Raw genomic sequence first — 45860 nt, 5'->3', positions numbered from 1 at the left:
GCCAGGCCGCCAGCTGGGATGCCGGCGCGTCGGCCCAGGGCTGGCGGGCCTCGGCGGCCGGCACGGACGCGGCGTGAGCGGCGGCCGCGACCGCCGCACGGCGGGTCGGCGCGGCCACGGCGGCCGGCGCCTCGTCCTCGGGTCGCGAGGCCACCCAGGCGGTGGCCGCCAGCGTCGCCGCGAGGGCGCCGCCCAGCATCAGTTGACGACGCTCGATCATGGCGCCCTCCCGTGCAGCGACCACTGCAGCTCGGCGTCGACGTCGGTGCTGATCGGGCTGACCCGGCGCAGCTTGATCGCGTCCAGGCTCAGCGCCGGGTCGTGTTCCAGCGCGGCACCGATGAAGCGGCGCACCTGGGCATAGCTGCCGGTCACCGGCATCGTCACGCGCAGCCGCTCCAGGCCTTCGCTGGTGGACAGCCGATGCTCGGTGCGCGCACCGTTGAGGTCGAGGCGGATCCCGAGTTCCAGCAGGTCGGCCAGACGCTGCTGGCGGTCCCGGGACGGCGGCAACGCGGCCTGCCATTGCTGCACGCTGACCGGCGCCGTCTCGACGGCAGCGGGCCGCGCCTTGGCGCGCAGTGCGCGGGCCTCGGCCTGCAGGTGCGCAGCCTGGGCATCCCAGCGCTGGCCCAGCGCCACGGCAACGACGGCCAGCACCAGCGCTGCGAGGCCGGCCAGGCCAGGCCAGCCCAGCGCCTTGACGAGGGCGTACCGGTTCACGAGCCGCCTCCGGTCGCCACGCGGGCCTGGATCTCGAAGCGCTGGCCGACGAGGCCCGTCTCGGCCGCCGAGAAGCGCGACAGCACGACCTGGCGCCAGCCGGGCGTCGTGCCCAGCTGCTCGGCCAGCTGCAGTGCCAGCAGTTTGTCGGGCGTCAGGCCTTCCAGGCGCAGCTCGCCGCGGCCGGCGCTGGCGTCCAGGCCCAGCCAGGCGATGGTCTTGGCCTCGGCGCCGGCGGTCTCGACGCGGGTCAGAAGCGGCTCCCAGGGCATGGCCAGCAAGGCACGGGCCTCGACGGCCGAACGGTTCTCGGCTGGCTCGGCACGGGCGCTCCGCACGGCGGGCCTGGGTGCCGGCGAGGGGCGCAGCGTCGCGACGCGGTCGCGCGCGGCCTGGGCCACGTCCAGCGCGCGATGGCTGTCGACGGCGCTCCAGGCGGCCGTGGCGAGCACGAGGGCGCCCGTCGCCGCCAGCGGCCAGGCCAGCGATGAGCGGGCGCTGCGCGGCAGGAAGTCGGGCCGGGGCGCCACGGGGCCGGGCTGGGGCGCGAGATCGCTGGCGGGTGTGCCGACGGCCAGCGGCCCGCCTTCATCCAGGCCGCCCAGGTCGGCCAGGCTCTGCACGCGGCGCGACTGCAGGCCCGTGACCAGGCCGCGGTCGAGCCGGATGACGACGGCCGTCAACGCCCCTTCAGCGCCCTCATGCCAGACCACGCTGCCGGACGCAGCACGCGTGGCGGCGGGCAGCGAAGCCAGCCACGTGGCCCAGGCTGGGCGCACGGCCGCCAGACGCACGCGGGCGGCCTGGGCCTGGGCGCGCAGGGCGGTCAGGTCCAGCCCATGCAGGGCCGAAGCCCCCGCCGCATCGCCGAGGCGCCAGGGTGCGATCGCAAAGCGCTGGGCAGTGGCGCCGAAGTAGTGGGCGAACTGCTGCTGGGCGTAGGCCTGCACGGCGTCCAGGTCGGTCAGCGGCAGGCCCGGCTCAGCGACCAGCTCGTGCAGGGCCAGCGCGCTGACGACCAGCTCAACGGCCGTGCCGGGCCGTTCGCGGCACCAGGCCTCGAACTCGCCGCCCGTGGGCGTGACGAAGAGGCGGTACGGCTTGGCCAGACGCGCGGCGACCGACAGGCGCAGGCTTTCACTCATCGAGGGTGACACGTTCAAGCTCCTCGAAGGTGGTGTCGCCGCGGCAGACGGCCGCCAGCGCCATCTCGCGCAGCGACTTCATGCCGCGCGCCTTGGCCGCGGCCTTGATCTCGGACATGGGCGCACGCGCGGCAATCAGGTCGCGCAGGCCGTCGTCCAGCTTGAGCAGCTCGGCCACCGCGCGCCGGCCCTTGTAGCCGGTGCCGCGGCAATGGCCGCAGCCCTCGCCCTTCATGAACGCCCCGTTGACGACGCCGTGGCGGGCCAGCGTCGCGGCATCGGGCGTGAAGGGCTGGGCGCAGTGCCTGCACGTCAGCCGCACCAGGCGCTGCGCCAGCACGGCGTTCAGCGCGGAGACGACGTTGTAGAGGTCCAGGCCCATGTGCATGAAGCGGCCGATGACGTCGAACGCGTTGTTGGCATGCACGGTGCTGAAGACGAGGTGACCCGTCAGCGCGGCCTGTACGGCGATCTGTGCCGTCTCGGCATCGCGGATCTCGCCGACCATCACGCGGTCGGGGTCGTGGCGCAGGATGGAGCGCAGGCCGCGCGAGAAGGTCAGGCCCTTCTTCTCGTTGACGGGGATCTGCACGACACCGCTGAGCTGGTACTCGACAGGGTCCTCAATGGTGATGATCTTGTCGGCGCCGGTATGAATCTCGGCCAGCGTGGCGTACAGCGTGGTCGTCTTGCCGGAGCCGGTGGGGCCGGTCACCAGCAGCATGCCGTGGGGCTGGCGCGCCTGGTGGCGGATGGCGGCGCGCTCCTCGTCATCGAAGCCCAGCGCATCCAGCGTCAGCGTGCCGGCGCGCGCGATGGCGGCACGGTCCAGGATGCGGATGACGGCGTCCTCGCCGAAGACACTGGGCATGATCGACAGACGGAAGTCGATCTCGCGCCCCTGCACGCGCAGCTTGAAGCGGCCGTCCTGCGGCAGGCGGCGCTCGCCGATGTCCAGCTCGGCCATGACCTTGAGGCGCGACACCAGCTGCTCGGCCACCTGCGGGCTCTCGACCTGGCGCACGACGGCCATCACGCCGTCGACGCGGAAGCGGATCGTCGCGCCACGGGCCGTGCATTCGATGTGGATGTCGGAAGCGGTGTCCTGCAGCGCGTCGTAGAGGGTGGCGTTGAGCAAGCGCACCACGGGGCTGGCCTGCTCACTGAGGGCCAGCGCCGACAACTCCTCGGTATGGTCCTCGACGGCGGCCAGCGCGTCCTCGACGTCGGACAGCGCGCGGAAGTCCGCCTCGCCGGCACCGAGGAAATGCGTCACCGCCTCGGGCGCGCAACACTGCCAGCCCACCGGCGCGTTGAGCCGCGACTCGACGCTCTGCAGCAGCATCGCGTCCTCGTCGCGCTCGGCCAGCAGCACGCGCCGGTTGCCGGCGCCCACGGCCAGCACGGCGCGCCAGCGCTGGGCCTGGGCCTGCGGCCATTGCTCGAAATCCAGGTGCCAGGGGCCCTGTTCGGCGGGCAGCCAATCGTTGAGGCTGGTGCTCATTGAACCTGCTCCACCAACTGGAAGATGGGCAGGTACATCAGCACGATGATGCCGCCGATCAGCACGCCCATGATGAGCATCAGCGCCGGGTTGACAAGGCGGGACAGCAGGTCCGTCAGCCGCGCGGCCTCCTCGTCGTGGAAGGCGGCGGCGCGCTCCAGCATGGTCGCGACCTCGCCGCTGCGCTCGCCGACTCGCAGCATGCGGCGCGCGACCGGCGTGGCCAGGTCCTGCGCATCGAAGGCGGCCGACAGGCGCTCGCCGCGCTCGATCTGCGCCGCCGCGGCCTGCACGGCGGCCCGCCAGGGCGCGGCGACCACGTCGACGACGATCTTCAGCGCCGCCAGCGCCGGCACGCCCGAGGCCAGCAGCATGGCCAGCGAACGGTACAGCCGCGCCAGTGCCAGCACGCGCAGACGGGGGCCCAGGCCAGGCATGGTCCACAGCGCCGCCTGGGCGCGCTGGCGCACGGCGGGCTGGCGGATCAGCGCGAAGACCGCAAAGCCGATGGCGGCGATGCCACCGATGACCAGGGCCGGATGCGCGCCAGCCGTCTGGCCGAACTCGATGAGGACGCGCGATGCCCAGGGCAGATCCGCGCTGGTCTGCTCCAGGATGCCGGCAAAGCGCGGCAGCACGTAGAGCAGCAGGAAGAGGATGACCGCGCCCCCCACGCCCAGCAGCATCAGCGGATAGACCATGGCTGCCACGAGGCGCGAGCGCAGCGCATCCACCCAGGCGAGGTAGCGCGCATGCTGGGCCAGCGCCGTGGACAGCTGGCCGGTCTTCTCGTTGGCCGCGACGATGGCGCAGATCAGCTCGTCGAAGGCCTGCGGCTGCTGGCGCAGCGCGACGGACAGCGGCTGGCCCTGCTCGATCTGGGTGATGACGCCGTCCAGCGCCGCGCGCACGCCGGGCTGGCCTTCCTTCTCGCGCAGCGTGTTCAGCGCCTCCAGCAGCGCGATGCCGGCATCCAGCAGCACGGCCAGTTCCTGGCTGAAGAGCTGCAGCGGGAATTTGCTGCTGCGCCGCCAGGGGCGTGCCACCTCGGTGCTCGCGATCTCGCGCGCCTCCAGTACATGCTGCGGCAGCACGCCCAGCACGGCGGCGACGGCGGAGCGATCGGGCGCCTCGACGCGTTCCGAACTGACGGCGCCCGCGCGCAGCACGCGGGTCTGGAATTGAGGCACGGGACGGGCTTCTTCTTACCAGGAGGTGAGGTCGGCGTCCTCACCCTCGCCGCCGGGGCGGCCGTCCTTGCCGAAGCTCAGCAGGTCGTATTCGCCATGCTCTCCGGGGCTGCGGTACTGGTAGTCGTTGCCCCAGGGGTCCTTGGGTACGGCCTTGGACAGATAGGGGCCGGCCCACTTGGGTTCGTCGGCCGGCCTGGTGACGAGCACGGCCAGGCCCTGCTCGGTGCTGGGATAGCGGCCGACGTCCAGGCGGTACTGGTCCAGCGACTTGGTCAGCGCATCGATCTGGGCGCGGGCCGCCTTGACCTCGCTCTTGCCGATCTGGCCGAAGAACTTGGGGCCGACGTAGCCGGCCAGCAGGCCGATGATGACCATGACGACCAGCAGTTCAAGCAGGGTGAAGCCGCGGATGCGGGCGGTGAAGGGGCGGGACATGGTCGGTCAGGGTACAGCGGGAGGGCGACTGTTCATCGTCGGGCGCCACCCGGCAATCGGGATTTGACCGCCCCACATTCTCAGGGGCGGAATTGGTGTATCCGACCCGGTCGGCGCACGGCAGGGATCGGCCGCCCGGAAAGAGCGCCGCTGGGCATCACGCCGATGTCGGCTTTTGACAACGCAAGCCCGACCGCCGGATGACGCGCTCCGCCCTCCAGTACGCACAGGGTTGGGGCGCTTACGCACCTTTCGTGGCCGGCGAACCCGGGCTTACCCCAGTGCCATGCACCGTCGAGGGGCACTACATTGCTGGCACTCGACGCGGTTCCGGGCTCCGGTCCAGGACCGCCGGGCGGGTTGTGAGGAGACAAGACAAGCGACAAGCGCACAAGGTTGCTTCGTAACCCCGAAGACAATCACGACGGCCACCAAGGCACCCTTGGTGGCCGTTTTCTTTGTCTCCCCGGCCGCTCGCGCCGGCCTCTTTCGCACCCCGCCATGCTGGACCTGTTCACCGTCGCCGCCGCCTCCCTGCTCGCAGGCTTCATCGACGCGGTGGCCGGCGGCGGCGGCCTGGTGCTGGTGCCAGCCCTGTTCAGCACCTTCCCGGGCGCGGCGCCGGCGACGCTGCTGGGCACGAACAAGGGCGCGTCCATCTGGGGAACGGGCTGGGCCACGCTGCAGTACGTGAAGCGCGTCGACCTGCCCTGGCGCCGCCTGATGCCGGCCGCCGTGCTGGCCGGTGCCGGCAGCTTCGCCGGCGCCTGGAGTCTGACCCTGATCAGCCCTGACGGCCTGCGCAAGGCCTTGCCACTGGTGCTGCTGGCCGTGCTCGTCTACACGCTGGCCAAGAAGGATCTGGGCCGTGAACATGCGCCGCGCTACAGCGGCAGGGCCGAGGCCTGGGTCGCCGGCGGCATCGCGCTCGCGGTGGGTTTCTACGACGGTTTCTTCGGCCCTGGCACGGGCAGCTTCTTCGTCTTCCTGTTCGTGCGGTTGCTGGGTTATGACTTCTTGCATGCATCGGCCACGGCCAAGCTGATGAACCTGCTGACCAATGCGGCCGCCATCGCCCTGTTCGTCAGCAAGGGCCATTTCTGGTGGCAGGTCGCCGCCGTCATGGCCGTGACCAACGTCATCGGCAGCCTGATGGGCACCCGGATGGCGCTCAAGCACGGGGCCGGCTTCGTGCGCGGCGCCTTCGTCGTCGTCGTGGGGTGTTTGATCCTCAAAACGGCGTGGGACGCCTTCTTCCGCTGATCTACCATCGGGCATTCCCTAGCGCCTCCATTCACCATGCCCGTCGACCCGCAACTGCGCAATCTGGACATCGAGATCCCGACCCAGCCCGAGGTCCTGGTCAAGCTCTCGCTGCTGATGGCGGCGGAGGACATCGACCTGCAGGCCATGTCCTCGCTGGTCGAGACCGACATGGCCCTCGCGGCCGCCGTCATGAAGGCGGTCAACTCCTCGCTCTACGGCCTGCGCGGCCGTGTGCAGACGGTGCACCAGGCGCTGACATACCTGGGCATGCGCGAGGTCGCGGCCATCACCTTCGAGATGGGGCTGCGCGCCGCCTTCCCGACCGCGGCCGAGCTGGAATCGGTGTGGTCGCGCGCCTCGCAGCGCGGCCTGCTGATGGGCCGAATGGGGCAGATGCTGGGCGTGGACCCCTGGGCCGCCCACTCGGCCGGCCTGTTCGAGGAATGCGGCAAGGCCGTGCTGTACCGCCATGCACCGACCCACTACCCGGCCATGCTGCGCGCCGCGACGCGCGATGCCGAGCTCGTGGAGCTGGAGCGCACGGCCTTCGGCGTCAGCCACGACGCGCTCGGCGCGGCGCTGTGCGAGAGCTGGGGCCTGGCCCCGGCGGCGGTGGCCAGCGTGCGCCATCACGTCGAGATCCAGGCCACGCTGACCATGCCCGAGAGCCTCGCGCGCCGCAGCGTCGCTGCCATCTCGACGGTGGCCTGGGCCTTGCTCGCCCATCCCCATCAGCTCGACGACATCGCCAGCCAGATCGCCCCGCAGGCCCAGCTGGACGAGACGCTGGTGCTGCGTGCCGCGCGGCGCGTCAACGAGCAACTGCTGGCCGCGCAAGAGCACGGCCGCTGAACGTCAGGCCGCCAGGCTGAGGCGGTCCCGGCCCGCGTGCTTGGCCATGTAGAGGGCCTCGTCGGCCGCCTGCAGCAGCGCCTGCGCGCTCAGGTAGGGGTGGGCCGGGCTGGCCGCGGCGAGGCCGATGCTCAGCGTCAGGCTGCCCTGGCCGTCGGGCAGGCGCAGTGCACGCAGGTCGTCGCGCAGCGACTCCAGCACGCTTTGCGCCTCGGCCATGCCGAAGCCGGGCAGCAGCGTCACGAACTCCTCGCCTCCCAGGCGCGCGACGACGTCGGTGTCGCGCTTGAAGCGCTCCTTCAGCAGCGCCGCGACGCGCCGCAGCGCGGTGTCGCCGACCGCCGTGCCGTGGGCGAGGTTGAACTGCTTGAACTGGTCCAGGTCCAGCACGGCCACGGCCAGCAGGCCGCGCTGGCGCTGGGCCCGCTTGAACTCGCGGCGCAGGGCCTCGTCGAAGGCGCGCTGGTTGGCGATGCCGGTCAGCGCGTCGGTGCGCACCAGGCCGGCCAGCTCGCGCTGATGGGCCTCGATGGCGGAATGGGCCTCCTGCAGCTGATCGCGCTGCTGGGCCAGTTCGCGCCGCAGTTCGCGGGCATGCTGGTCCTGTTGCCACAGCGAGCCGCGGGCGCGCAGCATGGCGTGGCCGATGCGGTCGAGTTCGGCGATGCGGCCAGGCGCCGGCACGGCGGCCTCGGGCGACAGCGGCACCGGTGCCGATTCCATCGCCTCGCAGCCGGCCGCGAGCCGGCGCAGCGGCCTCAGCAGCAAGGCGTCGATGAGCAGCAACTGCGCGGCGCTGAGCAGCAGCACCAGCCAGGCGATGCGCGCCAGGCCGTCGGCCAGCGGCTCGAAGCCGCCCAGGCTCCACTCGAAGAGGCCCACGACGGTGGCCGCCAACAGCGGCACGGCCAGCGTCAGCCGCAACCGCAGCGAACCCAGCCGGCGCGGCCTGACGCGGTTCACGGGTTCAGCGAGGGATTCGGTACTCATGGTCGGCGCTGACAACGGCCCAAATTGTCGGGGCCGGCGGCGCCGCCGTGCAGTGCGGGAACCCCGGGGTCTGTCGGGACGAGGCGTCCCTCATCGGCCTTGCGCCGCCGCATCGGGCTCGGCCGCGACGGTGCGGTTGCGGCCGGCGCGCTTGGCGTCGTAGACGGCCCGGTCGGCTGCCGACAGCAGGTCGGCAAAGCTCGTCGCGCCGGGAGGCAGCATGGCCAGTCCCACGGACAGCGTCGCGCTCAGGGTGCCACCATCGGGCGTCACGAAGGGTGCTTCCTGCACCAGCAGCCGGATGCGCTCTGCCACCTCGCAGGCGCCGGCCAGGTCGGTGCGCGGCAGCAGCACGACGAACTCCTCGCCGCCATAGCGCGCGGCCAGGTCGCCGGTACGCAGCGAGCGCAGGATGAGGCCTCCGACCTGGCGCAGCACCTCGTCGCCGGCCGGGTGGCCGTGGTGGTCGTTGATGGCCTTGAAATGGTCGATGTCCAGGAACAGGCAGGCCAGCGGATAGCGATGGCGCACGGCCTGGCTGAACTCGATGAGGCTGCGATGGTCGAAGTAGCGGCGGTTGTGCACACCGGTCAGGCCGTCTGTCATGCCGGCGCGGCGCAGGCGCTCGCGATTGAGCATGCTCTCGATGGCGATGGCCGCGATGGCCGCGAGGCGGTCCAGGAACTTGGTGCCCGAGGCTGCGTCGTAGCGCTCGGGGTCGCGCGAGCCGAAATGCAGGCTGCCGATCAGCAGGCCCTGTCGGATCAGCGGCAGCAGCGCCGCCGAGCGCACGCAGGTGGCCTCGCCGAAAGCGCGGGCGAGCAGGGCCGCGTCGGGCCCCGCGCCGATGAGGCGGGTCGCGCGCGCGGCGCCGAACAACTCCTTCAGCGGGCCATGGCCGTCCAGCAGCGTGGGCGCCTTCGTCATGGGCAGCGCCGGCAGCGCGCGGCGCAGCTCCTCGTCGGGATCCAGCAGCCACAGCTCGGCGGCGTCCAGGCCGAAGTCCTCGCGGCAGTCGACCAGCAGCAGGTTGACCAGCTCCTCCATCGAGCTCACCGCGATGAGGCGGCGCTCCAGCGCGTCGAAGCGGTCCAGCTTGCGCTCGTTGGCCGTCGCGGCGTCGAGCAGCGACTGCAGCTGGCGGCGCAGCTCCTGGACCTGGGCTTGAGGGTTGGGCGCGTTCATGAAGGCGCGATTGTCAGGGCGGCGCGCTCGAAACGACGTGGCTGGCCCGTGACAGGATCCGTGAACGCGATCACGCGCGCCACCAGCTGCAGCGGCGCGTCGAAGCGCGGCGGGTGCTCCTGCGGCTGCAGCCGCGGGTAGATGCGGTCGCCGGCGATGGGCAGGCCCAGGGCGTTCATCTGCGCGCGCAGCTGGTGCTTGACGCCGCTGCGCGGACGCAGCTGGTAGCGCGCGAGGCCGGCGCCGACGGACTCGACCAGGTCCACCCAGGTCTCGGCATTGGGCTCGCCATCCACGGCCTGCATCTGCATGAAGGCCTCGCCTTCACGCTCCACCAGCCGGTGCCTCAGCACGCGCGGCCAGGGCCCGGCGCCGGCGGGCGCGACGGCCTCGTAGACCTTGTCGACGGCGCGATCGCGGAACAGGTTCTGGTAGGCGCCGCGCTCGGCGGCGCGCAGGCTGAAGACGACCAGGCCCGCCGTCTCGCGGTCGAGGCGGTGGATGGGGCTGAGCTCGGCCAGGCCGGTGGCGCGGCGTAGCCGCGTCAGCAGCGTCTGCTGCACATAGGCGCCGCCAGGCGTGACCGGCAGGAAATGGGGCTTGTCGGCGACGAGCAGGTGCTCGTCCCGGAAGACGATGCGGGCCTCGAACGGGACTTCGGGCTCGGCATCGAGCCGGCGCCAGTAGAAGACGCGGCGGTTGGCCACATAGGCCTCGGCGACCGGCCGGCCGGTCTCGTTGACGACCTCGTCGCGGGCGATGCGCAGCGCCCAGTTGTCCACCATGGGCAGGCGCTCCGCGAGAAAGGCGCTCAGCGTGGTCCAGGGACCGGGCGGACAGAACACGGCGCTGGCGCCGACGCCGTCGCGCAGCGGCAGCACCGGCTTTGGCGGGCGGCTCACTCGATGCGCGCCCCGCCGCGGGCGCGCTCGTCCATGTAGGCATTGAGGCGCTTCTGGTCCTGGGGCTCGGCGCGGCCGCCGCGCCATTCACGCACCCAGGCCTCGCGGTCGGGGTCGCTTGCGAGCTCGCGCACGGCGGCGTCTATGGCCTTGATCTGGCGCAGCCCTTCGGGCGTGCGGCTGCAGGACACGGTGGCGAGCAGCGTACTCAGGCCTTCGGCCATGGGCAGTGCGACGAGGGCGCCGGGGTCGCCGACACGCGCGAGGTAGTCCTGGACGAGGGCCGGGTACTCCAGCGTGTAGTCCATGCGGCCGGCGCGCAGCATGTCCATCAACTGGTGGCTGAACTTGGCCCCGACGGCCAGGCGCGGCACCGCGTGGCGGGACAGCAGGCTGTCGATCTGGACGCCGAAGGCGCGGTCGCGGGCCACCAGCGGGCGCAGGTCCTGGCGCTCCAGCAGCCGAGCCAGCGCGAGTCGGCCATCCTGGGGCCGGCCCGCGGCCAGCTCAGCCATCAGCTTGCGCGGCACGATGACGTGGATCTCGCGCGAGGCCAGTGGCGGATAGAGGTGCGAGAAATACAGCCATTGCAGGCGCTCGGGCGTGCGCACGTGCAGGGTCGAGCACAGCGTCCGCCCCCGGCGACTTTCCGTCTCGTAGCGTGCCGTGCTGGCCTCGACGAACTCATGCCGGTAGCCGGGCATGCGCGGCAGCAGCACGCGCATGAAGCCGTCCACCTCGCCGCGACCGAGTTCGGCCACCGAACCCGGCGGACGGCCCTGGACGAAGCTGAAATGGGGCGGCACGTCCTGCGCCACCCAGCGTATGGTGTCCACCGGCGGCGCGGCCAGGACGGCGGACGCCGCCGGCAAGGCCGCGAGCACCGACGCCCAGCGCATCAGTCGCCGTCCACCCACTCCATGCGCGCCCCCAGCTCGCCGATGTGCTCGACGAAGTTGGGGTGGGCGCGGCGGATGGGTGTCGCATTCCGGATCACGCTCTTGCCAGGGATGCTGGCCGCCACCATCAGCAGCGCGATTGCGACGCGGATGATGTAGGGACTCTCGACCTCGGCAGGACTCAGCGGCTTGCCGCCGAAGGTGATCATGCGGTGCGGGTCGCTGAGGAAGGCATGGGCGCCGAACTTGGCCAGCTCGGAGGTCCAGCCCATTGCGCCGTCATAGATCTTGTTCCAGAACATCACGCTGCCCTCGGCCTTGACGCCCAGTGCGACGAAGATGGGCAGCAGGTCCACCGGCACATAGGGCCAGGGCGCGGCTTCCACCTTCTGCAGGATGTTGCGCGTGAAGGGCTCCTTGACCTTCAGCGGGCCCTGGGTCCGCACGCTGCTCCAGCCGTCCTCGTGTTGGACGTGCACGCCGAACTTCGCGAAGGTGCGGTCCAGCAGCGGGAACATCTCCGGCGCACCGTTCTTGACCTGCACGTTGCCGCCGGTGATGGCGCCCAAGGCGAGGAAGGTGACGATCTCGTGGAAGTCCTCGGTGAAGGTGTAGTCCGCGCCGCCCAGCTCCTGCACGCCGGTGATCCTCAGCTTGGACGTGCCGTGGCCCTCGATCTTGGCGCCCAGCAGCGACATGAAGTTGCAGAACTCCTGCACATGCGGCTCGCTGGCCGCGTTGGTCAGCGTGGACACGCCGTCGGCAAGCGCCGCGCAGAGCACGAAGTTCTCGGTCGTCGTGACGGAGGCGTAGTCCGTCCAATGCGCGTTGGCCGTCAGCGGCCGGTGCACGCGCAGGATGAGACCGTCCGGCAGGCGCTCGACCTGGGCGCCGAAGCGCTCGAACACCTCCACATGCGGGTCGATCTCGCGCGCGCCCAGCGTGCAGCCCTTGACGTCGTCCTCGATGCGCGCGGCACCGAAGCGGGCCATCAGGCCCGGCACCAGCATGATGGAGGAGCGCATCTCCTCGGGCAGGCGGTCGAGGTTGGGGTCGAAGCGGGTGTGCTCGTGGTGGACGTCGAGGATGCCGGTCTTGAAATCCAGCTCGACATGCGAGCCGAGCTTGCGGAAGACCTCGACGATCTTCTTCACGTCGGTGATCTCGGGTACGCCGCGCAGGCGCACGGGCTGCTTGGTCAGCAGCGTGGCACAGAGGATGGGCAGGACGGCATTCTTGTTGGCCGAGGGGGTGATGCGGCCCGAGAGGGGCGTGCCGCCGTGGACGATCAGGTGGGACATGGATGGTTGCTCGCAGCGAGGCGCCGATTGTCCTCGCTCCGGCCACCGGCCCCTTACGGCGGGTCATCGGTCGCCGTGCGCCAAGGAGATATTGCCCCCCACGAACCGTGGGGCGTGGATGTCGCCAAGCCGCGACAAACCATCTCGGCCGCATGACCGCTGCGTCAGCGGGGCGCGCCGAGCGGCAGATTTCGACCGGAGGATCCGCCGCTCGCCCTTCGCGCCGGCGATGCCGCGCTGATCAGCCTCGCGGCCTGACACGCCAACGACTTGTCGCGTTCCACACAAAACGGCATGGAGCGCTGATGACGATTCCGCTCAAGTCGTTGATTTCATTGATGTGAACGACTCTTGCGGCATAACACGCCCTGGACAAGAAATCTCCCCCGTAAGGCTTCCAGGTGCAGTTCGAGCGGCGGGCGCAGAAGAATCTGCTTAACGCAAAGCAGCCAACAAGCGCTCAGCGAAGAAAACATCAAGAAAACTCAGGGAGATTTCATGTCCATCGTCAAGGACAAGCAAGGCGCTCTGCCATTGCTTCACCCCAGGTACTACCTGGCCCCGCTGATTACGCCGGTGAATTCGCCCCTGAGACCAGGCGCGAGCGTTTTTTAACAGGGCTCCGGCCTACCCGCCCACGTATCGCATCCCTACGGGACAGCCGCCGGATGCGGATGGCCACCCGAACCGGCGCCGGCCGTGAGACAGGTGGCGAACAGAATCTGCGCGACGAGACGAAATCCAGCCCGGGAGGATGAGTTGGATTGCACGGGTGCGGAAATAATCGACCGCTATATCGATTTTACTGGGCCAATGAATTGGCGGGGCTCAAGTTCTCGATATTGCCGGCCCTGAGTGCACGCATGATGACGGAGCGAAGCCGCCTGAGTTGGCAATCCCTGGCTTTGATTTCTGCTGCGGGACCCGTGGAGGCAGGCGCTATTGCATTGGCCATCAACGCGCTATCGGCCGGTCATTCCTGGCTGTACTGGGGAAGCCTCGGAACAATAATCTCGTCGCTTTTCAACCTGCTACCAGTCAATGGTTTTGACGGTTGCCACTTCATTTGCGCGCCAAAAATGCCCGCTCGGTAGATGCTTTCAACCCATCGTTCAAACCCCATCCTCACCACGCTTATGTTGGCGGTGCTACCGTCCGCGCAGGCGGCCGACGTTGATGCCAAGCAGGCGTTGCTGGAATACAACACATTGCTCAAGCATGTGTATGCGTCCGAAGTCAAGGTTGCCGTGATCGATCGTGCTGACGGGAACAAGGTTTCTCGCGGCACATATTTGGTGCAAAAGCCGATCGCCGGCGTGAAACCGCAACGGGAGCTCGTCAAGACGAATGAGCAGCCGCCCAAGTCGGCCATCATGGACCTGCCGATCGATCTGGCCGTCAAACCGGAACTCGCCCTGCCCTTGGGTGAAAAAATTGAACTGCTGGGTACCGAAACCTGCGACAAGGTCGAATGCGTGATCGTGCGCACCAGTGGCGATCTGAACGGCAAAGGCAAGATATTCTTCGAAGCACGAATCCGACTGCTCAAGCAGTCGGGCGTACCCGTGGATAGCGCCGTGACCATCACGAAGATTCCCTTCGCGGACAGTTATTCTTACTCCGCCAGTTTTGCGAAATCTCCAGAAGGATTTTCCATCGTCGGCAGCCAGGAATCCTTCCTGCTCAAGGTGGCGATGATGAGGATGGATCTGGAGAGAACCCAGTCTTTCGCCGGCTGGAAATCCCGCGACTGATTACGCGAGTGCATGCCAGGCCGATCTGACTCTGAATATTCATTGGATTCGAGAGTGAAGTCGATCCGGAAAAAATTTTCGTAGCGGGCGCGGTGATCTGCCTTTCGGCAGTGGTGGCGGCCAAAATACTTCGTCCTCGTCCCGCTTCGGCGCCCGTCACCGAGGAAATCGCCCGGGCCGACATCCGTCAGCTGGTGCGCGCCTCCGGCACCGTCCATCCACTGCGCAAGGTTGACGTTGGCGCCCAGGTCAGCGGGCAGGTGCGGACCTTGTTCGTGAGTCTGGGTAGCGAGGTCAAGGCCGGCGACCGCCTGGTCAGCCTCGACGCCGACCTGGCGTCCAGCGACGTTGTGCAGGGCGAGGCCGCACTGGCCCAGCAGGAAGCAGCTCTCAAAGTGAGGCAGCTCGACAGTGACCGGGCCCTGCTCAGCGACATGACGGTCGCCGTGCAGATCGAAACCGGCGCGGCCAAGAATGCCGCAGCCGTCCCGATGCGCGCGCTGGGCATGCGCTCCACCTATGGCACCTACGGCGTCGAGGTGCTGCTGGCCGACGGCTCCGTGGAGACACGTCAGGTTCGTGTCGGCCTGAACGATGGCAGCAAGGCACAGATCGTCGAGGGCGTGACGGTCGGCGAGCGTGTGGTGGTCGGAGTGGGTGCGGCCACGGCCGAGAAACCGGATCTGGCCAGACCCCGGAAGATCTGATGCCGCGCTTGATCGAGTTGCATGGCGCAGGGCGCTCGTATGCGCAGGGCGATGCCAGCGTGCATGCGCTGCACGGCGTCAACCTCAGCATCGATAGCGGCGAGTTCGTCGCCATCGTCGGCAAGTCGGGTTCCGGCAAGAGCACGCTGCTGAACATCCTCGGCTGCCTGGATCAGCTCACCCAGGGCCGACTATCCACTGCCATTGGCCTGATCTCAGGCACGGTCCCGGCTCGGCGGGCGGCGCAGATGAGCCCGCTGGTCGCGCTGGCGCGGGACTGAGCTCCAGGCAGCGCGGCCCCGTCCCTTTTGAACGTCAGTCGCCTGGATCCAGCCGTCGCGCCCGCGCCAGCCGCCAGGCGTCGGCCGGGTCGGTGAAGACGGCCTCGGCCGTCGTGCCCGTCTCGCGGCCGGCGGCGTCGATGGCGATGCGCTTGTCGAAGACGTAGCACTCGCCCTGCCAGTCCCGTGCGGCGTCCTCGGGGAAGGCCTCGAGGTAGTTCAGGATGCCGCCGTCGAGCTGGGCGACCTTCAGCCCCAAGGCCTGCATCCAGGCCGCCGTCTTCTCGCAGCGGATGCCGCCGGTGCAGTACATGGCGACGGTCTTGCCCTGCCATTCGTCGCGGTGCGCCTCGACATAGGCCGGGAAATCGCGGAAATGGGCCACGCCGGGGTCGACGGCGCCGCGGAACCGGCCCAGCTTGAACTCGAACGTGTTGCGGTTGTCGAGTACGACCGTGTCGGGATCGGCCAGCAGCTCGCGCCAACGTTGCGGGTTGACATGGGTGTCCGTCGCATCGCGGCCGCTGACGCCCGGGACGCCGAAGGCGACGATCTCGCGCTTGACCGATACCTTGAGGCGGCTGAAGGGCGGCCGCTCGCAGGCGTTGTGCTTGACGTGCAGTCCGGCAAAGCCGGGCTGGCGCTGCAGCGCGGCCTCGAAGCCGGCCAGTGTCTGGGCCGGCCCGGCCACGGCGGCGCTGAGGCCTTCCCCGGCGACGATGACCACGCCGCCCAGCCCGGCGGCGGCCTCACGCAGCCAGCCGGCGAGGGCGTCGGGATCCGCCACGGGCGTGAAGCGGTAGAAGGAGCTGTGAACCAGGGACATCACCCGCCATTGTCCGCGCTGACCCTAGTCCTTGGGCGGCAGGCGCGCTCCTAGAATCCGCGACCCTCCACGGCCCCCATGCCATGTCCGACCGTCTCAAAGTCCTGCCGCAGTACCTGATGCCCAAGATGGCCATGACGCGCCTGGCCGGGCACTACGCGTCCCAACCGCTGGGCGGCATCACGACGGCCACCATACGTCGCTTCGTCGCGCGCTATGGCGTCAACATGGCGGAGGCGGCGGAGCCGGACATCGCCGCCTACAAGACCTTCAACGACTTCTTCACTCGCGCCCTCAAGCCCGGCGCGCGGCCCATGGCCGACGCACCGCTGGTCTGCCCGGTGGACGGCGCCATCAGCCAGGTGGGCCGCGTCCAGGGCGACCAGGTCTACCAGGCCAAGGGCCAGGCCTTCTCGACGACGGCCCTGGTCGGCGGTGACGCGCAGCTGGCAGCACGCTTCCAGGACGGCCTGTTCGCCAACCTCTACCTCAGCCCCAAGGACTACCACCGCATCCACATGCCGGCCGCGGGCCGGCTGGTGCGCATGGTGCATGTGCCGGGCGCGCTGTTCTCGGTGAACCCGACGACGGCGCGCGGCGTGCCGGGCCTGTTCGCGCGCAACGAGCGCGTCGTCTGCGTGTTCGACGACGACGCGCTGGGCCGCTGGGTGCTGGTGCTGGTCGGCGCCACCATCGTCGGCAGCATGGCGACGGTCTGGCATGGCCGGATCAAGCGTGGCGGCCCTGTGCGCGAATGGGACTACGCGCCTGGCGAGGTCACGCTGGCCCAGGGCGACGAGATGGGCCGCTTTCTGCTCGGCTCCACCGTCGTCATGCTGTTCGAGAACAGCGGCCTGCAGTTCAACCCGGCGTGGCGGCCTGGAGGCTCGATCCGGATGGGCGAGTCGATGGCGCGCTGAGCAGCGCGCCGGCCGCCTCGGCCGGCAGGGGCTTGGACAGCAGCCAGCCCTGCAGATGCGTGCAGCCCAGGCGCTCGACTTCGGCGGCATGGGCCTCGGTCTCCACCCCTTCCGCGACGGTGGCCAGGCCCAGGGCCTGAGCCAGCACGCAGGCCGCGCGCACGACGGCGCCGGCCGAGGGTTCGGGCAGCGGGTCGACCATGCTGCGGTCCAGCTTGAGCGTCGTGATGGGCAGGCGGCGCAGCAGCGTCAGAGAGCTCTGGCCGGTGCCGAAGTCGTCGAAGGCCACGCCGACGCCGGCCTCGCGCAGGCGCGCCAGCTGCGGCAGCACGCGGTCCATGTGCGTCATCGCGGCGGTCTCGGTGATCTCGATCTCGATCAGCACCGGATCGACGCCATGGGCCTGCACCAGGGCCAGCAGCCAGTCGGCGAAGCCGCTGTCCTCGAACTGAAGCGGCGACACGTTGACCGCCACCTGCAGCGGGGTCAGACCTTGCTGGGCCCAGGTGCGAAGCTGCCGGGCGGCCAGGCGCAGGATGAGGGCGCCCAGCGGCACGATCTGGCCGGTGCGTTCGGCGGCGGGGATGAAGTCGGCCGGGCTGACGCGCCCAAACCCCGGCCGCTGCCAGCGCACCAGGGCTTCGAAGCCCGCCAGCCGCCGCGTGCCGGCTTCGAACTTGGGCTGGTAGTCGAGCTGGAACTCCTCGTGCTCGATGGCGGCGGCCAGCGCCTGCTCGATCTCCAGCAGGCCGCCGGCGCCGGCCGCCATGCCGGGCTGGAAGGTAACGACGGCCGCGCCGGCCTGCTGCTTGGCCCGGTGCATGGCCACGTCGGCCGCGCGCAGCAGAGCCGCGCCGTCCTGGCCGTGGGCCGGGAAGCGCGCGATGCCGACCGACAGGTGTACGTAGAGTGCGCGGTGGCCGACGAAGAAGGGCGCGTTCATCAGTGCGAGCAGGCGCTGGCCGGCCAGCATCGCGGCCGCGTCATCGGCCACGCCGGGCTGCAGCAGCAGGAACTGGTCCTCGCCAAGGCGCGCGACCATGGCCTCGGGCGGCAGCGCATCGCGCAGTCGCACCGCGATGGCCTGCAGCAGCGCGTCGCCGGTTTCATGGCCCAGGCTTTCGTTGACGAGCTGGAAGCGATCCAGGTCGGCAGATAGCAGCGCGAAGCCGGGGCTGCCGGGCGCCGTCTGCTCGGCCAGGCGGGCCAGCACCGCGTGGCGGTTGGGCAGGTCGGTCAGGTCGTCGTGCAGGGCCTGCCGGCGCAGGGCCTCGGTGGCGCGCTGTCGCTCGGTGTCGTCCAGCATCAGCACCAGCAGGGCCGGGCCGCCGTCCCATTCGAGGTAGCTGGAGACGCCGCGCACGTAGATGGCGCTGCCGTCGCTGCGGCGGCGCTCGCCCTCCCAGGCGATCTGGCCGCCGCGCTGGCGGATCAGTTGGGCCTCGCGCGCCCTGGCGCCTTCGGCGTCTGCCGGCGCGATGACCTCGTCGATGGAGCGCGAGCCCGCGCGCTCCAGGCCGAACATCGCCAGAGCCGCCGGGTTGGCGTAGACGGCGCGCCCCTCGCGCACGACGACCAGCCCCTGCATGGACTGCTCGTAGAGATGGCGCAGCCGCGCGTTGACGCGCGCGGTCTCGTGGTGGGCACGCCGCACCGACAGCAGGATGAGGGCCATGGCCAGCGTCATCTGCACATAGGTGCCGAGGATGTGGGTGAGCGTGGAGCGGGCCAGCGGGTCCAGCAGCGGGCCGCTGAGGTGCACGCCGCCCGAGGCGAAGAAGCAGGCGGCGACGAAGCGCTCGCTGGCCCCGCCACCGCGCCACAGCCAGGCCGCCGCCAGCCAGGCGCCGCCAGCCAGCACGACGGCCGCGACGACGACGGCCCAGTGCCGGTTTACCAGGGCCAGCACCAGGATCAGGCCCAGCAGCGCGGCGAACAGCGGCGCGTTGCGCTTCCAGTGCCAGGCCCGGCCGCGGTAGCGCGCGGCGCCGGCGAGCTGCAAGGCCAGCGACGCGATGATGCAGCCCGTCGCCCAGGCGGCCTGCACCTCGTAGTGCAGCGAGTGCGGGTCGGGCGGCACCAGGGCCACGCCCAGCGTCAGGCCCAGGGCCAGCAGCACATGGCTCCAGCCCCAGTCGCTGATGTGGGGATGGCCGGGCTCCAGCCGGGCCAGCGCGAGCAGCGTCAAGCCGAGCATGGTGATCAAGCTGGTGCTGATCAGGAGCAGGCCGGTCATTCGGCCATCCTAGCGACGGCATCCCGAACCGCGCCATGGGGTGAAAGTTCCCCGTCAGAACTCCGGCCGGATGTCACGAGTGGACAGCGGCCACCGGTCGCTGCGCCAGGGCGAGGCCGGCAGGCCGTCGCCGTCGACGAGGTTGGCCTCCAGCGGCGTGTCGGCCCAGGCGTAGCGCAGGGCGGCGGGCCGCGGCACGGCGTCGCTCCACACGCGCAGGCGGTCCTTGCCGACGATCACGGCCTGGGCCGGGACGAAGCGCCGGTCGGCGCCCGCGACGGCGAAACCCCGCAGCGGCTCGCCGCCGCGCGTGGACAGGCCGCCGGCCACGTCGCCGAAGCTCAGCTCGAAACTGCCGTCAGGCAGCTGGTGGCTGGCACGCAGCGTCGGGCCCTTGAAGGGCATGGGCTTGCCATAGGACCGTGCCAGCGCGATGCGGGCCAGTCGCTCGCCCACCGTACGCTTGTCGCGCGGGTGGATGTCGTTGGCGTCGCCCACGTCGATGCTGACCGCCATGCCGGTGGCGGGCAGCGCGAGCGCCTGGCGCTGCGCGTCGCGCAGCTCGGCGAAGGCGCTGCCATCGGGCTGCGGCGGGCGCGGGCCGTAGGACGAGAGCTGTACGAAGTAGAACGGCAGCCGCGGCAGACGCCACTGCGCGCGCCAGTCCGTGATGAGGCGCGGGAAGGCCTGGGCATAGCGGGCCGCGCGCGGCGCGTTGGTCTCGCCCTGGTACCAGATCACGCCGCGCACGGCGAGCGGGGTGAAGGGGCTGACCATGCCGTTGAACAGCAGGCCGGGCAGGTCGTTGGGGCCGGGCTCCTGCACGGGCAGCAGCGACTCGACGCGCGCCAGCCAGCGGCCGGCCAGGGGCTTGGTGCCGGCGGCGGTGTCGAGGCGCAGATTGGCCGCCGGGCCGTGGATACCGCCATCGCCGCCGGTGTCGGTCACGCGCACGGAGACGAGGTTGTCGCCCTCGCGCAGCAGGCCGGCCGGTAGCGCGTAGGCGCGCGGCGTGTCCCAGCCGCAGGTCTGGCCGACGGGCTGCCCGTTGACGAAGCTCTCGTCACAGTCGTCGACGAGCCCCAGGTGCAGCGTCGCGCTGCCTGCGGCCTCGGCCGCCGTCAGCGTGACGTGGCGGCGCAGCCAGACCTTGCCGTCCAGGCCCGGCAGGCCTTGTGCTTCCCAGACCTGTGGCGCGTTCAGCGTGGGCCAGGCACGGTCGTCCAGCCGGGGGTCGGCGCCAGCCACGTCCGCGGGCTCGTCGCCCTGGAAGCGGCGCACGCGCTCCAGCAAGCGCTCGCGGCGGCGCTGCACGAAGGCGGCCGCGTCGGCGGGCATGGCACGCATCGTGTCGGCCAGATCCGGGTCCGTCGCCGCGGCGCGCGGACTGGTCCAGGTCTCGACATGGGTGCCGCCCCAGCTGAGGTTGAGGATGCCGATGGGTACGTTCAGGTCGGCCTGCACATGGCGCGCGAAATGCCAGGCCACGGCGCTGAAGTCGCCGGCCGTCGCCGGACCGCTGACATCCCAGCGCAGCGGCGGCGCGTCCGGCTGCGGCTGCAGGCTGACGCGGTGCGGCATCTTGGCGTGGCGGATCTGCGGGTGCGCGCCGGCGGCGGCGATGGCGACGGCGGCGTCGCTGGCATCGGCCAGCCGCCATTCCATGTTGGATTGGCCGGCGGCGACCCAGACGTCCCCGATCAGCACGTCGTCAAGGCGGCGCTGTTCGGACCCGGCGCTGACCTGGAGCCGGTGCGGCCCGCCCGCCTTCAGCGGCGCGAGACTTGCACGCCAGCGGCCGTCGCTGCCTGCCATCGCCTCCGCGCTGCGGCCGGCCAGCTGCACCTGCACCTTCTGGCCAGGCTCGGCCCGGCCCCAGATGCGCAGCGGCACATCGCGCTGCAGCACCATGTGGTCGGCGAACACGCCGGCCAGATCCAGCGCCTGGGCGGCGCCGCTGACGGCGATCAACGCGGCAACGAGCGGTGTGCGCATCGCGATCACCAGGTGAAGGTCACGACGCCGCTGGCCGGCAGCTCGTAGCCGAAGCGCTGGCCCGGCGCCTGCACCGTGAAGCGGCGCGGCACGGCGGCGGAGTTGCTGACGATGAGGACGGTGCCGCCGTCGGGGTTGGTGAAGGCGACGTGATCCAGTCCGGTCTTCTTGTCCGCGCCGCCCTCGGATTCGATCCGTCGCGCGCCCTGGTGCACGAAGCGGCTGGCGTGGCCGAAGGCGTAGTACTCGATGTTGCGGGTGACCTTGCCGTCCTTGGGGTCGATGGTGACGACGCCGCGGCAGTCCGTGCAGCCGCCCAGGTGCGGGCCGTACTTCGGGTCCAGCGCCAGGTTCCACATCAGCACGCCGCGCGCCCCGTGACGGGTGCTGCCGATGATGAGGTTGCGCATCATCCACGGCAGCGTCTCGGCCCATTGCGGCTTCCACTCGCCGCCTGAGCATTCCGTGAACCAGACGTCCAGCTCGGGGAATTGCCGCGCCACCTGCGACTGCGCCGACACGTCGCCGGCGTAGCAGTGCCAGGCCACGCCGGACACATACTGCCGCGCCGTCTTGTCGGCGAGCATCGCCATCGGGCTCCAGGGCTCGTCCCAGTTATGGTCCCACTCCAGGATCTGCGTCTGCATGCCCCGGGCCTTCAGCAGCGGGCCGAGATGCTGGCCGACGACGGCGGCGCGCGTCGCGGGCGGCATGCGCATGCCGGGGTAGTCGCCGGGCTCGAAGTGGGGCTCGTTCTGCAGCGTCAGCGCGAAGATGGGCACGCCCTCGGCCTTCATCTCATCGACATAGCGCACCATGTAGCGGGCGAAGGCGCCGTAGAACTCGGGCCGGAGCTGGCCCTGCACCAGGCTGTCGGTCGTCTTCATCCAGCCCGGCGCGCTCCAGGGTGAGGCCATGACCTGCAGCCGCGGGTTCAGCGCCAGCGCCTGCCTGACAGCCGGGATCACGTCCTCGCGCTCGGGCGCCAGCGAGAAATGCTTCAGCTCCGGGTCGGTGCGGCCCGGCGGCATGTCGTCCAGGCTGTAGTGGCGGCGCGAGAAGTCCGACGCGCCGATGGTCAGTCGCGTCAGTTCGAAGCCCAGGCCCGTGCCGTCGCGCGTGAACAGCTCGCGCATCAGCGCGTCGCGCTGGGCCTCGCTCATGCCGTGGCGCATCAGCCAGGCCGAGCCCTCGGTGATGGCCGCGCCGAAGCCGGCCATGCGCTGGTGCTGGCGGCCGGGGTCGATGCGGATGACGGCATCGGCCCCGGCCGCGGGCCGGGCGACGTTGCCGGGCGCCAGCAGCCGCTGCTGGTCGGCCGTGGTCAGGAAGGCCTGCACGGGTGCCGCGTTGGCGAGGCCGGCGAGCACGGCGGTCAGGGTCAGGAGCAAGGTCTTCATGGCGTCGTCGAAGGGGCCGCGCAGTGGGCGGCGATGAAGTCGGCATGGGCCGGGATGACGGCGACGCAGCGGCGCACGACGTCGCGGGTGTTGGCGACAAAGGCCTGCACGCGGTCGCGCGCGCTCAGCTCGGCCAGCGGATGGAGGTGGCGTGGACGCAGGCCCTGGCCGACCAGCACCTGCAGCCAGCTTGGCTCCGAGAACAGCTCCTGGTCCCGGCGGTGGATGCGGCCGCTGGCGGCGAACAGGTCCAGCCGTGCCTGCAGTGCTTCGGGCACGGCCATGTCGCGGCAATGGCGCCAGAAGGGCGAGTCGTCGCGGCGCGTCAGCTTGTAGTGCAGGATGACGAAGTCGCGCACCGCGTCCATCTCGGCGGCGGTCTGGCGGTTGTATTCGGCGACATCGGCCGGGTCGGGCACCGCGCCGGGGAAGCAGTCGATCAGCCGCAGCACGGCGCTCTGGATCAGGTGGATGCTGGTGGACTCCAGCGGCTCCAGGAAGCCGCAGGCCAGGCCGATGGCGACGCAGTTGCCGACCCAGGCCTCGCGGCGGCGGCCGGTGCGGAAGCGGATCAGCCGCGGCTCGGCCAGCGGCGTCGCGTCGAGGTGGCGCAGCAGCGTGTCGCGCGCCGCGGTCTCGTCGACGAAGGCGCTGGCGAAGACATGGCCGTTGCCCACGCGATGCTGCAGCGGGATGCGCCACTGCCAGCCGGCGTCATGGGCCGTCGCCCGCGTGCAGGGCAGCAGCGGGCCGTGGGAGGCGGTGGGTACGGCCCAGGCGCGATCGCAGGGCAGCCAGCGGGACCAGTCCTCGAAGGCCACGCCCAGCGTCTTGTCGATCAGCAGGCCGTGCAGGCCGGAGCAGTCGATGAAGAAGTCGCCCTCGACCGTCGCGCCGCCCTGCAGATGCAGGCGGCGTATGCCCGCGTCGTCGCGCTCGACGCGGGCGATGCGGCCTTCGATGCGCTGCACGCCTTGTGCCTGCGAGTGCCGGCGCAGCAGGGCCGCGTAGCGCGCGGCATCGAAGTGGAAGGCGTAGGTGATCTCGGCCAGCGGCGAGCCGGCCATGTCGGGCCGCGGGCGCATGAAGCGGCCGGCGAGCGCGGCCTGGTTGCCGATGGAGTACTCGGCGAGCGGCAGCCCGGCCCCCGCGCGCAGCCAATGCTGGTGGAAGGGCAGCCCGTCCAGCGGCCGCCCCACGTCGCCGAAGGCATGCATGTAGCGCTCGCCGATGGCGCCCCAGTTCAGGAACTCTATGCCCAGCTTGAACGTGCCGCCGGTCTCGCGCAGGAACTCGTCCTCGTCCAGCCCGATCAGCGCGTTGAAGCCGCGGATCGGCGGGATGGTGGCCTCACCGACGCCGACGATGCCGATCTCGTCGGACTCGACGAGCTGCAACTGCCAACGGCCCTCGCCGTCCTTGCCGAGCAGCCGCGCCGCCAGGGCCGCCGCCGCCATCCAGCCGGCGGTGCCGCCGCCCACGATGACGATGCGGCGCGCGACGTCCATCAGCCCAGGCGCCGCTCGGTGCCCGCGTCGAAGATGCTGAGCATGGACTCGTCGATGTCGAAGGCCAGCGTGTCGCCGGCCGTCACGCGGCGGCCGTCGTGCACCAGCGCCGACAGGGCCTGCGCGCCCAGCTGCATCCAGACGACCTGGTGGTTGCCCATGGGCTCCACGAGCTGCACGCGGGCGCGCCAGCGGCCGTCGGCCTGCAGGCGCAGATGCTCGGGCCGGATGCCCAGCACGACGCCCTGGCCGGCGCTCGCGCGGCCCGGCGCGAGGGTCAGCGGCAGAGCGCCTTCCAGCGTGCGGCCGTCTGTGCCCACGCGGGCCGGCACGAGATTGATGGCCGGCGCGCCAAGGAAGCCGGCGACGAAGAGGTTTGCAGGCTGCTCGTAGACCTCGGCCGGCGTGCCGATCTGCTGGATGACGCCGCTCTTCATGACGACGATGCGCGAGGCCAGCGTCATCGCCTCGACCTGGTCGTGGGTCACGTAGACCATGGTGCTGCCCAGCGTCTGGTGCAGCAGCTTGAGCTCGCGGCGCAGTTCGGCGCGCAGCTTGGCGTCGAGGTTGGACAGCGGCTCGTCGAACAGGAACACGCCGGCCTCGCGCACCAGCGCCCGGCCTATGGCGACGCGCTGGCGCTGGCCGCCGGACAGCTGGGCCGGCTTGCGGTCCAGCAGCGCGGTCAGCTGCAGCATCTGCGCGGCCTTGTCGACGCGGCGCGCGATCTCGGCCTTGGGCGTGCCGGCCACGCGCAGGCCGAAGCTCATGTTCTTCTCGACGGTCATCGTCGGGTAGAGGGCGTAGCTCTGGAACACCATGCCGATGCCGCGCTCGGAGGGCTCCGCGTCGGTCATGTCCTGGCCGCCGATGTGGATGTGGCCGCCGCTGACGTCTATGAGCCCGGCGATGCTGTGCAGCAGCGTGGACTTGCCGCAGCCCGAGGGGCCCAGCAGCACGAGGAACTCGCCCTCGTGGACCTGCAGGTCCAGGCCCTTGATGACCTCGTTGTGGCCGAAGCGGATGCTCAGGCCCTGGATGTTCACGCCACTCACTTGACGGCTCCCGCTGCGATGCCGCGGACGAACCAGCGGCCGGAAATCAGATAGACCAACAGGGGCACGGCCGACGTCAGTATGGTGGCCGCCATGTTGAGGTTGTAGAGGCGCTCGCCCGTCGTCGTGTTGATGACGTTGTTGAGCTGCACCGTCATCGGCAGGTGGTCGCGGCCGGCAAAGGTCAGGCCCAGGATGTAGTCGTTCCACACCCCGGTGATCTGCATGATGGCCGCGACGATGAGCATGGGCGTGGACATGGGCAGCACCAGCTGCACGAAGATGCGCCAGAAGCCGCCGCCGTCCACGCGCGCCGCCTTGAACAGCTCGGCCGGCAGGCCCGCGTAGTAGTTGCGGAACAGCAGCGTCATGATGGGCATGGCGAACACCAGGTGCACGGCGACGATGCCGGGCAGGCTGCTGTAGATGCCGATGGCTGCCTCCAGCTTGACGAGCGGGTAGATCATCACCTGGATGGGGATGAAGGCGCCCAGCATCAGCACGCCGAACAGCCACTGGCTGCCCTTGGGCTTCCACCAGGACAGCGCATAGCCGTTGAGGGCGCCCAGAAGGATGGGCAGGATGACGGAGGGCACGGCGATGGCCACCGAGTTCCAGAAGCCGCCGCGCACACCCTCGCAGCTGACGCCCGTGCAGGCCTCGCTCCAGGCGGCGCGCCAGGCCTCGAACGTGGGCGCCGTGGGCAGCGCGAACAGCTGGCCCAGGCGGATCTCGTCCATGCTCTTGAACGAGGTCGTCAGCATCACGTACAGCGGCAGCAGGAAGAAGGCCGCGGCGAACCCCAGGAAGGCGTAGACGCCCGCCCTGGCCCAGAGCGCCGTTGACTTGCGCTTGCCCATCAATGGCCTCCCTTCGCCTTTTGCCGGCTGCGCACGTAGGCCAGCGGTGCGACGAGGGCCAGCACCGTGATCAGCAGCATCACCGCGCCTGCCGAGGCCAGCGCCAGGTTGGCGCGGCCGAACAGGTGGTCCATGATGAACTTGGCCGGCACGTCGCTGGCCGTGCCGGGGCCGCCCTGGGTCATGGCGACGACGGTGTCGAAGACTTTGACGACGCCGGTGGCCAGCAGCGTGAAGACGGTGGCCAGCGTCGGCCCCATCATGGGCAGCACGACGGACAGGTAGACGCGCCAGGCCGGGATGCCGTCCAGCCGCGCGGCCTTCCAGATCTCCTCGTCGATGCCGCGCAGGCCGGCCAGCATCAGCGCCATGACGAGCCCCGCCCCTTGCCATGTCCCGGCGATGACGACGGTGTAGATGACCATGTCCTGGTCGACGATCCAGTCGAAGGTGAAGTCCTGCCAGCCCAGCTGCTGCATCGTGTTCTGCAGGCCGCTGTCGGGGTTGAGCACCCATTGCCAGACCAGGCCCGTCGCGACGAAGGACATCGCGTAGGGGTAGAGGAAGGCCGTGCGCAGCACGCCCTCGCCGCGCACCTTCTGGTCGATGAAGACGGCCAGCAGGAAGCCGACGACCATGGCCGCCGCGATGTACAGCACGCCATAGACCGCGAGGTTGTGGATGGCATGCAGCCAGCGCTCGTTGTCCAGCAGGCGCTCGAACTGCTGCAGGCCGACGAAGTCGTCCTTGGGGAAGGTGCGCGACGTTGACATGGACGTTCTTGCAGTCCACAGCACCGTGCCGACATAGCCGACGCAGACGATGAGGGCCAGGGGCAGCAGCGCTCCCCAGGCCGCGAGGGACCGACGCTTCATGTCAGTTCCTGAGTGCGGAGACGATGTCCTTCTGGACCTTCTCGACCGGGATGTTGCGGTTCCAGTAGGCCGTCAGCACGTCCTGCAGGGCGCCGTTCTGGTCGGGCGTGATGTAGATCTCGCCGTTGGCCAGGTGGCGCGACTTGTCCTTCATCGCCGCCACGCCCATCTGCGCGCACAGGTCCATCTTGCCGACGTCCACGTCGGTGCGGATGGGGATGCTGCCCTTCTTCATGCTGAAGGCGACCTGCGTGGCCGGCTGCGTGATGACGCTGGCCAGCAGCTGCTGGGCCTTGACCTGGTCGGGTTTGCTGGTCTTGGGGAAGACCATCACGTCGCCCTGGATGATGTAGGGCGCGTGCGGGCCGAAGCCGGGCGCACAGCCGTAGTCCTTGCCGGCCTCCTGCCGGGCCTGGGCGAACTCGCCCTTGGCCCAGTCGCCCATGATCTGCACCCCGGCGCGGCCGCTGATCAGCATGGCGGTGGCGTCGTTCCAGTTGCGGCCCGGCGAGCCCTTGTCGGTGTAGCTCTGCAGCTTCTTGAAGGCCAGCAGCACCTTCCTGAACTCCTCGCCCTGGATGGCCCTGGGGTCGCGGTCGCGGAAGATCTTCAGGTACAGGTCGCGGCCGCCGTAATGGGCCAGCGTGGCGGTGAAGACGATGCCGTCCTGCCAGGGTTGGCCGCCATGGGCCAGCGGCACGAGGCCGGCGGCCTTGAGCTTGTCCAGCGCGGCGAACAGTTCGTCGAAGCTCCGGGGCTCCTCCGCGATGCCGGCTTTCTTGAAGGCGGCCTTGGAGAACCAGAACCACGTCATGTTGTGGATGTTGACCGGCGCCGCGTAGTAGTGGCCGTTGACGCGTATGGCCTGCAGCACGGTGTCGGGCAGGAACTTGTCCCAGCCGTCGCGCCTGGCGACCTCGTCGACGTTGTTCAGCAGCCCCTGGTCGACGATGTCGCGGAACTGCTGCGTGGTGTTGAACTGCGCGGCCGTCGGCGGGTTGCCGCCGGCGATGCGGTTGATGGCCACCGAGCGCGCCTGCTCGCCGAGCGCCACCGCGGTGTCGACCCAGACGCCGCCCTGGGCGCGGTAGGCATCGGCCAGCGTCTTGGCGGCAGCGGATTCGCCACCCGAGGTCCACCAGTGGATGACTTCGGCCTTCAGCTGCGCCGAGGCGGTGGACGGGACGCAAGCCGCGGCGGCGAGCGCGATGGCGGCCAGGGCGTGGCGGGGGAACTTCATCTTGTCTCCGGTTCTCGTGGGGTGGCGGGCGCAGTGTCACCCGGCAGGGCGTGGTGCGCCTGAGGGACGACTCTGTAATATTTCATTTAGAAACTGGCCGTTCCCCATCAAAAAATCAACCCATCGCGTTAATCATTCGTTCAGGAATCGGCCATACCAGAGGCCGCTGTCCTTGAGCGTGCGCTGCTGGGTGGCGTAGTCCACATAGGCCAGGCCGAAGCGGCGCATATAGCCCTCGGCCCATTCGAAGTTGTCCAGCAGGCTCCAGGCGAAGTAGCCCTTGACGGGCACGCCGGCATCCATCGCCTGCTTCAGCGCGGCGAGGTGGCGCTGCAGATAGGACAGGCGCTGGGCATCGTGCACGCGGCCGTCGGGTGTCAGCCGGTCCTCGAAGGTGGAGCCGTTCTCGGTCAGCTGGATGGCGGGCGGGTTGTAGTCGCGCTGGATGCGGGTCAGCAGGTCCACGAGGCCTTGCGGCGACACCTCCCAGCCGAAGCCGGTGCGCTCCACGCCCTCGCGCTCGACGAGCCGGGTGCGCATCGGGCCGTCATGGCCGGCATCGGGAGCGTCGGCCACCATCTCGGGGAAGTAGTAGTTCACGCCGAGGAAGTCGGTCGGCGCGGCAATGGCCTCCAGGTCGCCGGGCAGCACGTGGGGCGCGGCGTCGCCCAGCAGCGCCAGCGTGTCCTCGGGGTAGCCGCGGCCGAACAGCGGGTCCAGGAACCAGCGGTTGCGCAGGCCATCGTGGCGCTGCAGCGCGGCGCGGTCCTCGGCGCTGCCGGACGCCGCGCTGACGGGGTGCAGGCTCAGCGTGATGCCGACCCGGGCCTCGGCCACGTTACGGCGTATCAGCGCCACGGCCTGGCCGTGGGACAGGAGCACATGGTGGCTGGCCTGCATCGCATCGGCCAGGCGAGTGCCGCCGGGGGCGTGCACGCCCTCCCAGTAACCCATGATGCAGGAGCACCAGGGCTCGTTGTGCGTGATCCAGTGCTTCACGCGGTCGCCCAGGCGACGGGTCACGAGGTCGGTGTACTCGAGGAAGGCCGCGACCGTGTCGCGCGTGGTCCAGCCACCCTGCTCCTGCAGCGTCTGCGGCAGGTCCCAGTGATAGAGCGTGGCCCAGGGGTCCAGGCCGCGCTCCAGCATGCCGTCCACCAGCCGGTCGTAGAAGGCAAGGCCGGCCTCGTTGGGGGCACCGCGGCCTTGCGGCAGGATGCGCGGCCAGGCGATGGAGAAGCGATAGGCGTTGACGCCCAGCGACTTGGCCAGGTCGAGATCCTCCGGCCAGCGGTGGTAGTGGTCGCAGGCGACCAGGCCGTTGGAGCCGTCGCGGATGCGGCCGGGCTCGCTGCAGAAGCGATCCCAGATGGACTCGCCCTTGCCGTCCTCCTGGCCGGCGCCTTCGATCTGGAAGGAGGAGGTGGACACGCCCCATCGGAAGTCGGCGGGGAACTGCTTGCGGGTCGGGGCGGGGGTAGCGCTCATGCTTGGGGTGCGGGGCGCCGGCCGGGACGCATCCAGGCCGGTGCAGGTTCAGGAACGGTGCTCATGCCTGCCGGCTTGCAGGCTGGCAGTCCTGCGACGGGCGTCGAACAAGCCGCGAGACTTGTCCGCGGTCCCATCTCAGAACTTGTAGCTGCCGCCCAGCAGGAACTGGCGGCCATAGGTGGTGTAGCGCTCGGGCAGCGTCGCGTTCGGGTCCTTGGAGCCGGTCGAGATGCCCACCCGTGTGCGGTAGGGACGGTCGCGCAGGTTGTTGACCTGCAGCGTCAGCGACAGGCCCTTGAGCGACCCGGTCTCGAAGGCATAGCCGACCTGCGCGTCGATGATGGTCTCGCTGGAGATCATGCTGGGCACGTTCTCGCCGAAGGTGCCGCGCACCATGGTCACGAAGGGCGAGCGGTGGCGGCTGCCGAGGCGGGCCGAGACGCCGTTGCGTTCGTAGTAGACGGTGAAGTTCGTCGCCTTGCCGGAGAGTCCGTCCAGCGGCTTGCTGACGTCGTTGTCCTCGTGCAGCGAGCTGCGCGTGTCGGAGTAGCTCAGCGTGACGCCGATGCCGTCCAGCGCCGGGCTGATCAGCGACCCGTCCAGCGAGCCGCTGAGCTCGGTGCCGGCGATCATGCCGCCCTTGCCATTGGCCTGGGTCGTCAGCGTGCCGATGTTGCTGATGGGCGTGTAGGCCGTCGGGTTGGGGAAGCCCGTGAAGTCGAAGTCGATGGACTGCGAGTAGACGAAGTTCTTGATCTTCTTGTAGAACGCCGCCGCCGCGACATAGCTGCGCTTGCTGAAGTAGTGCTCGACGGACAGGTCGGCCGCGTCGGCACGCCAGGGCTCCAGCTTGGGGTTGCCGCCGCTGGCCGACCACTTGCGGTCCATCTGGCCCACGCTGATGTCCCTGAAGCCGGCGCGCATGTCCTCCATGTTGGGCCGCGCCATCACCTTGGCCAGGCCGAAGCGCACGATGGTGTTGGCGGTGACGTCCGCCGCGAGGTTGAAGCTGGGCAGCGTGTCGGTGTAGCTGGTGCCGCCGTTCTCGGGCACGGTGCTGCTCGTCGCCGGGTTCCACAGCAGGCCGTTGCTCCACTGCTTGGCATGCACGACGCGCAGGCCCAGGTTGCCGTGTACCGGCACGCCCCAGTCGAACTCGAAGCCGAGCTTGGCATGCGCCGCCGTGACCTTCTCGTGCACGGACCAGATGCGGCCCGGCGCCTGGTCGAGGGCGGTGGGCGTCACGTCGTACAGGCTCAGCGCGCTGGGCAGATCGAAGTTGACCATGCGGATGTTGCTGCCGGCGAAGCTCAGGTCCGTCGGCCCGCGCAGCAGGTTGGACGGGATCAGCATGGGCGCGCGGCCGTTCTTGAGGTTGTAGTTCACCTCGGTGCGGTTCATGCTCTTGTCGCGCTCGGAGTAGTCCAGTCCGGCCTCGAAGCTGCTGAGCCAGCTCTCGAAGGAGCGAGCGGCCGTGAGCTTGAACGCCTTGATCTGGTCGCGCACCTTGGGGAACTGGCTGCGGCCGTCGCGGCCCCAGCCCGAGGGGTCGCTGAGGTAGACGTTCTTGGCGTCGCCGAAGTCGAAGCTGGGCGCGAAGGTGGAGAGGCCGTCGCCGGTGGCGATGGTGGTCTGGCCCAGGCTCACGCGGCCCAGCGAGCCGGCCTGCAGCTCGGCGTTCTGCTCGTCGCGCTTGGCCTTGGACCAGCTCAGGTCGCCCACCAGCTTCCAGTCGGCCAGCTTGAGCTCGTTGTTCCAGCCTATGGCGCGGATGTCGTCCCGGCGCTTGTTGAAGGTCGTCAGCGCCACGGGCGTCGTGTTGTTGACGATGCCGCTGGTGACGATCTTGTCGCCGTTGACCACCGTCGTCTGCGCGTTGCTCCAGCTCACGCCGGCCCAGGTGGACATGTCCGCCATCACGGTGCGGCGCGCCTCGGTCTGGTCGAACTTGGAGTAATAGAGGTCCAGCGTGCTGTGGAAGTCGGCGTTGGGTTTGTACTCCAGCACGCCCATCAGGCCGTCGCGCTTCTGGCGCGACGATGCCGCGCCCAGCTCGAAGCCCTGCAGCGCGACGGCATCCGTTGGCGCCCCGGGCAGCGGCGAGCCCCAGTCGTTGGTGTTGGCCCACCACCAGCTCTTGTAATGCTTCTCCTGGTTGGGCGAGTCCAGGTGGGCGAAGCCCACGGCCGCCCCCCAGGTGCGGTCGGCCGACTGCGTCACGTAGGAGGCGCTGAGGCGGTTGCCGGTGCCCGAGATCTCGGGGTTCAGCGAGCCGTTGGAATTGCGCTCCAGGCGTGCGCCGACGACGGCCTGGGTCTTGCTGAAGTCCAGCGGGCGCAGCGTCTTCATGTTGACCGTGCCCGACAGGCCCTGCGCCGACAGGCTGGCATCGGGCGTCTTGTAGACGGTGGCCGCGTTGATCAGCTCCGACGGGAACTGGTCGTACTCCACCGAGCGGTTGTCGCCCGTGGAGACGATCTCGCGGCCGTTCAGCAGCGTCACGCCGTAGCGCGGCGCCATGCCGCGGATGCTGATGACCGAAGAGCGGCCGGCGATGCGCTGGGTCGTCAGGCCCGGCAGGCGCGAGATGGCGTCGGCAATGGACACGTCGGGCAGCTTGCCGATGTCCTCGGCCGACACGGACTCGACGATGGCATCGGCGTTGCGCTTGGTGCTGATGGACGTCTCCAGGCTGGCGCGGAAGCCCGTGACCGTCACGGTGTCGAGTTTCTTCCCGGGCGCCGGCTCGGCCTGGGCCAGCGCCAGCAACGGCGCGCTCAGCAGGCCGACGCAGACGGCGGCGACGGGGGTGAGGCGGGGCCGGATGGAGAGGGGGGCGCGCCGTGGATGGGGCTGTCGAGCGCGCGACATGGGGCTGGGCATTTTCGTCTCCTGGTTCGATCTTGTTCGCTGCCTGGACAGGACCCGGGAATGCGCCCTCTTGCCAGGCAGGAGGATCGCGCTTCAAAATGGAACCGGTTCCAAACGCGGCGCAAATCTAAGGCGGCGAAGTCGACGCTGTCAATCTCGTCGGCCCGGGGGTTGACGTTTTTTCGCTTCACCCCCTACCGTCGCGCCCCAACCCCAAGACGACGATGACGCGCAAACCCTCACTCCTCCTGCTCGCCGGCGCGCTGCTGGCCACAGCCGCGGGCGCGGCCGACACCGATGCCGTCGTGCAGGCATGGCCGGCGCGCAGGCCGCTGCGCGATGCCGCGCTGGAGGCGCGCGTCGAGGCGGCGCTGAAGACGCTGTCGCTGCGCCAGAAGATAGGCCAGATGACCCAGCCCGAGATCGGCGCCATCACGCCGGACGAGGTGCGCGAGTACGCCATAGGCACGGTGCTGAACGGCGGCGGCGGCTGGCCGGGCCAGGACCGCGCGGCCACGCCGGCGCAGTGGCGCGCACTGTCCGAGCAGTTCCAGGCCGCGGCGCTGCAGGCCACGCCGGGCATCCCGCTGCTCTGGGGCACGGACGCCGTCCACGGCCACAACAACGTGCGCGGCGCCACGCTGTTCCCGCACAACATCGCGCTGGGCGCGACGCGCGACGCCGACCTCGTGCGCGACATCGGCCGCGCCACCGCCCGCGCCGTGCGCGCCTCGGGCCTGCACTGGGCCTTCGCGCCGACGCTGGCCGTCGTGCAGGACATCCGCTGGGGCCGCACCTACGAGAGCTTCGGCGCCGACCCGGCGCTGGTGAAGCGCCTGGGCCAGGCCTCGGTCGAGGGGCTGCAGGAGGGCATGAAGGACGGCCGCGGCGTCCTCGCGACGGCCAAGCACTACATCGCCGACGGCGGAACGCGCCGCGGCATCGACCAGGGCGTCAGCCCCGCCACGCCGGCCGAACTGGCACAGGTCCATGGCGCCGGCTATCTCGGCGCGCTTGATGCGGGCGTGCTGACCGTCATGGCCTCGTTCAGCAGCTGGACCGACAGCGCCGGCCATGTGGAGCACGGCAAGATGCATGGCAACCGGCTCCTGATGACCGGCGTGCTGAAAGACCGGCTGGCCTTCGACGGCCTCATCGTCAGCGACTGGGACGGCATAGGCCAGGTGCCGGGCTGCACGGTTGACGACTGTCCGGCCGCCATCAACGCCGGCATCGACGTCGTCATGGTGCCCCTGCACTGGAAGCCCTTCATCGCCAACACGGTGAAGGCCGTCGAGCAGGGGCGCATCCCCATCGCCCGCGTCGACGATGCGGTGCGCCGCATCCTGCGCGTGAAGCTCAGCCTCGCGGCGACCACGCCGGTGCCCGCCACCGTCGAGGCGCTGCAGGCGCCGGAGCTGGCCCGTCGCGCGGTGCGCGAGTCGCTGGTGCTGCTCAAGCACAGTCCCGGGCTGCTGCCGCTGAAGCCGACCGCGCGCGTGCTGGTCGTCGGCCCGGCGGCCGACAGCCTGGCCCACCAGAGCGGCGGCTGGAGCGTGACCTGGCAGGGCCGCGACACCAGCAACGTCGACTACCCGCAGGGCACGACGCTGCTGGCCGCGCTGCGCCAGCGCCTGGGCGCGACCCGGGTCAGCTACGACGCCGACGGCAGCCAGAGCGACCCGAAGGACTTCGATGCCGTCATCGCGGTGCTGGCTGAGACGCCCTATGCCGAGGGCGAGGGCGACGTGCGCATCACCGAGAACCTGCGCCACAGCCGCCGCCATCCGCAGGACGAGGCCGTGCTGCAGCGCGTGTCGGGCCGCGGCGCGCCGGTGGTCACGCTGCTGTACTCCGGCCGGCCGCTGTACGTGAACGATCTGGCCAACCGGAGCGACGCCTTCATCGCCGCCTGGCAGCCGGGCACCGAGGGCGCGGGCCTCGCGGACCTGTTGGTCGCGCCGGCCGATGGCAAGCCCTGGCCCGGCTTCACCGGCCGACTGTCCTTCCCCTGGCCCGCCGGCCCCTGCCAGTTCAGCGCCCGTGAGGCCAGGCCCTGGTGGCCGGTCGGCGGCGGCCTGAGCGGCAGGGAGACGCGGGCCGACGCCAGGCCCCTGCCCGAGCCGGCGGACCCCGCGCCGATCTGCCCGCTGTGATTCAATCCGCCCTGCTAACCTAGAGGGCGAATGGCAACGATCAAGGACGTGGCGCGGCTGGCCGGCGTGGGCGTGGGCACCGCCTCTCGCGTCATCAGTGGAAACGGTTCCGTGGCGCCCGCCACGGCCGAGCGGGTGCGCAAGGTCATCGCGCAGCTGAAGTTCCGGCCCTCGCACACGGCACGGGCGCTGGGCGCCGGCACGTCCAAGCTGATCGGTGTCTACATCCCCTTCCTGCGCGGCACCTACTACACGCCCATCCTGCGCGTCATAGACACGGTGCTGCGTACCCAGGGCCTGCACATGGTGGTGGCTTTCGGCGAGGGCATAGAGGACGAGCGCGTCGAGACCAACGACGGCATGCGCTTCCTGCTGGACCGCGACTGCGACGGCCTCATCGTGCTGTCCAACGCCATGCAGTACGAGGACCTCAAGGCCCTCGGGCCGGCGGCGCGCCAGGTGGTCGTGCTGAACCGCCACTTCGACCGCATCAAGGACCAGTGCTTCACTGCCGACCATGTGCAGGGCGGCGTGCAGGCCGCACGCGCGCTGCTGCAGCACAAGCACAAGGACATCGCCGTCGTCTCCGGTCCCACCACCTCGCCCGACAACGTCGCCCGCCTGGCAGGCTTCATGGGCGAGCTGGCGCTGCGCGGGCTGGACGTGTCCAAGATCCTGAACGTGCCCGGCGACTTCTCCAACCAGGCCGGCTGGGACGCAGCCGGCACGCTGCTCGCGCGCAAGCGCCTGCCCACCGCGGTGTTCTGCGCCAACGACGAGATGGCCATCGGCCTGCTGGCGCATTTCCAGGAGCGCGGCGTGTCGGTGCCGCACCAGGTGTCGGTGCTGGGCTATGACGACTCGCCCAGCGCCGAGTTCGCCGCGCCGCGACTGACCTCGGTGCGCATCCCCAGCCACGAGGTCACGCTGGCCGGCCTGCACTGGCTGCTGAACCGCTGCTACGGCCTGGCGCTGCCTGCCGCGCGACAGTTCGACATCTCCGTCACCTGGCGCGCCTCCGTGGCCGCACCTGCGGCGCGCAAACGGTGACAATCCGGGCCGAACTTGGCTTCGGCTTGAACATGTCTCATCGCGTCCTGACCGGCATCACCACCACCGGCACCCTGCACCTCGGCAACTACGTCGGCGCCATCCGCCCGGCCATTGCCGCCAGCCGCGCGCCCGGCGTGGAGAGCTTCTTCTTCATGGCCGACTTCCATGCGCTGATCAAGTGCGACGACCCCGATCGCCTGGCTCGTTCCAGCCGCGCCATCGCCGCCACCTGGCTCGCTGCCGGCCTGGACCCCGAGCGCGTCACCTTCTATCGCCAGAGCGACATCCCCGAGATCCCGGAGCTGACCTGGCTGCTGGACTGCGTCACCGCCAAGGGCCAGATGAACCGGGCCCATGCCTACAAGGCCGCGGTGGACGCCGCCGTCGCTGCCGGCGAGGAGCCGGACGCCAACGTTTCCATGGGCCTGTTCAGCTATCCGGTGCTGATGGCGGCCGACATCCTGATGTTCAACGCCCACCACGTGCCGGTCGGCAAGGACCAGATCCAGCACATCGAGATGGCGCGCGACGTCGGCCAGCGCTTCAACCACCTGTTCGGCCAGGGCCAGGCCCTGTTCACGCTGCCCGAAGCGCAGGTGGACGCCGAGATGGAGCTGCTGCCTGGCCTGGACGGCCGCAAGATGAGCAAGAGCTATGACAACGTCATTCCGCTCTTCGAGGGCGGCAGCGCGGCGCTGAGGGACGCGGTCGCGCGCATCGTCACCGACAGCAAGCTGCCCGGCGAGCCCAAGGATCCCGAAGGCCAGGCGCTGGTCGCCCTCTACGACGCCTTCTCGACGCCCGAGCAGCGCGCGGCCTTCCGCGCGGCGCTGCGCGGCGGCCTGGGCTGGGGCGAGGCCAAGCAGCAGCTGGTCGCGCAGATCGAGGCGCAGATCGGCCCCATGCGCGAGCGCTATGCCGAGCTGATGGCCAATCCCGAGCAGCTCGAGGCCACGCTGCAGGCCGGCGCGGCCAAGGCGCGCGCGATCGCCCGGCCATTCCTGAAGCAACTGCGCGCCGCTGTCGGCCTGCGCCCCTACACGGACACGGCGACGACCGCGGCTGCCAAGGCCGAGAAGTCCGCGCTGCCGGTTTTCAAGCAGTACCGCGAGGCGGACGGCAAGTTCTACTTCAAGCTGCTGTCCGCGGGCGGCGAGCTGCTGCTGCAGAGCAGTGGCTTCGAGCAGGGCCGCGAGGCCGGCCAGTGGGTGGCGCGACTGAAGCGCGAGGGCCTGACGGCCGACGCGCCCGTGCAGCGCGAGGCGCGCGACGCCGACATCGCGGCCGCGCTGGCGGCCTTCCAGGAGTCCTGAGGAGGCACCGGCGGCGCGGCGATGGCGCGCCGCCGCAAGGTGTTTTCCCGTAGCGGCGGGCCGTTTGCGCGCGGTTAACTTTGCGTCTCCGAAAAGAATCCCTAGGAGACGCGCCATGGCAACCATCGCCACCGATCAGCTCGCCCTGCAACGCCTCTATCACTGGGAGCGCGTGGCCGGCGCCAGCGTGACGCTGACGCAACCCATGGGCGCGGGCGAGCTCCGTGACTTCAGCTGGGCCCAGGTCGGCGACCAGGTGCGCCGCATGGCGGCCTTCCTCAAGGCCAGGGGCCAGGCCGAGGGCTGGCCGGCCGATGCCAAGGTGGCCATCCTGTCCAAGAACTGCGCCTGGTGGCTGATGAGCGACCTCGCCATCTGGATGGCCGGCTATGTCAGCGTGCCGCTGTACCCGACGCTGGCGGCCGAGACCATCGCGCAGATCCTCACCCACAGCGAGGCGCGTTTCATCTTCGTCGGCAAGCTCGACGGCTGGGAGGGCATGAAGCCCGGCGTGCCGGCCGGCCTGGCCGGCGCCAGCTACACGCTGTCGCCCGACGACGCCCGGCAGGCCTGGGAGGACTGGGACGCCATCTGCGCCCGCACCGAGCCGCTGCAGGGCGAGCCCACGCGCGGCGCCGACGAGCTCTGCACGCTGATCTACACCTCGGGCACGACCGGCCTGCCCAAAGGCGTCATGCACAGCTTCGGCGCCTTCGCCTGGGCGGTGGGCGCCGGCCTCCAGCGCATCCCGCTGACGGGCCGCGACCGCATGCTGTCCTATCTGCCGCTGGCCCATGTGGTGGAGCGCACGCTGGTCGAGCATGGCTGGCTGGCCACCGGCATGCGGGTCTACTTCGCCGAGTCGCTGGACACCTTCGCTGCCGACCTGCAGCGCGCGCTGCCGACGGTGTTCTTCAGCGTGCCGCGGCTGTGGGTCAAGTTCCAGCAGGGCGTGCAGGCCAAGATGCCGCAGCAGAAGCTGGACAGGCTGCTGCGCCTGCCCCTCATCGGCGGCCTGGTGCGCAAGAAAGTGCTCAAGGCCCTGGGCCTGAACCATTGCCAGTTCGCGGCCGGCGGCGCCGCACCCATGCCGGTGGCCCTGCTGGAGTGGTATGCGGGGCTGGGCCTGCACATCAACGAGGGCTATGGCATGACCGAGAACCTGGCCCTGTCCCACCTGACCGTGCCGGGCAGGAACCAGCGCGGCACGGTGGGGCCGGCCTATGACGGCGTGGAGGTGCGCATCGACGCCGTCAGCGGCGAGCTGCAGATGCGCAGCCCGGCCGTGATGCTGGGCTATTACAAGGCGCCCGAGCTGACGCGCGACACCTTCACCGCCGACGGCTGGCTGCGCACCGGCGACAAGGCCAGCCAGGACCCCGACGGCTGCGTGCGCATCACCGGCCGCGTGAAGGATCTGTTCAAGACCAGCAAGGGCAAGTACGTGGCCCCCGCGCCCATCGAGGACCGGCTGGGCATGAACCCCAACGTGGAGGCCTGCTGCGTGGCCGGCGCCAACATGGGGCAGCCGCTGGGCATCGCGATGCTGTCGCCGCAGGGCCTGCAGCGCGCCGCCAGCGATGCGGCAGGTTTGCAGGTCGAGCTGGCCAGGCACCTGGACGACGTCAACGCGCGCCTGGACCCGCATGAGCAGCTGGACGCGCTGGTGCTGATCAAGACGCCCTGGACCGTGGACAACGGTTTCATCACGCCCACCTTCAAGGTCAAGCGCAACCGCATCGAGGAGGCCTACGCGGGCCGGTTCGACGCGTGGGCCGGCGCGCGCGCCAAGGTGGTCTTTGGCGACTGACGTCAGCCGCGCCAGTAGTCGGCGCGCCCGTAGTGCGCGCGCAGGTGCTCGACCCACAGCCGCGTGCGCAGCGGCAGGTGGCGGGCCTGCGGAAAGACCGCGTAGATGCCGTTGGGCGGCGCGGCGAACTCGTCCAGCAAGCTGACCAGGCGGCCCGCCGCCAGGTCGGCCTCGACCTCCCAGGTGCTGCGCCAGGCGATGCCCAGTCCCGCCACGCACCAGTCGTGCAGCACCTGGCCGTCGCTGCAGTCCAGCCGCCCGACGGGCCGCAGGTGCTGGACGGCGTCGTCCATGCGGAAGGCCCAGCCGCGCGTCTGGCTGGCCTCGGAGCTGAGCGTCAGGCAGGCATGCCGCGCGAGTTCGTCGGGATGCTTGGGCGTGCCGGCTCGCTTCAGATAGCTGGGCGCCGCCACGCACAGCCGCCGGTTGTCGGCCAGCCGCGTGCTGACGAGGCTGGAGTCCGGCAGGTCGCCCACGCGCACCGCGCAGTCGAAGCCCTCGTGGACGATGTCGACGACGCGGTCGCTGAGGTTGAGGGACAGGTTGAGGTCGGCATGCTCGGCCAGGAAGCCCGGCACCAGTGGCGCGACGTGGCGGCGGCCGAAGCCGGCCGGCGCGGTGACGCGCAGATGGCCGCTGGCCTTGAGCCCGCCGGCGCTGACGGCGGCCTCGGCGTCGGCCAGCGCCGCGACGAGGCGCTGGCAGTCCTCCAGGAAGGCCTGGCCCTCGGGCGTCAGCGTCAGCCGCCGCGTCGTGCGCAGCATCAGCTTGACGCCCAGGCGGGCCTCCAGCGCATCCAGTCGCCGGCCCATGACGGCGGGCGCCAACCCTTCCGCCTGCGCCGCCGCCGTCAGGCTGCCCTTGGCGGCGACGAGGACGAAGGACTCCATCTGCTTGAGCTTGTCCATGCCGGGATTGTGCTGTCGCACCCATGCAAAGATAGCGGTTTCATCGCGTATCTTTGCGTTTTAGTCACAGATTCCATGCGCCGGCCGTTGCGAATCGGACCTCGCGCAACGGCAAGATGTGCGCCAATCTTTCATCCTTCTCCCTGGAGGCCGCCCCATGTCCAGCACCAGCCGCACCCCCCTCCACCGCCTGCAGGTCGATGCCGACCTGGCCCGCTTCATCGCCACTGAGGTGCTGCCCGGCACCGGCATCGAGGTGGACGCCTTCTGGGCCGGCTTCAGCCAGATCGCTCACGACCTGGCGCCGAAGAACCGCGCGCTGCTGGCCGAGCGTGACCGCCTGCAGGGCGAGATCGACGCCTGGCACCAGGCCCATCCCGGTCCCATCGCCGACATGCCGGCCTACCGCGCCTTCCTGGCGCGCATCGGCTACCTCGTCGAACCGCCGGCCCAGGTGCAGGCGACGACCGCCAACGTCGACGCCGAGCTGGCCCTGCAGGCCGGCCCGCAGCTGGTCGTGCCCATCCTGAACGCGCGCTACGCGCTGAACGCCGCGAATGCGCGCTGGGGTTCGCTGTACGACGCGCTCTACGGCACCGACGCGATCCCCGAGACCGATGGCGCGACGCGGGACGGCGCCTACAACCCGGTGCGCGGCGCCAAGGTCATCGCCTTCGCCCGCCGGGTGCTGGACCTGGCCGCGCCGCTGGCCGCGGGCTCGCATGCCGACGCGACCGGCTACCGCGTCGAGGGCGGCCGGCTGGTCGTCGCGCTCGCCTCGGGCGCCACGACCGGGCTGAAGGATGCGGCCGCCTTCGCCGGCTACCAGGGCGACGCCGCCGCACCCGGCAGCGTGCTGCTGGTCCACCACGGCCTTCACCTGGACATCCGCATCGACCGCGCGACGCCCATTGGCAGCCGCGATGCAGCCGGCATTGCCGACGTGGTGCTGGAAGCGGCGCTGTCCACCATCCTCGACCTGGAGGACTCCATCGCCGCTGTCGACGCCGAGGACAAGCTGCTGGCCTATCGCAACTGGCTGGGCATCCAGCAGGGCACGCTGACCGAGGAGGTCGCCAAGGGGGGCAAGACCTTCACGCGCCGCCTGAACGCTGACCGCGTCTATACGGCGCCCGACGGTGGTGCCGTGACGCTGCACGGCCGCTCGCTCATGTTCGTGCGCAACGTGGGCCACCTGATGACCAACCCGGCCATGCTGCTGGACGATGGCAGCGAGATCCCCGAGGGCATCATGGACGCGGTCGTGACGACCACCATCGCGATGCACGACCTCAAGAGGCGCGGCAACAGCCGCGCCGGCTCGGTCTACATCGTCAAGCCCAAGATGCACGGCCCGGCCGAGGTGGCCTTCGCCGCCGAGCTGTTCACCCGTGTCGAGCAACTGCTGGGCCTGCCGGACAGCACGGTCAAGCTGGGCATCATGGACGAGGAGCGCCGCACCTCGGTCAACCTGAAGGCATGCATCGCCGCCGCCGCCAGCCGCGTGGCCTTCATCAACACCGGTTTCCTGGACCGTACCGGTGACGAGATGCACACCGCCATGCGCGCCGGCCCCATGCTGCGCAAGGGCGACATGAAGACCACGCCCTGGATCCAGGCCTACGAGCGCAGCAACGTGCTGACCGGCCTGGCCTGCGGCCTGCGCGGCCGGGCCCAGATCGGCAAGGGCATGTGGGCCATGCCCGACCTGATGGCGGCCATGCTGGAGCAGAAGGTCGCCCACCCCAAGGCCGGTGCCAACACCGCATGGGTGCCCTCGCCCACGGCCGCGACGCTGCACGCGCTGCACTACCACCAGGTCAGCGTCGCCGCCGTGCAGCAGGAGCTGGAGCAGGTCGACCTGGCTGCCGAGAGCGAGGGCCTGCTGAACGCGCTGCTGACCATCCCCGTCGCACCGCGGTCCGACTGGACGGCCGAGCAGCGCCAGCAGGAACTGGACAATAACGTGCAGGGCATCCTGGGTTATGTGGTGCGCTGGATCGACCAGGGCGTGGGCTGCTCAAAGGTGCCCGACATCAACGGCATCGGCCTGATGGAGGACCGCGCGACGCTGCGCATCTCCAGCCAGCACATCGCCAACTGGCTGCGCCACGGCGTTGTGTCGGCCGAGCAGGTGCGCGAGAGCTTCACACGCATGGCCCGGATCGTCGACGGCCAGAACGCCGGCGATCCGGCCTACCGGCCCCTTGCGGCCCACCCGCAGGGCGCGGCCATGCAGGCGGCGCTGGACCTGGTGTTCAAGGGCGAGGCCCAGCCCAGCGGCTACACGGAGCCGTTGCTGCATGCCTGGCGCCTGAGGGTGAAACAGGCGCGTTGAGCCGGGTCGAGGTGGCCAGTTGTGCGTGACAGCTGCTAGGCTTGCCGCATGCGCATCCTCCTCATGACCACCCTTTCGATCGCCACCCTGCCGGCGCTGGCCCAGGACGGCCTGCAGCGCTGCCGCGGGCTGGCGGATGCCACGGCCCGGCTGGCCTGCTATGACGCGCTGGCCGATGTGGCCCGCGTGCCGGCAGCGCCGGTACGGCCTGCGGCACCCGTTGCAGCGGCGCCGGTGGCCGCTCCGGCCGCCGTGCCGGCGCGCAACGGCGAGGCCGTCTTCGGCCTGCCGGAGTCGCGGCGGCCCGGCGCGGTGGAGTCGGTCGAGAGTTCGGTGGGTCCGAGCTTCGGTGGCTGGGGGCCCAACTCCCGCATCCGGCTTGCCAACGGCCAGGTCTGGCAGGTCATCGACGGCACCTCCGTCGCGCTGCCGGAAGGACCGCGCAAGGTCAGCGTGAAGCGCGGTGCCCTGAGTTCCTTCTACCTGGACTTCGAAGGCCTGAAGAGCTCGCCGCGGGTGCGCCGCGTCGAGTGACTGGAGTCAGTCCGGCAGCACGTCGAAGGCCACCGTCAGCCGGTGGGCCGCATCCTGGAAGGGCGTCGTGCCGTGCCATAGATAGGACGGGAACAGCGCGAGGCGGCCCGGCTTGGGCGCCTCCATGCGCCCCGCGGGCAGGCTGGAGCGCAGCGGCTCGGGCAGGTCGGGCTCGCCGAACTTGATCCAGCCGTCGCGGCTTCCTTGTCCCAGCGCGCTGGGCGGCGTCGCCACGTAGTAGCAACTGCTCAGCCAGCCATGCGTGTGCACATGGTTGGTGTGGAAGCCGCTGCTGCGCAGCCGCGAGCTCCAGCTGTCGGTGAAATGCCAGTCCCCGGGGCGCGAGGGCAGCCGACCCAGGAAGGGGTGCTCGGCCTCGGCCGGCCGCGTGGCCAGCCAGGCCGTGATCGCCGCGGTGATCTGGACCTTGAGCGCCTGCACCAGCGGCAGGTCGAGGTCGAAGATGTTGCCGCGCGTCTGCGTGCCGTGGCGCAGCGTCTGGTCTATGGGCGCCTCGGCGTCGGTGTGCAGCCGCGTGAGCTCCTCGGCCAGCGCCGCATTGAAGCTGGCGATATCGGGCCAGCCGGGTGGAGCCTCAATATCGATGACGGCCACGCAGCGGTCCAGGTCGTTCAGCCAGCCGGCGCGCGCATCGCCCGTCAGCCGCCAGCCCAGGCCGGCGAGAGCCAGGGCATGCTGGTCCCGGGGCGCCAGCGCCAGCGCGCGCTCGGCCAGCGCCAGGCCCTCGGTCGACAGGCCGCCCGCATACAGGCTGCGCGCCGCGTTGCCGAGCACGACCACGTCCGCCGGGGCCAGGGACACGGCGCGACGGTGGGCGGCGCAGGCCTCCTCGTGGCGGCAGAGCAGGCTCAGGGCCTGTCCCAGGCCGTCGGCATAGGCGGCGTTGGTGGGCGCCAGCGCGGCGGCGCGGCGGTAGGCGGCCGCTGCGGCTTCGCCCCGCTCGGCACGCAGCAGCAGCAGGCCCAGCAGGCTGGGCGGCACGTCGGACTGCGGCACCGCGCGCTCGGCGGCGTCGAGCTCCGCCGTGAAGTCGGCATGCCCCAGCGCCCATCGCAGCTTGGCAAGGTCGTAGAGACTCAAGGCATGCAGGGGGGCCAGGGTAAGCGCGCGGCGGTAGGCCGCAAGCGCCGCCTCGGCGCGACCCAGAGCCTGCAGCGTGTTGCCGAGGTTGTAGTGCGCGTCGGCGACATCCAGGCCGAGGCCCAGCGCGCGTTCGTGCGCCGCCAGCGCTTGGGCATGGTGACCGAGGCGATGCAGCACGACGCCGCGGTTGTGGTGCAGCGCGGCGCGGTCCGGCGCCTGCCGCAGCGCGGCGTCCAGCGTCGGCAACGCGGCGGCCAGATCACCGCTCTCCTCCTGCAGCATGGCCAGCAGTTGCAGCGCGTTGGTGTCCTGCGGCGCCAGCTGCGCGGCCCGCTGGGCCGCCTGCAGGGCGCGCGGTCGCTCGCCCAGCTCACGGCGCAGGCGGGCATGCTGGTAATGCGCGGCCGCAAGATCGGGCTGGTACTCGGCGGCCTGGCCGAAGGCCTCGGCTGCTGCTGCGGGGCGCTGCAGCATCTCCAGGATCTGGCCCCGCGCCAGCCAGACGCGTGGCTGGCGGGCCTGCAGCTGCAACGATTGCTGGAACCAGGTCTCGGCTTCGGCCCATTGCCGGCGCTGCGCGGCCAGTTGGCCCAGGGCAGCGGGAACTTCCGGGGCGGTGGGCATCTCGCGCAGCGCGCGCTGCAGCAGGGGCTGGGCCGCGTCGAACTGGCCGGCGACCAATGCACGCAGGCCCTGACCCAGGGAGGAGGCCGGATGTATGGATGCCATGAGACGGTGAGTAGGGCCTGTCGTTGTTGGTGCCAATGAAGGGGCTAGGGCCGCAGCGCACGCTCCAGGAAGCCCGTCATGCCCAGGCGCTCGAACTCGCGTCGGGCCTGGTCGAGGGCGGCCTGCCAGCCGTCGTCCAGGCGCAGCTCGGCTTCCAGCAGCGCCGTGACGGCGGCCTCGTGGGCGGAGTTGCGCTGCTCGCCGGCGCCTCGCGCCAGGCCCAGATAGCGCCGGGCGCGGTCGGTGTCGCCGACGCCGGCCGCCAGGCGGGCCGCGGCGCGGTAGGCCATGGCGCCCCCTATCCAGTCGTGCCGGCGGCCGCGCCTGAGCGCCAGCGCGACATGGTGACGGGCCGCGCCGGCGTCGCCCTGGGTGGCCAGGATGTCGGCCAGCCAGCCATGCTGGAAGCTGCTGTACAGGCCACCGCCGCGCGGCGCGAGCCAGGCGGTGGCGTCAAGGATGTGCTGGCGCGCGGCTGGGTCGGCGTCCTGCATCCAGGCGCCGTAGGCGCCGGCCGCGTGGCCCATGGCGCAGGTGAACATGCTGCGCACCTGGGCGCCGACGCGGTTCGCCACGGCCGCGGCCTCGCGGGCCTCGGCCCAGCGACCCTGCCACAGCAGCACGGCGGCGCGCCAGCCCTGGATGCTGGCCTCCACCGCATGGCCGCTGCCGTCGAAGGGCGCCAGGGCCTCGGCGAAGACCTCGTGGGCCTGCTCGAACCGGCCCTGGTCGCCCAGCACATAGGCGCGGCAGCACAGCGAGAAGGACAGGCCGATCTGGTTGACGGCACTCTTGCTTGCGCGGATGCGCTGGCGCTCTATGGCCAGGTCCAGCATGGGCAGGGCGCTGGCGTAGTCGGCCGCGGCGGCCCGCAGCTGGCCGACCGTGCCGGGCAACTGGGCCAGCAGTGCATGGTCGCCGCAGCGCTGGGCGGTCTCGACGGCGGCCTGGGCGTGGTGCAGGCTGTCGCGCGTCTCGCCGAGGGCGTAGCCGACATAGGCCAGCCAGTACTCCGTGCGGGCGATGAGGCCGGGATCGCCTATGGCATGGGCCAGCGCGGCGGCATGCTTGAGCACGCGCAGGTCGTCCTGCGAGGCGTCGAAGACGCAGGCCATGCCCAGGCGCTGTGCGATGGCGATCCAGCGGCGCTGGTGGTCCGCGGCGTCCGGCAGGAACTCGAGGGCCGCCAGCGCGGCGCGGAACTGCTTCTTCGCGCGATCCAGTGCCGACACGGCCAGGGCCTGGTCGCCGGCGGCCTCGGCGTGGCGGGCGGCGGCGGGCCAGTCGTTTGCGGCGGCGTCGTGGTAGGCGAGCTGCTCGTGCAGCTGGTCCTCGGCACCACCATGCGCGCTCAGCGCGGCGCTGATGTGGCGGTGCAAGGCCTGGCGCGCGTGCAGTCCCGTGGCCTCGTAGACGACGTCGCGCGTGATGCCATGCTTGAAGCGCAGGTGGCCGGGACGCTGGTCCGGGAAGATGAAGTCCTGCGCGGCCAGGGCCAGCA

The 45860-nt window shown here is 70.6% G+C and carries 36 protein-coding genes and 1 pseudogene (1 of these 37 only partly in view); 12 read left to right on the top strand and 25 right to left on the bottom strand.

Annotation, left to right across the window (positions count from 1 at the left end):
• From JOY88_RS10760 to gspG, 6 genes and pseudogenes are all read right to left on the bottom strand, one after another.
• Positions 1-220, bottom strand: a pseudogene (locus tag JOY88_RS10760) (hypothetical protein); the annotation flags it as partial.
• Positions 217-723, bottom strand: a complete 507-nt coding sequence (locus JOY88_RS10755) for a hypothetical protein (RefSeq protein WP_293502288.1) — start codon at positions 721-723, stop codon at positions 217-219. The pseudogene JOY88_RS10760 and the gene JOY88_RS10755, both read right to left, overlap by 4 nt.
• Positions 720-1868, bottom strand: a complete 1149-nt coding sequence (locus JOY88_RS10750; protein ID WP_293502286.1) for a hypothetical protein — start codon at positions 1866-1868, stop codon at positions 720-722. Before JOY88_RS10750 ends, JOY88_RS10755 begins: the two co-directional genes overlap by 4 nt.
• Entirely contained in the window at positions 1861-3372 is a 1512-nt protein-coding gene (locus tag JOY88_RS10745) for a GspE/PulE family protein (RefSeq protein WP_293502284.1), read from the bottom strand. Before JOY88_RS10745 ends, JOY88_RS10750 begins: the two co-directional genes overlap by 8 nt.
• Positions 3369-4562, bottom strand: a complete 1194-nt coding sequence (locus tag JOY88_RS10740; protein ID WP_293502282.1) for a type II secretion system F family protein — start codon at positions 4560-4562, stop codon at positions 3369-3371. Before JOY88_RS10740 ends, JOY88_RS10745 begins: the two co-directional genes overlap by 4 nt.
• Positions 4563-4577: 15 nt before the next feature.
• Complete coding sequence (gspG, locus tag JOY88_RS10735) at positions 4578-5000, bottom strand: type II secretion system major pseudopilin GspG (protein WP_293502280.1); 423 nt, start codon at positions 4998-5000, stop codon at positions 4578-4580.
• 501 nt (positions 5001-5501) lie between these two features.
• Here gspG and JOY88_RS10730 point away from each other — a divergent pair.
• Together JOY88_RS10730 and JOY88_RS10725 are read left to right on the top strand one after the other, a co-directional pair.
• Positions 5502-6263: a sulfite exporter TauE/SafE family protein gene (locus JOY88_RS10730; protein WP_524539211.1), complete on the top strand. Its 762-nt coding sequence runs from the start codon at positions 5502-5504 to the stop codon at positions 6261-6263.
• A 36-nt stretch (positions 6264-6299) separates the two neighbouring features.
• Positions 6300-7118: an HDOD domain-containing protein gene (locus JOY88_RS10725; RefSeq protein WP_293502278.1), complete on the top strand. Its 819-nt coding sequence runs from the start codon at positions 6300-6302 to the stop codon at positions 7116-7118.
• A gap of 3 nt (positions 7119-7121) precedes the next feature.
• Here JOY88_RS10725 and JOY88_RS10720 read toward each other — a convergent pair whose 3' ends face one another.
• The 5 genes from JOY88_RS10720 to JOY88_RS10700 form a co-directional block, all read right to left on the bottom strand.
• Positions 7122-8108: a GGDEF domain-containing protein gene (locus JOY88_RS10720; protein ID WP_293502277.1), complete on the bottom strand. Its 987-nt coding sequence runs from the start codon at positions 8106-8108 to the stop codon at positions 7122-7124.
• Between the two features lie 90 nt (positions 8109-8198).
• Positions 8199-9293 carry a GGDEF domain-containing protein gene (locus tag JOY88_RS10715; protein WP_293502276.1) on the bottom strand — a complete coding sequence of 365 codons (1095 nt, stop codon included), beginning with the start codon at positions 9291-9293 and terminating at the stop codon, positions 8199-8201.
• Positions 9290-10195: a pseudouridine synthase gene (locus tag JOY88_RS10710; protein WP_293502275.1), complete on the bottom strand. Its 906-nt coding sequence runs from the start codon at positions 10193-10195 to the stop codon at positions 9290-9292. Before JOY88_RS10710 ends, JOY88_RS10715 begins: the two co-directional genes overlap by 4 nt.
• Positions 10192-11094, bottom strand: coding sequence for a TIGR02285 family protein (locus JOY88_RS10705; protein ID WP_293502274.1), 903 nt, complete (start codon positions 11092-11094; stop codon positions 10192-10194). The genes JOY88_RS10710 and JOY88_RS10705 overlap by 4 nt, the downstream gene beginning before the upstream one ends.
• Entirely contained in the window at positions 11094-12395 is a 1302-nt protein-coding gene (locus tag JOY88_RS10700) for a UDP-N-acetylglucosamine 1-carboxyvinyltransferase (RefSeq protein ID WP_293502273.1), read from the bottom strand. The genes JOY88_RS10705 and JOY88_RS10700 overlap by 1 nt, the downstream gene beginning before the upstream one ends.
• A 1094-nt stretch (positions 12396-13489) precedes the next feature.
• Between JOY88_RS10700 and JOY88_RS10695 the strand changes: the two genes are divergently transcribed.
• The 3 genes from JOY88_RS10695 (at position 13490) to JOY88_RS10685 (ending at position 15137) form a co-directional block, all read left to right on the top strand.
• Positions 13490-14149: a hypothetical protein gene (locus tag JOY88_RS10695; protein WP_293502272.1), complete on the top strand. Its 660-nt coding sequence runs from the start codon at positions 13490-13492 to the stop codon at positions 14147-14149.
• Positions 14150-14241: 92 nt separating this feature from the next.
• Positions 14242-14856 (top strand): permuted SH3 domain-containing protein, encoded by a 615-nt coding sequence (locus JOY88_RS10690; RefSeq protein WP_293502271.1) that lies wholly within the window; start codon positions 14242-14244, stop codon positions 14854-14856.
• Entirely contained in the window at positions 14856-15137 is a 282-nt protein-coding gene (locus JOY88_RS10685) for an ATP-binding cassette domain-containing protein (protein ID WP_524539210.1), read from the top strand. Before JOY88_RS10690 ends, JOY88_RS10685 begins: the two co-directional genes overlap by 1 nt.
• 34 nt (positions 15138-15171) lie before the next feature.
• Here the strand turns inward: JOY88_RS10685 and trhO are convergent, their stop codons facing one another.
• Complete coding sequence (gene trhO / locus JOY88_RS10680; RefSeq protein WP_293502270.1) at positions 15172-15963, bottom strand: oxygen-dependent tRNA uridine(34) hydroxylase TrhO; 792 nt, start codon at positions 15961-15963, stop codon at positions 15172-15174.
• 83 nt (positions 15964-16046) lie between these two features.
• On the opposite strand from trhO, the gene asd reads away from it, so the two are divergent.
• Entirely contained in the window at positions 16047-16883 is an 837-nt protein-coding gene (gene asd, locus JOY88_RS10675) for an archaetidylserine decarboxylase (RefSeq protein WP_293502269.1), read from the top strand.
• On the opposite strand, the gene JOY88_RS10670 is transcribed toward asd, so the two are convergent.
• The 10 genes from JOY88_RS10670 to JOY88_RS10625 all read right to left on the bottom strand — a co-directional run bounded on the left by JOY88_RS10670 (position 16825) and on the right by JOY88_RS10625 (position 32414).
• Positions 16825-19119, bottom strand: coding sequence for a putative bifunctional diguanylate cyclase/phosphodiesterase (locus JOY88_RS10670; protein WP_293502268.1), 2295 nt, complete (start codon positions 19117-19119; stop codon positions 16825-16827). The genes asd and JOY88_RS10670 overlap by 59 nt on opposite strands.
• Before the next feature lie 54 nt (positions 19120-19173).
• On the bottom strand, positions 19174-21114 hold the full coding sequence (locus JOY88_RS10665; RefSeq protein ID WP_293502267.1) for a sialate O-acetylesterase: 1941 nt from the start codon (positions 21112-21114) through the stop codon (positions 19174-19176).
• 5 nt (positions 21115-21119) lie between these two features.
• Positions 21120-22514, bottom strand: coding sequence for a glycoside hydrolase family 30 protein (locus JOY88_RS10660; protein ID WP_293502266.1), 1395 nt, complete (start codon positions 22512-22514; stop codon positions 21120-21122).
• The gene (locus tag JOY88_RS10655; RefSeq protein ID WP_293502265.1) at positions 22511-24022 is read right to left on the bottom strand and encodes a tryptophan halogenase family protein; all 1512 of its coding nucleotides are present in this window, start codon (positions 24020-24022) and stop codon (positions 22511-22513) included. The genes JOY88_RS10660 and JOY88_RS10655 overlap by 4 nt, the downstream gene beginning before the upstream one ends.
• Positions 24022-25077, bottom strand: coding sequence for an ABC transporter ATP-binding protein (locus JOY88_RS10650; RefSeq protein WP_293502264.1), 1056 nt, complete (start codon positions 25075-25077; stop codon positions 24022-24024). The genes JOY88_RS10655 and JOY88_RS10650 overlap by 1 nt, the downstream gene beginning before the upstream one ends.
• On the bottom strand, positions 25074-25937 hold the full coding sequence (locus tag JOY88_RS10645) for a carbohydrate ABC transporter permease (protein WP_293502263.1): 864 nt from the start codon (positions 25935-25937) through the stop codon (positions 25074-25076). Before JOY88_RS10645 ends, JOY88_RS10650 begins: the two co-directional genes overlap by 4 nt.
• Positions 25937-26812, bottom strand: coding sequence for a carbohydrate ABC transporter permease (locus JOY88_RS10640; RefSeq protein WP_293502262.1), 876 nt, complete (start codon positions 26810-26812; stop codon positions 25937-25939). The genes JOY88_RS10645 and JOY88_RS10640 overlap by 1 nt, the downstream gene beginning before the upstream one ends.
• A 1-nt stretch (position 26813) precedes the next feature.
• A complete protein-coding gene (locus JOY88_RS10635; RefSeq protein WP_293502261.1) occupies positions 26814-28052 on the bottom strand; it encodes an ABC transporter substrate-binding protein in 1239 nt (412 codons plus the stop codon).
• Between the two features lie 132 nt (positions 28053-28184).
• Positions 28185-29540: a GH1 family beta-glucosidase gene (locus JOY88_RS10630; RefSeq protein WP_293502260.1), complete on the bottom strand. Its 1356-nt coding sequence runs from the start codon at positions 29538-29540 to the stop codon at positions 28185-28187.
• Between the two features lie 138 nt (positions 29541-29678).
• Positions 29679-32414 carry a TonB-dependent receptor gene (locus JOY88_RS10625; RefSeq protein WP_293502259.1) on the bottom strand — a complete coding sequence of 912 codons (2736 nt, stop codon included), beginning with the start codon at positions 32412-32414 and terminating at the stop codon, positions 29679-29681.
• 224 nt (positions 32415-32638) lie between these two features.
• Here JOY88_RS10625 and JOY88_RS10620 point away from each other — a divergent pair, with 224 nt between their 5' ends.
• The 4 genes from JOY88_RS10620 (at position 32639) to JOY88_RS10605 (ending at position 38746) form a co-directional block, all read left to right on the top strand.
• Positions 32639-34570, top strand: coding sequence for a glycoside hydrolase family 3 protein (locus JOY88_RS10620; RefSeq protein WP_293502258.1), 1932 nt, complete (start codon positions 32639-32641; stop codon positions 34568-34570).
• A 30-nt stretch (positions 34571-34600) separates the two neighbouring features.
• The gene (locus tag JOY88_RS10615) at positions 34601-35620 is read left to right on the top strand and encodes a LacI family DNA-binding transcriptional regulator (protein WP_293502257.1); all 1020 of its coding nucleotides are present in this window, start codon (positions 34601-34603) and stop codon (positions 35618-35620) included.
• 32 nt (positions 35621-35652) lie between these two features.
• The gene (locus JOY88_RS10610; protein ID WP_293502256.1) at positions 35653-36936 is read left to right on the top strand and encodes a tryptophan--tRNA ligase; all 1284 of its coding nucleotides are present in this window, start codon (positions 35653-35655) and stop codon (positions 36934-36936) included.
• A 115-nt stretch (positions 36937-37051) separates the two neighbouring features.
• The gene (locus JOY88_RS10605; protein WP_293502255.1) at positions 37052-38746 is read left to right on the top strand and encodes an AMP-binding protein; all 1695 of its coding nucleotides are present in this window, start codon (positions 37052-37054) and stop codon (positions 38744-38746) included.
• A gap of 2 nt (positions 38747-38748) precedes the next feature.
• Here the strand turns inward: JOY88_RS10605 and JOY88_RS10600 are convergent, their stop codons facing one another.
• Positions 38749-39654 carry a LysR family transcriptional regulator gene (locus JOY88_RS10600; protein ID WP_293502254.1) on the bottom strand — a complete coding sequence of 302 codons (906 nt, stop codon included), beginning with the start codon at positions 39652-39654 and terminating at the stop codon, positions 38749-38751.
• Positions 39655-39811: 157 nt separating this feature from the next.
• Between JOY88_RS10600 and JOY88_RS10595 the strand changes: the two genes are divergently transcribed.
• A complete protein-coding gene (locus JOY88_RS10595) occupies positions 39812-41992 on the top strand; it encodes a malate synthase G (protein WP_293502253.1) in 2181 nt (726 codons plus the stop codon).
• Positions 41993-42040: 48 nt separating this feature from the next.
• Positions 42041-42526, top strand: a complete 486-nt coding sequence (locus JOY88_RS10590) for a hypothetical protein (RefSeq protein ID WP_293502252.1) — start codon at positions 42041-42043, stop codon at positions 42524-42526.
• 6 nt (positions 42527-42532) lie between these two features.
• Here the strand turns inward: JOY88_RS10590 and JOY88_RS10585 are convergent, their stop codons facing one another.
• Both JOY88_RS10585 and JOY88_RS10580 read right to left on the bottom strand, forming a co-directional pair.
• Positions 42533-44359, bottom strand: coding sequence for a tetratricopeptide repeat protein (locus JOY88_RS10585; RefSeq protein ID WP_293502251.1), 1827 nt, complete (start codon positions 44357-44359; stop codon positions 42533-42535).
• A 44-nt stretch (positions 44360-44403) separates the two neighbouring features.
• A protein-coding gene (locus JOY88_RS10580) for an adenylate/guanylate cyclase domain-containing protein (protein ID WP_293502250.1) crosses the window boundary here: on the bottom strand, positions 44404-45860 show its final stretch. It continues 1528 nt past the right edge of the window; 1457 of the gene's 2985 nt are visible here — the last part of the coding sequence; the start codon falls outside the window, past its right edge — the gene reads right to left on this strand; it ends in the stop codon at positions 44404-44406.

It is taken from the genome of Roseateles sp. (genome assembly GCF_019237615.1).
In the GTDB taxonomy this organism is placed as follows: Bacteria; Pseudomonadota; Gammaproteobacteria; order Burkholderiales; family Burkholderiaceae_C; genus Pelomonas.
Note: the sequence above shows the minus strand (reverse complement) of the source record. Positions and strands in the feature narration are given on the sequence as shown.

What these genes read in the sequence shown, in the direction of transcription:
- gspG (WP_293502280.1), bottom strand. Translation starts at nt 5,000, where the DNA reads ATGTCCCGCCCCTTCACCGCCCGCATCCGCGGCTTCACCCTGCTTGAA.
- JOY88_RS10745 (WP_293502284.1), bottom strand. Translation starts at nt 3,372, where the DNA reads ATGAGCACCAGCCTCAACGATTGGCTGCCCGCCGAACAGGGCCCCTGG.
- asd (WP_293502269.1), top strand. Translation starts at nt 16,047, where the DNA reads ATGTCCGACCGTCTCAAAGTCCTGCCGCAGTACCTGATGCCCAAGATG.
- JOY88_RS10705 (WP_293502274.1), bottom strand. Translation starts at nt 11,094, where the DNA reads ATGCGCTGGGCGTCGGTGCTCGCGGCCTTGCCGGCGGCGTCCGCCGTC.
- JOY88_RS10730 (WP_524539211.1), top strand. Translation starts at nt 5,502, where the DNA reads ATGCTGGACCTGTTCACCGTCGCCGCCGCCTCCCTGCTCGCAGGCTTC.
- JOY88_RS10715 (WP_293502276.1), bottom strand. Translation starts at nt 9,293, where the DNA reads ATGAACGCGCCCAACCCTCAAGCCCAGGTCCAGGAGCTGCGCCGCCAG.
- JOY88_RS10615 (WP_293502257.1), top strand. Translation starts at nt 34,601, where the DNA reads ATGGCAACGATCAAGGACGTGGCGCGGCTGGCCGGCGTGGGCGTGGGC.
- JOY88_RS10695 (WP_293502272.1), top strand. Translation starts at nt 13,490, where the DNA reads ATGCTTTCAACCCATCGTTCAAACCCCATCCTCACCACGCTTATGTTG.
- JOY88_RS10685 (WP_524539210.1), top strand. Translation starts at nt 14,856, where the DNA reads ATGCCGCGCTTGATCGAGTTGCATGGCGCAGGGCGCTCGTATGCGCAG.
- JOY88_RS10725 (WP_293502278.1), top strand. Translation starts at nt 6,300, where the DNA reads ATGCCCGTCGACCCGCAACTGCGCAATCTGGACATCGAGATCCCGACC.
- JOY88_RS10660 (WP_293502266.1), bottom strand. Translation starts at nt 22,514, where the DNA reads ATGAAGACCTTGCTCCTGACCCTGACCGCCGTGCTCGCCGGCCTCGCC.
- JOY88_RS10600 (WP_293502254.1), bottom strand. Translation starts at nt 39,654, where the DNA reads ATGGACAAGCTCAAGCAGATGGAGTCCTTCGTCCTCGTCGCCGCCAAG.
- JOY88_RS10635 (WP_293502261.1), bottom strand. Translation starts at nt 28,052, where the DNA reads ATGAAGTTCCCCCGCCACGCCCTGGCCGCCATCGCGCTCGCCGCCGCG.
- JOY88_RS10700 (WP_293502273.1), bottom strand. Translation starts at nt 12,395, where the DNA reads ATGTCCCACCTGATCGTCCACGGCGGCACGCCCCTCTCGGGCCGCATC.
- JOY88_RS10585 (WP_293502251.1), bottom strand. Translation starts at nt 44,359, where the DNA reads ATGGCATCCATACATCCGGCCTCCTCCCTGGGTCAGGGCCTGCGTGCA.
- JOY88_RS10620 (WP_293502258.1), top strand. Translation starts at nt 32,639, where the DNA reads ATGACGCGCAAACCCTCACTCCTCCTGCTCGCCGGCGCGCTGCTGGCC.
- JOY88_RS10665 (WP_293502267.1), bottom strand. Translation starts at nt 21,114, where the DNA reads ATGCGCACACCGCTCGTTGCCGCGTTGATCGCCGTCAGCGGCGCCGCC.
- JOY88_RS10720 (WP_293502277.1), bottom strand. Translation starts at nt 8,108, where the DNA reads ATGAGTACCGAATCCCTCGCTGAACCCGTGAACCGCGTCAGGCCGCGC.
- trhO (WP_293502270.1), bottom strand. Translation starts at nt 15,963, where the DNA reads ATGTCCCTGGTTCACAGCTCCTTCTACCGCTTCACGCCCGTGGCGGAT.
- JOY88_RS10595 (WP_293502253.1), top strand. Translation starts at nt 39,812, where the DNA reads ATGTCCAGCACCAGCCGCACCCCCCTCCACCGCCTGCAGGTCGATGCC.
- JOY88_RS10590 (WP_293502252.1), top strand. Translation starts at nt 42,041, where the DNA reads ATGCGCATCCTCCTCATGACCACCCTTTCGATCGCCACCCTGCCGGCG.
- JOY88_RS10610 (WP_293502256.1), top strand. Translation starts at nt 35,653, where the DNA reads ATGTCTCATCGCGTCCTGACCGGCATCACCACCACCGGCACCCTGCAC.
- JOY88_RS10645 (WP_293502263.1), bottom strand. Translation starts at nt 25,937, where the DNA reads ATGGGCAAGCGCAAGTCAACGGCGCTCTGGGCCAGGGCGGGCGTCTAC.
- JOY88_RS10625 (WP_293502259.1), bottom strand. Translation starts at nt 32,414, where the DNA reads ATGTCGCGCGCTCGACAGCCCCATCCACGGCGCGCCCCCCTCTCCATC.
- JOY88_RS10605 (WP_293502255.1), top strand. Translation starts at nt 37,052, where the DNA reads ATGGCAACCATCGCCACCGATCAGCTCGCCCTGCAACGCCTCTATCAC.
- JOY88_RS10640 (WP_293502262.1), bottom strand. Translation starts at nt 26,812, where the DNA reads ATGAAGCGTCGGTCCCTCGCGGCCTGGGGAGCGCTGCTGCCCCTGGCC.
- JOY88_RS10630 (WP_293502260.1), bottom strand. Translation starts at nt 29,540, where the DNA reads ATGAGCGCTACCCCCGCCCCGACCCGCAAGCAGTTCCCCGCCGACTTC.
- JOY88_RS10670 (WP_293502268.1), bottom strand. Translation starts at nt 19,119, where the DNA reads ATGACCGGCCTGCTCCTGATCAGCACCAGCTTGATCACCATGCTCGGC.
- JOY88_RS10655 (WP_293502265.1), bottom strand. Translation starts at nt 24,022, where the DNA reads ATGGACGTCGCGCGCCGCATCGTCATCGTGGGCGGCGGCACCGCCGGC.
- JOY88_RS10750 (WP_293502286.1), bottom strand. Translation starts at nt 1,868, where the DNA reads ATGAGTGAAAGCCTGCGCCTGTCGGTCGCCGCGCGTCTGGCCAAGCCG.